The sequence below is a fragment of the Acinetobacter sp. 5862 genome (assembly GCF_024494585.1).
Taxonomy (GTDB): Bacteria; Pseudomonadota; Gammaproteobacteria; order Pseudomonadales; family Moraxellaceae; genus Acinetobacter.
The window spans coordinates 1-57,671 of sequence record NZ_JANHGP010000013.1 but is presented as its reverse complement, the minus strand read 5'-3'; the positions used below and the strand labels follow the sequence as shown (position 1 = coordinate 57,671).

Sequence of the window (57,671 nt, the reverse complement as noted above, 5' to 3'; positions counted from 1 at the left end):
CGCGTCACGCAATTGCGCGTTGGGGAACAGGGCGTTTGCTCAGTGACAATGGTGATGTCTTTAGTGAAGCTGTATTAAAAGTACATCCAAACTTGCCACTTTTACATGGGCCAGTCAGCCAATCCAAAATGATGATGCGTCGCTATAATGAAATTAATCAACTGTTTCATCCAGCGAATTTAAGATTAAAAGAATTGTATTTAACAGAGCGAATGACGTGGTTTATGCAGTTTGATTCAGGTCTACGGATTATTGTTGATCAAGATCAAACCATGAATAAGCTTCAACGCTTAAGCCATTTGGCACAAACGGATCTCAAACCTGTATGGTCGAAAATCTCAGCAATTGATTTGCGTTATCGGAATGGTCTCGCTATTCAATGGAAAAACGCAATCCCGCCAAAGATTGTCAACGGTCAGTTAGTTGTAACGATTGATGACACAAGCCTTGCAGGGGCAATTGAGGCAAAGCCATAATACGTGGCTTGAAAATAACAGGCAGTTTGCCCGTACTAAACAACAAAAGATATGGTAATGAAGTAATGAGTGAAGCTGTTTCCTCAGTTGTTGCGATTGATATTGGGACGCATAAAGTCTCAGTTTTGATTGGTAAGGTCCATGCACCGGATAAGATCCAAGTGATTGGCATGGCAACTGCTCGCAACCGAGGCATGGTTAAAGGCAAAATTGTGAGCTTGGATAAGGTGATTGCTGCGATTAAAAATGCAGTCTCTGAAGCTGAAGATATGGCGGAGTGTCGTATCCATAGCGCATGGGTGTCAATTCCAAGTACTGAATTGCAAAGTTTTTACGCATCAGGCCGTACACCAGTAGCTAATCATGATCATATTATTACGACAAATGAAGTGGTTAGAGCATTAGAGTTAGCCAAAGCGAGCCATGTATCGCCAGATTATTATTTTGCGAGTGCTGTTCCATTAGGCTTCGAGTTAGGCGATTCGGCTGAATGGGTGCAGAACCCAGTCAATATGTCGGCTCATAGCATGACCGGGCATTATCAATTGATGATGATGCCGATTAATACCATGCAAAACCTTGATCGTGCCATGAAAGGTGCGAATATCGGGGTAGAGAAAATGGTGGTATCTAGTTTAGCTACGGCTGAAGCTAGTTTGCTCAAAGATGAAAAAGAATATGGCGTATGCTTAGTTGATATTGGTGCAGGGATTACCAATATCGCAGTATATTTAGATGGTCGTTTAGCATTAGTACGTACCTTGCAACGCGGTGGTGAAAATGTGACCCGCGATATTGCAGCGGTTTTACAAACGACCACTGAAGAAGCTGAACGTATTAAAATTTTACATGGTTGTGTTGATCTCAGTGTAGTGAAACCTGACCATATGATTCAAGTGCAAGCGATTGATGGACAGCAGACCATTAGTCGTATTGAGCTTGCAGAAATTATTATTGCGCGTTATGAAGAAATCTTTACATTAATTCGTGAAGAGTTAGAGCATAGCGGAGCAATATATGGTTTATATCATGGTGTAGTACTCACAGGTGATGCTTGTCAAATTGAAGGTATGGTGAATTTGGCACGTCGTATGCTTGGAGTATCTGCACATTTAGGTAATCCACCTTTACAGGTCTATGCTGAAGACCAACATCTTGCTGCATTACGTCGTTCGATGTATGCGACAGCGTCAGGATTATTGATGTTTAGCCAAAGTGATTTGCAGGATGCAGTAGAAGAACCAGAAGAATCGAATGATCGAAGTTTTATGGATCGAGTGACCAATGGTTGGAATGCATTAAATAGCAAATTAAAAGCTATATTTTAAGTTGTACGTATTTTGGGGAAAATTTGTTAGGAAGTTGTAATAGTGAGCCGTTGTACTTGACAAGCTAGCTATTATTGAACAGCATCTTAACATCGGTTGTTTTAAAAATCAGGGCAGTAACGGGCTGAAGTGACTGCCATTTTATATATTAGGAAATCTAAAGGTCATGACCTCATTTGAATTGGTAGAAGATGAACTAGACGATGGCAACGGTCAAGCCCGTTTCACAGTATTTGGTGTCGGTGGTGGTGGTGGTAATGCCGTCCAACATATGGTGCAATCAGATATCCAAGGAGTAAAATTTATTTGTGCCAATACTGATAAACAGGCACTCGATAGCATGAATGCGCCTTTTAAAATTCAGATTGGTGAACAAAGTACGCGTGGTTTAGGTTGTGGTGGTAAACCAGAGATGGGGCAAATTTCTGGTGAAGAGAGTCGTGAAGTGATTCGCCAGCACCTTGAAGGCACAGATATGGTCTTTGTCACCGCGGGTATGGGTGGTGGTACTGGTACAGGCGCCGCTCCAGTGGTTGCAGAGGTCGCCAAAGAAATGGGCATCTTGACCGTGGGTGTGGTAACGACTCCGTTTAATTTTGAAGGTCGCCGCCGCCAAAAGTTAGCAGAAAAAGGTATTGAAGCTTTAGAAGAGCATGTTGATTCATTGATTATTATTCCAAACCAACGCTTACTTAGCGTTTATGGTGATATTTCAATGAAAGATGCTTATAAAAAGGCAGATGATGTATTACTTAATGCGGTACGGAGTATTTTTGATCTTGTAGTGAACCATGGTCATATGAATCTCGACTTCGCTGATCTGAAAACAGCTATGAGTACTCGTGGTTACGCAATGATGGGATCGGGTACAGGACGTGGTGAAGATCGTGCTCGTCAGGCGGCTGAACAGGCTATCCGTAGCCCGTTGCTTGATAATGTGAATCTCACTAATGCAAAAGGTGCATTGGTGAATATCACAGGTGGCGAAGATATTACTGGACGCGAAATTGACATTATTTCAGAAGTGGTCAACCAGATTGTTGATTTGGATGAAGGTGAAATTTTCTATGGTACGGTATTTGACCCAGATTCGCGTGATGAGCTGCGTGTGACTGTAATTGCAACAGGTTTGACACGTAATGCCAATGATACCGAACCCAAAAAACGTACAGTAACTCATACGCCAACAACAATCGCTAAAACCCAACAACCTGTAGATGAAGATGATGTTCCGGCGATCAGTAAACGTGCAAATGTAGATGCACCTGCTACAGCAGCGCCAAGTTCTACACCACGTTCATCGCCAATGAGTATTCAAGACTATCTGAAAAATCAGCAGCGTAAATAATAAAATCATATGTTTAGAGAAAGGGGGTAAGTAATTGCTCCCTTTTTTATTTTTTTAAAATGGCAAAATATGCTAAGTTATATCGGTTTTTGCAAATGAAGTTGTCATGGTATGGTGAAACAACGTACTCTCAAGCGTGTGGTGAAAGCGAGCGGTATTGGTCTGCATAGTGGTCAAAAGGTGCTGATTAATTTTGTTCCTCACCATATTGATGGAGGTATTATCTTTCGCCGTATTGACCTCAATCCTCCTGTAGAAATTCCTGCGAATGCTTTACTCATTCAAGAAGCATTTATGTGTTCCAATCTTGTGCGAGAAGATATAAAAGTCGGTACGATTGAGCATGTGATGAGTGCTATAGCGGGATTAGGCATTGATAATTTAATCATCGAGGTCTCTGCTTCTGAAGTACCTATTATGGATGGCAGTGCAGGTCCATTTATCTATTTACTCATGCAAGGTGAGTTAGCAGAGCAAGATGCACCAAAGAAATTTATTAGAATTCTAAAACCTGTTGAAGCACTTATTGAAGATAAGCGTGCTATTTTCACCCCGCATTCAGGTTTTCAACTCAATTTTACGATTGATTTTGATCATCCCGCATTTGCTAAAGAATACCAATCCGTGTCGATTGATTTTTCAACGGAAACTTTTGTATACGAAGTCAGTGAAGCGCGAACTTTTGGCTTTATGAAAGATCTTGATTATTTAAAGGCGAATAATCTGGCTTTAGGGGCGAGTTTAGAGAACGCGATTGGTGTTGATGATACAGGTGTGGTCAATGAAGAGGGATTACGCTTTGCTGATGAGTTCGTGCGTCATAAGATTTTAGATGCTGTTGGTGATTTATATTTATTGGGTCATCAGGTAATTGCTAAGTTTGATGGCTATAAATCAGGGCATGCACTCAATAATCAGCTGTTACGCAATGTTCAAAATGATCCGAGCAGTTATGAAATTGTAACATTTAATAACGATAATGATTGTCCAATTTCTTATGTGAGTGTGATATAAGTCATTGTCTTTTATTGGTTATGTTATATTATAACGATAAAAGTTGAGATTTAGTTCACATAAAATAAGTGTATATTTCAATGCCTAAGATAAGTAGTTTACTTTTTATTGCTTGCCAAACGTAGTAAAGCTTGGCTAAGCTTAGGGTCGCTCACATATTCAGCGGCGCTGCGTAACTGCTCTTGGGTTTCTGAAGAAAGTGTTTTAGATGGGGGAGAAGGTTCACGAGCAACATTCATTTTGTTTCTTAGGCGAACTTGGATTTTTCGTAAGTCTTTGAGTCCTTCTAATTGAGCTAACTGCGCAACATAGTTGCTTTGTAAATAGCTGAGTTGACTAATCATCGCTTGATTTTCACCAGTTATGATCAGAACGCCATGTTGATAACAAACAACCTGCCATTGCTCTGGTTGGGGCAGTATAGGTTGAATAATTTTCGTAAGTTGTTTCCATCGAGTCACTTGCGTAGTCAGAAACGTTAAGTTTCCAGTTTTTATGTGTTGTCCTTTCTGTTGAAAAACGTTGCTAGGTTCAGACATGTTAACTTCCTTCGAGGTTATCGGCTCATCTTAAGCGTTCATTTTAACTGTTATCAAGGAAGAGATGATAAAGGAACTATTTAAGGACTGTTTCAAGAGGTTTTTTTATGCATATGCGTCGTATTTTACTTGCATTCTCACTCGCTGCTTCAGCCGCTTCGGTTGCTTTTGCAGATTATCAAAATATTGGTCAAGCAACAGATGGTGACCGCCTAGAGCAATTATCTAAAACCTTAGCACAAGGTTCTTATAGCCATCCTGATGATATTGATTTGCCTGCCGTATCGAATGTATCAGTTAAATTGCGCGAAAAAACCATTGAATTGAATAATGCTACGATCGAAAGAAAATATGGTCGTTCAGCGATTTCATCGACTGCCGAAGATAATGCACCATCTTTTTCAGCAAATACACGTTATTCGTGGTTAGTTAATCACCCACTTCAAGAAGGGCGGGTAAGTTCAACATGGGGTAACCGTACCTTATTAGGAACGACACGTCATCATTCGGGTGTTGATTTAGCGGCACCATCAGGTACAGCTATTTATTCAACAGGTTCTGGTGTTGTAACCAAATCAGGTTGGGGGTCAGGTTATGGTCAATATGTTGAAATCGATCATGGCAACGGTTATATCACTCGTTATGCTCACGCTTCACGCTTAATGGTGAATGCGGGTGATCGCGTTAGTGCAGGCGAACATATTGCCAATGTAGGCTGTACTGGACGTTGTACAGGACCACATTTGCATTTTGAAGTTGTCAAAGATGGTCAACGTAAAAATCCAACAACTTATCTTGCCATGTTGCCTTAAGCTCATTTGTTAACAGTTGTATATTAAATTTAAAAAGAAAGCGCCTTAATTGGCGTTTTTTTATGTTTTTTGTTTCATTTGAGTCAATGACTATTTAGTAAGAAAATAATAAGGAGTTTTATATTCATCTGGTGCAATACCCTTATCAAAGTAAAACATGATAGAAATAGTAACGACAAAATAACTTAAGGGAAAAGGTGAATTGTATGGCGTTTTATGGCGACTCTGACGCGCAGGAAACCCAGGAATGGCAAGAAGCATTTGATTCAGTATTACAACATATGGGCACGGAACGCGCCGCATTCTTATTAGAAAAACTTTATCAACAGGCTATTGCAAAACATGTTCCGATCCAACGCTTAAATACACCTTATCTCAATACGATTTCTGTTGAAGAACAACCAGCGATGCCAGGCGACCAAGATATGGAGCGTCGTATTCGTGCTTTAATTCGTTGGAATGCCTTGGCGATGGTATTACGTGCCAATAAAACAGGCGATGACCTTGGTGGGCATCTTGCCAGCTTCGCATCTTCCGCTACTTTGTACGATGTGGGCTTTAACCATTTCTTTCGTGCTGCCTCGGACAATTTCGGCGGTGACATGATTTATTATCAGGGTCATTGTGCCCCTGGTATTTACGCACGTTCATTTTTGGAAGGGCGTTTAACTGAAGATCAATTGAATAATTTCCGCCGTGAAGTGGGTGGTAATGGTCTTCCGAGTTATCCACATCCGTATTTAATGCCGGACTATTGGCAATTCCCAACTGTATCCATGGGTTTGGGTCCAATTATGTCGATTTACCAAGCACACATTCAAAAGTACTTGATGAATCGTGGTTTGATCAAAGAAGAAAATCGTAAAGTCTGGGCATATCTGGGCGATGGTGAGATGGATGAGCCAGAAAGCACAGGTGCAATTTCACTTGCGGGTCGTGAAAAATTAGACAATCTCATTTGGGTGGTGAACTGTAACTTACAGCGTCTCGATGGTCCAGTACGTGGTAACGGTAAAATTATTCAAGAATTAGAATCTTTATTCCGTGGTGCGGGCTGGCGCGTCATTAAAGTGGTGTGGGGCCGTCATTGGGACCCACTACTGGCTAAAGACAGCACTGGTGCTTTAAAAGCGGTTATGGAAGAAACACTGGATGGCGAATACCAACGCTTACAAGTGAAGGGCGGTGCATATGCACGCGAAAAATTCTTTGGTAAATACCCAGAAGCGGCTGAGTTGATTAAAGACCTAAGCGATGAAGATATTGATAATCTAAATCGTGGTGGTCATGACCCGTACAAAGTTTTTGCAGCCTATGCAGAAGCATGTACAGCCAAAGGTCAACCAACTGTAATCTTAGCGAAAACTGTTAAAGGTTATGGCTTGTCTGATGAAATTGAAGCAGTAAACAAAACGCATCAAATCAAAAAGATGCAAATCGAATCTTTAAAATATGTACGTGACCGTTTCAATTTGCCGATTAATGATGAACAGCTTGAAGAGTTACCTTTCTATCGCCCAGCAGAAAACTCGCCTGAGCTGAAGTATATGAAGGCACGCCGTGAGGCTTTGGGAGGATATTTGCCTGCACGCCGTAAGAACAGCACCTCCCTGCCAATTCCAGAGCTTTCCATTTTTGATGCGGTATTGAAAGGCAGTGGTGAGAAGCAGCAATCTACCACCATGCTGATGGTGCGCCTGATCTCGGCATTATTGAAGGAAAAGGCCATCAAGGATCATGTGGTGCCAATTGTACCTGATGAGGCGCGAACCTTTGGTCTGGAGGGGATGTTCCGTCAGTTGGGCATCTATGCGGCACATGGGCAGAAATACACACCTGAAGACAATGAGCAGCTCATGAACTACCGTGAGGCCAAAGACGGGCACATGCTACAGGAAGGCATCAACGAAGCAGGTGCGATGAGTGCGTGGGCTGCATTGGCAACCAGTTATTCAACCAATAACTTGCCGATGATTCCAATGTACATGTACTACTCAATGTTTGGTTTCCAACGTATTGGGGATATTGCATGGGCTGCGGGTGATGCACAGGCACAAGGTTTCTTACTTGGTGCGACTGCTGGCCGTACCACATTGAATGGTGAAGGTTTACAGCACCAAGATGGTCATTCACATATCTTGGCGAACACCATTCCAAACTGTGTATCTTATGATCCATGTTTTGGTTATGAATTGGCTGTGATCGTACACGATGGTTTACAACGCATGTATGTGAACCAAGAGCGAGTTTTCTATTACTTAACCGTAATGAACGAAAACTACGAGCATCCTGCAATGCCAGAAGGCGCTGAGGAAGGCATTAAACGTGGTATGTACTTGTTCGAAAAAGATGAAAAAGCAACAGTTCAATTACTGGGTTCAGGTGTCATTCTTCGTGAGGTGATCAAAGCTGCGAAAATCTTACGTGATGAATACCAAATCCATTCAAACGTTTGGAGTGTAACCAGCTTCAATGAGTTGTCACGTGATGGAATGGCATGTGAAGAATATAACCGCTTACACCCGCTTGCGCTTGCTGAAGAAGTGAAAGAATCTTGGGTATCTAAACAGTTACGTGGTACGGAAGGTATTGTTGTTTCTGCGACAGACCATATGCGTGCGTACAGTGAACAAATCCGTGCATATTTACCAGATGGTCGTCCATTTGTTGCATTAGGTACAGATGGTTATGGTCGTTCAGATACTCGTGCTAACTTACGTAGTTTCTTTGGTGTTGATGCTGCACATATCGTGGTTGCGACTTTGAAAAAACTAGCGGACGAAGGTGAGGTAGATGCACGTTTAGTGAAAGATGCAATTTCTAATTTTGAATTAGATACGGATCGTCCAGTGGCATGGGCGCCACAAGCGCATCCAGAAGTCCAGGCAGTTGCTGAATACAATGAAACACAAACAGGTGAGGGGAAATAATTATGCAAATCCAAGCACCTGATATTGGCGTAGATAAAGCACTTGTTGCAGAAATTTTGGTCAAAGTCGGCGATCATGTTGCAGTTGACGATAGCCTTCTGGTTTTAGAGTCAGATAAAGCAACGGTAGAAGTACCAAGCACTGCGGCAGGGATCATTAAAAGTATTCTGGTTCAACAGGGCGATGAAGTGACTGAAGGCATCGCATTGATTGAGTTAGAGTCTGAGTCTGCCGCTGAAGCACCTGCAAACGATGCACCGAAGTCAGAAGCGCCAAAAGCAGAAGTAAAGCCTGTCGAAGCTGAAACAAAAGCACAACCAGTTGCTGCTCCAGCAGCGATAGCAAGCCAGATTGTGGATGTAAAAGTTCCCGATATCGGTGTGGAAAAAGCGCTAGTTGCAGAAGTATTGATCAAAGTGGGTGATCAGATTGAACCTGAACAAAGTATTGTGGTGGTTGAATCGGACAAAGCGACTGTAGAAGTCCCAAGCTCGGTTGCGGGGATTGTGGAAGCGATCCAGATTAAAGAAGGTGATAGCATTAAGGAAGGCGTGGTCTTGATTCAGGTCAAGACTGCAAGTTTGGCTGCTGCACCAGAACCACAAGCAACTCCAACTCAAACAGAAGCGCCAGTCGCAACGACTGAGGCACCAGTTGCAACGAATACCTCAACGAGTCATGTTGAAATTGAAATACCTGATCTAGGTGTAGAAAAAGCTCTTGTTTCAGAAATTTTGGTCAATGTTGGTGATCGTGTTGAAGCTCAACAAAGCCTATGCGTGGTTGAATCAGATAAGGCATCGGTTGAAGTACCAAGCTCGGTTGCAGGGATTGTGAAAGCAGTCCATGTGTCTGCGAATCAAGAAGTTCGTCAAGGCATGGCATTAGCAACGATTGAAGTGAGTGGCTCGACCACTACACCAACAGCAGCGCCAAAAGCTCAATCAGCCGCTATGCCTGCGACTCAAGCAGTACCAGCAAAACCACAGGCGGCAGCGACAGCAGCCCCAAGTGCGCCTGCACAAGCTGAGAAACTGACCAAAGCGCAAGAAGCTGACAATGCGAAAGTCTATGCGGGTCCAGCCGTGCGTAAACTGGCACGTGAGTTAGGTGTGGTTCTTGGACAGGTGAAAGCATCAGGTGAGCACGGTCGTGTGATGAAGGACGATGTCTTTGCTTATGTGAAAACACGTCTGACCACACCACAACCGACTGCTGCAACGCAAGCCGCTCCAGTGGCTTCAGGCTTGCCGAAGTTGCCAGACTTTAGTTCATTTGGTGGCGGTGAAGTGAAAGCGATGACGCGTTTACAGCAAGTGTCTGTGCCACAGCTGTCATTGAATAACTTTATTCCGCAAGTGACGCAGTTTGACTTGGCGGATATTACCGAGCTTGAAGCATGGCGTGGCGAACTGAAAGATGGCTTTAAAAAACAAGGCTTGAGCTTAACCATCTTGGCCTTTATTGCCAAAGCGGTTGCACACTTGTTAAAAGAAGAGCCGTATTTTGCGGGGCATTTGGCTGATGATCAGAAGTCAGTATTATTGCGTAACGAAATTCATATGGGTATTGCGGTTGCAACCCCAGATGGTTTAACAGTGCCTGTATTACGCAATCCTGATCAAAAATCAATTAAGCAAATTGCAGCAGAATTGGCTGAACTCAGCCAAAAAGCCCGTGATCGTAAATTGTCACCGAAAGATCTACAAGGTGCTAACTTTACCATCACTAGCTTAGGCAGTATTGGTGGTACTGCATTTACGCCGTTGGTCAATTGGCCGCAAGTCGCGATTTTAGGTATATCTCCTGCAACCATGCAACCTGTATGGAATGGTAAAGACTTTGATCCGCGCTTAATGTTGCCGTTGTCATTGTCTTATGACCACCGTGTGATTAATGGTGCTGACGCAGCACGTTTTACCAATAAGTTGACCAAGCTTTTAAAAGATATTCGTAGCCTATTGCTCTAGTACTTTTCAACGATGGAAACCTCGCATATGCGAGGTTTTCTATTTTATAGCATTAAAAAATCGACTTTATTTGTGCAAGCTTTTGTCTAAAATTAATATAGTTGAAAGAAGTATTTATTCGGAATAAGGAGCAAGGATGTTAATCATTTATCGAGTTGTATTACCGATATTACTGATTATTTTTGTATTAATGGGCTTGTGGGTCAATTTTCTACATTTTGCATCAGATTGGGTGATGTACATCGTCATGGGTTTGGAAGTGTTAGCTGCAACAATTGTGGTTAGCATGGAATATCAAGCTCAAAATGTTGGTGGTGCAAGTGGTTGGGGGATTTTTGGTTTTTTTGGCTTGAGTGTGAATTTAGCTTTGTTATTGGGGATTGCCCGTTTGCTAATTTGGGGTTACCAAAAATTTTGGGCATAGTGATTTAAAAAATTTAAAGAGTTTGATAAACTAATATCACTTCATTGGGGAGTAGCCGCTCTTTACGCAAAGTAAAGAGGTGATGGTCAACATAATTGTTCCACAGAACATGGTCATCATAGCAAAGAACCAAGAACAGCTGTTTAGCTGTGCTTTTGTTGGCAAGACCTTTGATTTACCACTCTGCATCAATCTACTTGATTTTGGCTAGCAGGAGGGGTAGGTCATCGGTGTATTTTGCTAGCCAGAGTATTCAACTATGTATGAATTCCTCATCTCCACATCAATTGTTGCCCTTGCTGAAATGGGCGATAAAACGCAATTGCTGGCATTATTACTCGCGGCACGTTTCCGTAAACCCGTTCCGATTTTAATTGCAATTTTACTGGCTACCACGATTAATCATGGTATCTCTGCGGTATTAGGTCAATGGATTACGACTGTCCTAAGTCCTGAAATTCTATTATGGATTTTGGCACTTGGTTTTATTGGTATGGCGATTTGGATGCTCATTCCTGATGAATTAGGGGATGAAACTGAAAGTATTAATAAATGGCAAAAATTCGGCGTATTTGGTGCAACTTTTATTCTATTTTTCTTGGCTGAAATTGGTGATAAAACCCAAATTGCTACAGTTGCTTTAGCTGCACGTTTTGACAGTATTTTTTGGGTCATGTGTGGTACAACGCTTGGCATGATGTTAGCGAATGCGCCAGCAGTATTTATCGGCGATAAGTTAGCTGATAAGTTACCAATTTCACTTATTCATAAAATTGGTGCTGCGATTTTCTTAGTCGTTGGTATTTCAACCTTGGTACAGCATTATTTCTTCTAATTAAATTTAAATCGCAAAAAAGATCCATCATTTATGCATGGATCTTTTTTTATAAATTATGATAAAACTACAATATTTGATTGAAACAATAATAAAATCCCATTATTTTATTAAGGAATTAAAATATTTCATATTTAAAAAATTTTTATGGGGTTGATATGAGTTTTGAGCGGACTACATCGCAAATACTATTTGATAATGGTACGCATAAATGCATTAGTTTTACCAGTTTGGTCAAGGGCGAAGGCATTCAAGCCAATCAATTTTTAATTATTGATCACGATCGTGCAGCGGTTCTAGATCCAGGTGGTGATCTGACCTATGTTCCTTTAACCATGGAGTTAAACCGCTATACCAAATTGAAAAATTTGGATTATGTGATGGCATCCCATCAAGACCCCGATATTATTACTTCGATGCCACGTTGGTTAGTTTATACCGATGCGAAAGTAGTGGCATCTAAATTATGGGCACGCTTTTTACCGCATTTAAACTCAGCATTTATGAGTGATCGAATGAAAGGGAATTGGGAAGATCGCTTAATTGAGCTTGCCGATACTGGACAAGTGATTCCTTTAGGTGAATCAGCAATCGTAGCGATTCCTGCTCACTTTTTGCATTCGGTGGGCAACTTCCAGTTTTATGATCCAGTCGCCAAAATTCTTTTTTCAGGGGATATGGGTGCCTCAATTGTTGATGATGCCAGCCAGCCGATTGCCGATTTTGAAGCTCACATCAAGAAGATGAAAGGCTTCCACCAGCGTTATATGTGTTCCAACAAGGTCATCCGTTTATGGGTGAATATGGTTCGCCAGATGGACCTCGACATGATTGTGCCGCAGCATGGCACCGCATTTGTTGGAAAAGAGATGATCAACCAGTTTCTGGACTGGATTGAGGGTCTGGAATGTGGCGTAGATTTAATGAATGAGTATGTGTTTAGTTGTCCTACCTAAATGAATTCATAATATTTTTTCTATAAATCTATTGTGTTCATCAACAACTTTTCTTAGGATTCAAGTTACAAAAAATTAATTTGATAACGAGAATTTTAAGAAAAATGTTGTCTCAAGTTGCAAGCTCAGATGCATGCGTGAGTTGTGGTGCATGCTGTGCAAATTATCGTGTTTCTTTTTATTGGGCTGAGGCAGAACGGATGCCTGCAAACATGGTCGAACCGCTCACAGCCGTTTATTCTTGTATGAAAGGTACCAACCAAGCTCAAGTCAAATGTATCGCATTACAAGGAGAAGTAGGACAGCAAGTCAGTTGTTCGATCTACGCCATTCGAAGCTCAACGTGTAAAGAGGTTCAGATTGCGGATGATCATTGTAATAAAGCACGACTTGCGCACAATCTCATCCCATTGATTAATATTGAACAACAAGATTCAGAAAATAATGAGAATTATGATCAAGTTTGTTAACTGTATCGATGTTGCTTAAATGACATAAGGCGTCGTAGTGAAGCGTTTCTACGCGCTTATCAAATTATTTTCATCATAGAAAATGAAAATCACATCGAAATTTGTTTATAATAGCTCACGGAAATTACCAGTGAGATTGTTATGCTGACCATCGTTCAAGAAGCGTTAACCTTCGATGATGTCTTATTACTTCCTGCCTACTCAACTGTTCTCCCAAAAGATGTCTCCTTAAAGACACGTTTAACTCGCGGAATTCAACTGAATATCCCTCTCGTTTCTGCTGCAATGGATACGGTGACTGAGTCTCGTATGGCGATTGCAATGGCGCAAAATGGTGGTATTGGTATTTTGCATAAAAACATGGATATCGCTGCACAAGCTGCGGAAGTACGCCGTGTAAAAAAATTCGAAGCTGGAATGGTGAAAGACCCAATCACAGTAACGCCTGAAACGACAGTACGTGAACTTATTGCAATTACCCAAGCGAATAATATTAGTGGTGTACCTGTTGTAAAAGATGGCAAAGTTGTGGGTATTGTCACAGGTCGTGATACTCGTTTTGAAACCAATCTTGAACAACCAGTAAGCAATATCATGACAGGTCAAGACCGTTTAGTGACTGTTCGTGAAGGTGAGTCGAAAGAAAATATTCAAGCATTGCTACAAAAGCATCGTATTGAAAAAGTTCTAGTTGTTGGTGAACACAATGAACTCAAAGGTTTAATTACAGTCACTGACTTCCGTAAAGCGGAAAGCTATCCAAGCAGCTGTAAAGATGACCTTGGTCGTTTACGTGTGGGTGCTGCGGTCGGTACAGGTGTAGAAACACCAAGCCGTGTGGAAGCATTAGTCGATGCGGGTGTAGATGTGATTGTCGTAGATACGGCACATGGTCACTCAGCGGGCGTAATTGAACGTGTACGTTGGGTAAAAACAAATTATCCACAAGTTCAAGTGATTGGTGGAAACATTGCAACAGGTGATGCAGCTTTAGCATTGTTAGATGCAGGTGCAGATGCTGTTAAAGTGGGTATTGGTCCTGGTTCGATCTGTACGACACGTATTGTGGCAGGTATTGGTATGCCTCAGATTTCGGCAATTGATAGTGTTGCCAATGCACTAAAAGATCAAATTCCATTGATCGCAGATGGCGGTATTCGTTTCTCTGGCGATATGGCGAAAGCGATTGGCGCAGGTGCGAGCACGATCATGGTCGGTTCACTCCTTGCTGGTACTGAAGAAGCGCCAGGTGAAGTTGAATTTTTCCAAGGTCGTTACTATAAAGCGTATCGTGGTATGGGTTCATTGGGTGCAATGGCGGGAGCAACAGGTTCTGCTGACCGTTATTTCCAAGACTCTAAAGCAGGTGCTGAAAAGTTGGTACCAGAAGGCATTGAAGGTCGTGTTCCATATAAAGGTCCAATGGGCAATATCATCCATCAAATGATGGGTGGTTTACGTTCTTCTATGGGCTATACAGGTTCATCTGTGATTGAAGATCTTCGTCAAAATGCAAAATTTGTGAAAATTACTTCGGCAGGCATGTCTGAATCACATGTTCATGATGTGACGATTACTAAAGAAGCACCAAACTATCGTGTAGGTTGATCTTTAGTAATTTTGGCAATAAAAAAACCGTCAGTCCACTGACGGTTTTTTTGTTTTGGTGTAAAGTAAAACAGATGAAAAATGATATGACGATACGTCATATAAAGATAAGAAAGTGAGTAAAGAATGAGCTATTTTGGAACTGATGGAATTCGTGGCAAATTTGGACAAATGCCGATTACCCCTGAATTTGCATTAAAATTAGGATTTGCAGCAGGAAAAGTATTAAAAAGAAATAGTCCTAAAAACAAACCAATTGTGGTTATGGGTAAGGATACGCGTTTATCAGGTTATATTCTAGAAGCAGCTCTCCAAGCAGGTTTAAACGCAGCAGGTGTATATGTGCATTTGTTGGGACCATTACCAACGCCTGCTATAGCGCATTTAACACGTGCTTTGCATGCACATGCAGGTATTGTGATTTCAGCATCACATAACCCTTACTTTGATAATGGGATTAAATTTTTCTCAGGTGAAGGTAAAAAACTCCCAGATGCCTTACAAAATGAGATCAATCAAGAATTAGAAAAAGATTTAGTGATTGATGATACGGCGAATCTAGGTAAAAGTGTTCGTGTAAAAGATGCAAATGGCCGATACATCGAATTCTGTAAATCAACATTTCCATACCACTTCGATCTTAGTAATCTCAAAATTGTAGTGGATTGTGCTAATGGCGCAGCATATAGCGTTGGTCCTTCAGTTTTTAGAGAGCTAGGTGCAAAAGTAATCCCGCTTTTTAATGAACCAGATGGCTTAAATATCAATGAAAATTGTGGATCAACCCATCCTGAATTTCTACAAAAGGCTGTAGTTGATCACCAAGCCGATTTAGGTATTGCGTTTGATGGTGATGCAGATCGTGTCGTGATGGTGGATAAAAATGGTCAGCTGGTAGATGGTGATCATATTCTGTATATCCTTGCTACTCAGGCCAAAAATAAACCAGCAGGTATTGTTGGAACAGTCATGAGTAATATGGCACTTGAGTTAGCATTACAAAAAGCGGATGTCGGTTTTGTACGCGCAAAAGTCGGTGACCGCTATGTATTACAGGCATTAGAAGAAAATGGTTGGGTCACAGGTGGTGAACCTTCAGGTCATATCTTAACGTTGGATAAGAGCACCACAGGCGATGCGATTATTGCTGCCTTACAAGTGCTCACGGTGATGGTTGAGCAAGAGAAAGCATTACATGAATTAGTTGCAGACTTTGAATTATTTCCACAGGTGTTAATCAATCTTCGTTTACAGCATATGATTGATCCATATGCTGTTCCTGCTCTTGTTGCTGAATTTGAAAAAGCTGAACAACAATTGACTGGGCGTGGACGTATTTTGATTCGTAAATCAGGTACTGAACCTGTGATTCGAGTTATGGTAGAAGGAGATCAACAGCAGGAAGTGGATGCCATCGCAAATCATTTAGCCGATGCAGTCAGAGCTCATGCTCAAGCTGCTTAAAGGAGAGTAATAATGAATGATATCATTAAAGACCTGAGTGAACTTCGTTTAAGTTATGAACAAGGTGAGTTACACGAATCCCAGATCAGTGTAAATCCCCATGAGCAATTCTTGAGTTGGTTCAATCATGCACTCACTGCTCAATTACATGAACCCTATGCGATGTCTTTGGCGACAGCAAATACTCAAGGTCGCCCACACGTCCGAACCGTTTTGTTACGTGGTGCAACAGAAGCTGGTTATGATTTTTACACTAATTATGATAGTCAGAAAGGATTAGACCTTGCGGAAAATCCTTATGCTGAACTTTTATTTTACTGGCCGAGTTTAGAACGTCAGGTACGTATTGGTGGTCAGGTTTCCAAGATTTCAGAACAGGAATCGACCGATTATTACCATAAGCGTCCACGTGATAGTCAGATTGCAGCACATATTAGTACGCCACAAAGTGGTGTCATTGAAAGCCGTGAGTTATTACAACAGCGTTTTCAAAACTTACAAAACCAAGTACATGAAGCGGAGTTGGATAAACCCGAATTTTGGGGTGGTTATCGCTTAGATGCAGATTATTATGAATTTTGGCAAGGACGACCAAACCGTTTACATGACCGTTTGAGTTATATCAAACGAAACGATCATTGGGTTGTGCAAAGATTGATGCCTTGATGAACAATGGATATGATTCATTAGATGGGTAATATATGATAGAAAACCAAATAAAGACATTAAGCGTAACCGAACTGTTAGGAATGAATTTTTACATTCCAGAATATCAGCGAGGTTACAGGTGGACAAAAACAAATGTTCTACAATTACTGAATGATATTTGGGAATATCGTCAAGAACCAAATAACAGAAATACTTTTTATTGCTTGCAACCTGTAGTCGTTAGACATGCAAAGTGGCAAGACATAAATGGAACAATCATACAAGGTTATGAGCTAATTGATGGACAACAACGACTTACAACACTCCATCGTATTCTTACCTATCTGATTTTAGAATATCTGCAAAATAATTTGAAATCAGAAGGTTATTCTGAAAATCTTTATTCCATCTATTACAAGACAAGGTTAGAATCTAAAACTTTTTTGGAAGCCAATAATACCGATAACACAAAGCCCGACTTACATTATATGAGTGAGGCTTATAAAACGATTAAAGAATGGTTTGAAGACGGAAAAAGAGGAATACCACGACAAGTAAAAGATGAGATGATGAAAATCATTTTACCAAGTATTCTTAATAAAGGAGAAAAACAATTTCCTGAATGGAGTGTTCAAGTAATTTGGTATGAAACTAAAGACACAACACAAAAAAGTGAAGAACTTTTTACACGCCTAAACAGAGGAAAAATTCCGCTTACAAGTGCTGAACTAATAAAGGCAAAATTTGTAAACTCTGATAGTTTTAAAGAAATGTCGGAAGATGATAAAATCAAACGAAGAACTCAGTTAATTCAAATTTGGGATGAAATAGAAAACCAACTAAACAATCCAAAGTTTTGGGCATTTATTTCAAATGAAAGTTTGAGAAAATATAGCAATAAAATAGAATATCTATTTGACATCGAAACCAATAAAAAATCAACTGAAAAAGACCCTCTGTATAGTTTTATACATTTCTTTGACAACAAAGAAACAGCAGAATCTCTTTGGAAAAAGTGGATGAAAATTGAAGAAATATACCGTTCATTGGTTTTTTGGTATTCTAATAAAAATTTTTATCATAAAATAGGTTTTTTGATTACAACGGGTGTAGATATTAAAGAATTAATAAATATAAAGAACAAGGACACAAAGCAAAATTTTGAAAATAAAATAAATATTTTAATTTCCAAAGAAATTGATGATAATTGGGAGGATTTAAGTTATGACAAGCCAAATGAACACAAAAAAATGATAAACATATTGCTATTAACCAATATAGAAATCTCACGAACTAACCATAATAGCAATGAGTTTTTCCCTTTTGAAATGTATAAAAGTATTACTAAAAGTTTAGAACATATCCATGCTCAGAATATTGAGGGAATAAACAAAAACAAAAAAGATGAATGGTTTATCTGGTTAGATTCTCACATAAGCATATTGCCGAATGTAAGCAATGAAAAAGAGAAAGTACAAAAATTAATTGATGAATTTCATGCTATTGATAAGAAAACATATACATACGACGATTTTAAAAGACTAAGTGAAAAAATATTAGCTCTAATTCCAAATGATAATATAGAAGAGAATGATTATTTACATAAAATACAAAATATAGCATTGCTTGGATTGCAAGAAAATATTTTGTTAAGCAATTCTGTATTTGAGGTCAAGCGTAGAAAAATTATTGAAATGGATAGAGCAGGTGCTTTCATTCCGTTGGCAACCAAACGAATTTTTTTAAAATATTATTGTTCTGAAAGCAATCAACATTATTCTATTTGGACAAAAGAAGAAAGAAGTGCCTATTTGCAAGAAATATACAATTGTGTGAAACTATATAAGCCTGAATCTTGAGTAATTAATAAAAATGCGTATTAATTATATTGAAGTTTTAAAAAATAATGTTGAAATTCCGATTATTCAACGTGATTATGCTCAAGGACGAACTGATGATAAGACAAGTAAAATCCGAAAAGACTTTCTGGATATATTGTTTAACTTTATTTCTAACAAATTAGAAGGTAAAAGTGCTGAAATTGAGCTTGATTTTATTTATGGTTTTAGTGATGTAAAAACTGACAACAAAACTACTTTTATTCCTATTGATGGACAACAAAGGTTGACAACACTTTGGCTTTTGTATTGGTTTATTTCTGTAAAAGAAAATGTTTCAGATACAGAAACGAAATTTCTTTCTCATCTGTTATACGAAACACGACATAGTACAACTGAGTTTTGCAGAAACCTAATACAATTCGAGGCTGAATTTTCACACGAAAAAATTAGCCAAGAAATAAAAAACCAATCTTGGTATTTTGAAACTTGGGACTATGACCCAAGTATTCAAGCAATGCTCGTTGTTCTCGATGACATAGAATTGAGATATGAAGACTTTAATATAAAAAATATTTGGAATGCTATTGGGAACTCCTCTTGTCCTTTTTATTTTTACAAATTGGATATGGATAAAGTGGGTCTGACAGACGATTTGTATATCAAAATGAACTCACGAGGTAAGCCACTTACCGAATTTGAATATTTTAAAGCTGGTTTTGCTGAAATTATTTCAAATGCTGAACAAAGAAAAAGGTTTGAGGAATCTGTTGACGGAAAATGGATTGAGACCATTTGGCATATTATTCTTGATTCGGGTTTGTTAACGGGTGAAGCTGACATAGCTTTAACGGTTGATAATTCATTTCTTAATCTATTTAATTTTATCACATCAGTGATTTCGTTCAAAAAAGAACTGAAAGACCAAAATAATCATCATTACAGGAATACCATTGTTTCTGCTGAACTATTAAAAACTATATATCATGATAAAGAAAATCAAGATTTTCTATTTGATACATTAGACGCTATTTGCAAGCAAGAACAAGAAAATTCAACATTTTGGAAAGACTTGTTTTATTACAGTAAAGATGAATTTAAGACGAAAAAAACAAGATTATTTTTCACTCATAAAGATACCAATCTTTTAAAACGTTGCTTATTCTATTTTGCAGATTTTAGAGGTTTTACTTTTCCAGAGCAAATATTGCTTTTAGCTTGCTTAACGTATTTAAAAGCACCAAGTGAGACGTTTAATGATCAGATTAGAGTCATAAGAAATTTAGTTGTAAATTCTGAAAATGAATTACGTGATAGTGTTTTAGGAAAAAGTTTTGCAGAAGTTGAACAATTTATATTAAATAATGATTTACACATTTTTAAAACATTTAAAACTGATCAAATAGAAGAGGAAAAATCTAAAAATGAGTACATCAAACAAGTAGTTGCTGATAAGCATTCAATTCAAAAACTCGAAGATAGCGACATATTTCGAGGTAGCATTAGCTTATTGCCTTTAGACAACAAGATGAAAAACCGTGCAGAGAAGTTTTTAGAAATTTTTGATGAAAAAGATTTTATGGGAAATTTTCTGACAAGAATTAATTTGTTGTTGAGTTTTGGTGATTATACACAAGATGATGGCTCACTTACTAACTTGATGACATCTAGTAATATAAGAGATTTTCTTACAACACCAAGTTTTAATAAGTCTCAATTCAAAACTAAAACACAGCAGATCGTATTGGCCTGTTTAGATTATTTTATCACCAACAATGATGTTGAAATTTCTCAACCAGTTGACAATGTTCTGCTAGCATATAGAACTGACCCAAAAGATTGGAAGTATTATTTCTTAAAATACCCTTCTTTTAGAGAAGATTGCAATCAAGGCAATTTTCATTGGTATAGTAACAGTGATTATTGTATTTGGAAAATGAGACAAAGGCAGTTTAATGGTCAGCATTGGGATCCATTTTTATATGAACTTTCTAAATCAAGTAAGAAATTAGAGTTTGAACATAAGTACGGCTCTAAACTTGTTTTTTCTCACAATGAGGGAAAAGTTTTAATTTCTTCCATTCCCAATGGATTTTTGTTTGAAAATGGAATGATGGACCGAGCATTAAATACATTGCTAGACAATTTACAAAGTAATAGAATCATTGACAATGATGGAAAATTTATCGTTGCTCAAAATGCAAGTGACTTAGATATGGAAGATAGAATTGAAAAACTTAAACAGACATTGAATGGCATAACTAATATAAATAATTAGAATGCCAAACCCCAAACTGTCAAAATTTATCCCAATCTATTTCTGGAAGCTTTGAAATCTCAATGGCTTTTTCTAAAGGGTAACACCACCATATAACCCCCTCTATTTTCATACTGCCATCGACATTTTCCAGATGTTCATAAAGTAACTGATATTGTGAGTCAGTTTCATCAAAAGCAACATCCAGATAAATTTCACCCAAGTAAGGAAAAGAAATCCAGCCATTTTTGCTCGAAAAGCTAAAACATTCTTCAAATTGGATATGATTTTGTTGCAACCATGCAATTAAATCAATGCGTTTTTGACATTGTTCATAATCAAAATCTTCTCCATTTCTAATGTTTTGAATCATATCTTCATCTTTTCCATGAAAAGTAATATACAAAACATCTCTTTGCTTTTCTAAGGCAATATAATCAATATTTTTGAGTATTCTTGGCATTTTACTCCCCTTAATTTATGCGTGATAAATTCGATAACCATATTCAGGGGTAAATTTTTCTTCACAAAAACCCTGCTGAATAAGTGTGTCAACCAGTTGTTCTGCATGGCTATAACTGAGCATAAATTTTCGTTGTACCGAAGATATAGATACATAACCAATATCTTGAGAAAATATTTTAATCTGTTCTAATAATGGTTCATCTAGCATATTATTCTCCTTGTTGAAGTAAACGAATTAAAATCATACTGACATTATCGTAAGCATGATGTTGATATAATGCATTTTTCATTTCCATCAGCCATGTTTTTAATGAAGTTTCAGCAAGTAAAGGTTGCCAAGTATCACATTCCAAGATATCGTGAACACCATCACTGCAAATTAATAACGCATCTTCCTCGGTTAAATATTCTTCTTGAGGGGAAAACTCAGGAATTTCATGTTGTGAATCAGCACAAAAACAATAATTGAGCATATAGTAAAAACTGGCATATTCTTGCCCCACAATAATTTGTATTTCACCATTTTCAGCCATTTCATTGAGGAAATTATGGTCTTTGGTCAAGGCATACCATTTATGCTGATGTCCACTAAATAAATAGACCCGACTATCGCCCACATGCTGAATTTGAATAAAACCCTGTGGACTGGTATGACTCACCAAAGCCAAAGTTGCACTGGTACTATATGTTTTTGGATTGGCTGCGAGCGTATTGCTTAAATCATCTTGAATTTGTTGTAAAGAAACGCGCTGTTTGGCTTGAGCTTGTGCCAATACACTGTTCAGTACCTGTTTTGAGGCTTGTTCAGCTTTGGGGCTGCTACTGACACCATCAGAAACCGCAGCGCACCAATATTCATCGGCAGGGTAAACATAACGTTTACTGATCAAACCATCATGTTGAATGACTTTATTGCCAATCAGAATCGCATCTTGCTGAATTGGTGGCTTAGCTCGCCATGTTAAAGCCTGCATTTCAAAATAGTATGGATTCATCAAAATGCCTCATGATTGAGTGAAATGTTATTTATAGCTATATTTACAGATAAATTCAAACCAATTTTTAATGCAAGTAATTGATTTTATTTATATTTTTGTCGCGGTTAAAACGACATTTACGCTTTTAACCGCTCGTTCACGTCTTTTATTCTGGCAAAATATGTCACAAACTATTTTTATATTATGCTTTATATAATTTAATCAATATCTTAACTATTATAAATATACGTCTTGATATTTTAGGTTGGTACAAATTTTAAGCACAATAGTAACAAAATATTTATGAAAAAAATTGTATCTTTTTTATCTGTTAAATTGCTTTGATCGGTAAATACAAAGGGCAAAAGTTTTAAAAAGCATGCTATTTTGATCCATTCATTTTAAACCAGTGCATTACCATTGAATTATCCAATTATTCAGCAACGTCCCTTATTAACAAGCCCTGAACAATTTCAGGGCGTGCCTACGTTTATTGCTGAAATATTGGCACGACGTGGCGTTCAGTCTGAACAGGAACTTGAGCTTAAACTCAAGCATCTGCTTCCACCCAGTCTCAAGGGACTGGATACGGCGGTTGAACTGATCGATCATGCGATTGATCAGCAGCAGAAGATTGTCATTATTGGTGATTATGATGCCGATGGTGCGACCAGTACCGCCCTGATGGTGTTAGTGCTGCAAGAGATGGGTGCGGTGGTTGAATATCTGGTGCCTGACCGTTTTAAGTATGGTTATGGACTTACGCCAAAAATTGCTGAACTGGCGCAGCAGACCTATCAGCCAGATTTACTGATTACGGTGGATAATGGAATCTCCAGTCATGCAGGTGTTGAAACCGCACAGGCGTTGGGTATGCAGGTGATTATTACCGACCACCACCTGACCACCAAACCAACTCCATCCGCAGAGGCGGTGGTGAATCCTAATCAACTGGGCTGTGACTTTCCAAGCAAAGCACTGGCAGGTGTTGGTGTTGCCTTTTATGTACTAGCAAAATTAGCCAGTTACCGCGCTCAGCAGGGAAAAAGTACCAGTAAAGTCACTCAGTATTTAGATTTGGTTGCGTTGGGAACTTATGCTGATGTTGCATCGCTTGATTATAATAACCGTATTTTAGTGGATGCTGGCTTAAAAAGAATTCAGCAATATCAATGTCGTGCAGGAATTTTAGCATTATTGGATATTGCAAAACGAGACGCTGCAAGTTTACGCGCTCAAGATTTAGGTTTCGTGATCGGCCCTCGAATTAATGCGGCTGGTCGTATGGAGAGCATGCGAATAGGTATTGAGTGTTTATTGGCTCCAGATCTAGCAACAGCCTATCCAATTGCACAGCAGCTCAATCAACTGAATGTAGAACGTCGTCAAGTTGAAGCTGAGATGAAACAGCAAGCGATCAGTGCATTACAGCATGTGCAGCTACAGGCAGATTCTTTACCTGCTGCACTGGTGATGTTTGATGAACAGTGGCATCAAGGGGTAATAGGGATTGTAGCTGGGCGTCTAAAGGAACAGTTTCACCGACCAAGTTTAGTATTTGCTCCTGATGAAGATGGGATACATATTAAAGGCTCTGCACGTTCGATTGAAGGTATTCATATTCGCGACAGCATTGAACAGGTGGCGGAACAATACCCCCATTTGGTCAGTCATTTTGGTGGGCACGCAGCAGCAGCAGGTTTGACCTTAAAAAAAGATAATTTTGATGAATTTAAAACAGTTTTTATTCAATCAATTGCTGAAATGGATGAAAATTTATTCCAAGCGACTCTATGGACAGATGGTGAGTTAACTGATGCTAGTTTACATCTTGAAACGCTAGACTGGATTGATCGGCTAGGTCCTTGGGGACAAAAATTTCCAATTCCTCAATTTGAGGGAAGATTTAAAGTGATAGATTATCGCTGGCTTAAAGATCAGCATTTAAAACTGAAAGTATCTTTAGGACAGCAAATTATCGATGCAATCGTTTTTAATGCGGCAGACCGTTTTGAGTTCAATCCGATGCTAGGTTATGTTGATCTCGTTTATACATTGGAACGCAATGTCTTTAATGGCATCACCAGCCTGCAACTTCAGGTTGTATATTTAAGCCAATAAAAAAACCCACCCATAAAGGGTGGATTCCTTAGGGTCTGTTAAAGATCAACAGACCCTATATTCTCTCTGGAGAGAATTAGAAGCGGTATGCAGCACGTACGCCATATATATTGGCTTCATCAGCAAAACCGATAGAACCTTCTAGGCTCACTTGTTGATTGAAGAACTTTTTCGCACGAATATCAAAAACGTCGTCATCAACGCCATCAGCATCACTACCTGTGTAACCAACACCAACGCTGAATGTTTTGTCTAGGTACAAGTCACCGCCAAGACCATAGAAATTGTCATCACCAAAACGAGCGTTCGCTTCAAGGTTGATGTCATATTGGCCTACTTGAGTAACGTATTTTGCACGTAGGGTCGGATCAACTTCGTTATCACCGCCATCCACGTCTTCACCTGCTAAACCAGCAGCAATTAAAAAGCCAGTCACAGGCAAGTAACCAACTTCTGCGGCATAAGTGGTTGCATCGCCAGCATCAGCATCAACTAAGCCAACACGACCATTTAAATAAAAATCTGAGTTTGGAACAAAGTACTCAACACCGACATTAAAAGTCGTAACATCAACATCATCAAAATCTGTATTACTTAGGTCTGCATTGATATTGCTAGCACGATCTAAAAATGCAGCTTCATTTAATGGTGAATTGCGAACTTGTACTGGTTTGAAATAATAGGCACCATCAACAGCGAAAGTGTTTGCTGAATCACCATTATCAATATCAGTATATGCATAGGTGCCGCCTACTTCAGCTTGGTATGCGTGCGCAGTGCCTGTGATTGCCAATGCAGATAACAGTGCAGATGTAATTGCTAATTTTTTCATGGTTAACCCCTTTTTGAGATAATGTACCAATTTATAAGTGATTACATTTTTTGTTACATTTTAAGTTTAGTAGAAAAAAACCGCGAGTCAATCTTGAGAACGTAACCAAACTGTAGTAATGTGGTTTTTTTGTAAGTTATTGGTCGTATCTATTTGATATTTATTGTTTAATGTAAATGTGAGCTTTTGTTAAAACGGCTAGATAAATTGTTTATCTAGATGGCTTTGGTGTGTTTTTTGCAAATTTTTATTAGCAAATGTGTCTAACAGAAATCAAGTTGAAGGGCATTTTTGCCTTATATTCTCATAAAAAAGACACGGCTGTGTCCTGAAAATAGTTATGTTAAAATATGAGATTGAGTGAAAAATATTGTGAGAAAATACGCGTGGAAATTAATCCGTACTTAGTCCAATTGAAAGATTTATCTGATCGTAGCCAGACACTACGGGGGTATCTTTGACTACGATCTAAAGGCTGAGCGTTTAGAAGAAGTATTGAGAGAACTAGAAGACCCAACGATTTGGAATGATCAGAGTCGTGCGCAAGCCATTGCGAAAGAAAAGGGCAGTTTAGAAAATACTTTAGGTGTATTTGATCGTCTTGCAGAGCAGCTAGATGATGCCAAAGCGATGCTTGATCTGGCTGTAGAAGCCGATGATGAAACTTTACTAGAAGATGTTCAGGCTGAACTTGATAGTGCTGAACAGGCTTTAGGTAACTTAGAATTCCGCCGCATGTTTAGTAATCCAATGGATCCAAATCCATGTTTCCTTGAAATCCAATCAGGTTCTGGTGGTACGGAAGCACAAGACTGGGCATCGATGTTACTGCGGATGTATCTGCGTTGGATCGAACGTCATGGCTTTAAAGCTGAATTGATGGAAGTGTCTGATGGTGACGTGGCAGGCATTAAATCCGCAACCATCCGTGTCGATGGCGAGTTTGCTTATGGCTGGTTACGTACCGAAAGTGGCGTACACCGTTTAGTACGTAAGTCACCATTTGATAGTAATAACAACCGTCATACCTCATTCTCTGCGGTATTTATCTCACCTGAGATTGATGACAATATCGAAATTGATATTAATCCATCGGATGTCCGTACCGATACTTATCGTGCTTCGGGTGCGGGTGGTCAGCACATTAACAAAACCGATTCGGCAGTTCGTCTCACTCACGCACCAACAGGTATCGTGGTGGCATGTCAGAACCAACGTTCACAGCATGCGAACCGTGACCATGCATGGAAGCAATTACGTGCCAAACTCTATGAGTTAGAGATGAGCAAACGTAATGAAGCAGCTCAAGCATTGGAAGACTCGAAGTCAGATATTGGTTGGGGCAGTCAGATTCGTTCTTATGTCCTAGATGATTCACGTATTAAAGATTTGCGTACTGGTATTGAAAATTCAAATACTAAAGCAGTCTTAGATGGTGATTTGGATAAGTTCATTGAAGCAAGTTTAAAGCAAGGTCTATAAATCTCTTGCCCTCTCCCTGGTCTTCTCCTGTCAGGAGAGGGAATACTCGAATTTAAAGTGTGAGAAAAAGTCTCCTATTCCTGAGCGGATGGAGACTTTATTCAATGAAAACAAGTATATTAAAGTGGCTTGGTTCAGCATTGTTTAGTTAATCGAAAAAATAGGATATTAATATCGAAAAAAACAGATATTAATATTTAAAAAATACGATATACTGGGTTTAGGTGCTGAACAGAGTTTTGCCGCTTGATCAACATGGTGAGTCTATGGATATTGACATTATTAGCAAAGCCTTAGCCAATCCATTACGCCGACAGATTTTGCAGTGGCTAAAAGAGCCTGAGCAATTTTTACCGGTGCAGGAATGTGGTGGCAGTTTTGAACGAGGCGTATGTGCTGGTCATATTGAACGTCTAGGCAAAGTTGCACAATCAACCATGTCAAATCATTTGTCTGTGTTACAGCAGGCAGGTTTGATTCAAGTTGAGAAATATGGGCAGTGGTCCTATTTCACCAGAAATGAAGCTTTGATTCAGCAATATATCGAACATTTAAAACAAACACTTTAACTGAATAAGTGTAAATTGAGGCGATCATGGCTGAACTAAATTCTGCGTTACAAGTGGGTGATTTTACGATTAAAAACCGTTTGGTTTTATCACCTTTGACGAGAGCTCGTAGTGGTGTTGAGCGTATTCCAAACGATTTAATGGTGGAATACTATCAACAACGTGCCAATGCGGGCTTAATTATTACTGAAGCGACGGTGATTAGTCCGAAAGCTGCTGGCTACGCCAATACGCCAGGCTTATGGTCACAAGCTCAAGCTCAAGCGTGGAACAAAATTGTTGAAGCAGTGCATGCGCAAGGTTCAAAGATTGTGGTTCAGCTATGGCATGTCGGTCGTATTTCACATCCTGACTTATTGGATGGTGATATTCCAGTTGCACCAAGTGCGATTCAACCTGCGGGTGAAGTGAGTTTACTGCGTCCAAAACGTCCTTTCGTTACACCTCGTGCTTTATCGCATGAAGAAATCCAAGAAATCGTCGCACAATATAAACATGCGGCTGAGTTAGCGAAAGCAGCAGGTTTTGATGGTGTTGAGTTGCATGCAGCCAATGGTTACCTGATCGATCAGTTCCTGCAAAGTAGCACCAATATTCGTGATGATGAGTATGGTGGTTCAATTGAAAACCGCGCGCGCTTGTTGTTGCAAATTGTGGATGCCTTTATTGAGGTATGGGGTGCAGGTCGGGTGGGTGTGCATTTGGCACCGCGTGGTGATTCACATGACATGGGTGATGATAATCCACTCGCGACTTTTGGTTATGTGGTTGAACAACTGGATCAGCGCAATGTGGCCTTTATCTTTACCCGTGAATATGAAGCAGAAGACAGCTTATTGCCAAAACTCCGCCCTAAATTCAAAGGGGTGTGGATTGCTAACGAGAAATTAACACCAGCTTCAGCAAAACAGATTTTAGAAACTGAGCAAGCAGATGCCGTGGCATTTGGATTAGCTTATATTGCCAATCCAGATCTATTAGAACGTTTGGAACATGATTTGCCTTTAAATCAGGTTCAATTCGATACTTTATATGGTGCAGGTGCAGAAGGTTATACCGATTATCCTACCTTTGAAGAGTTGGAAGCCTAAGCAACCTGTGCTGGATAAAAATAATCTGGACTGAACTCAGATGAAAGATCAAGCGGATCATTAGCCGCTTGATTTTTTTTATTTTTAAGACTTACTTTGCTGTACTGCCTGTTCACTTCGATTCTTATAAAAATCCAGAATCACATTGGAAAAATCATGCACCATCAGTTGCGCAACGCGATTGGCATAGAAATTGACTTCGGTGCTAATTCGATAATCAATTTTTAGTGTGAGCTTAGTTTGCTGATCATTGATTGGTGTCAATTCAAACGAGGTATATCGAAGATCAAAATATTTCCCTCCAATGCTGACATGATCATCTAGCGCGCCTTGAGGAATGGAGGTTGGGGAGAAACGATAGGTCCAACTGAGATATTGATTGGGTTTGGATTGTTGAATAATTTCCTCAAAATGAATATTTTTTTGCCAAGTTGAATATCGGATCAATCCTTCATTCGTGGGTTTAGTTAACCCCGAAACAGGATAAGGCACACCAATGCTGTATAACACGCTCGGTTTAAATTCATGTGGTTGAATATTGTCGGCATGATTGAGTTGTTGCCAAATGACCTTGGCAGGAGCATTGATCAGAACACTGCGATCAACATGATCATAATGCAGTTGGGTTTTCTCAGGGATAGGCAGCAGAATAAATGGTAATAATACGAGGCTATAAATGCCCTTATTCGGTTTCCATATTTTGTAACACAGCCCTTTCATGAATAAAGCGCCAATCAGCATACCGCCCAATAAAATCGGGGTCATAATTACAACGCAAATAGCACCTTCATGTAGTACAACAATCGAGAACAATAAGAGCAAAACGAGGAAAATAATAATCACTTTAAAACTTTGTATAAATGAAACAGCCTTTCGGTAATTCTGGATATATACAATCAGTGCGCCAATAATAAAGGGAACCACAAGTAAAAAACTGGCTTTCATTAATGCGCCTAAGTGACTGGCTAGAAGCGCCCACAAGCAGCACAGTAACGCTAGGATTAAAAAAGGGAGAATAATTTTAAATGGATGACGGGGTAGATATTCTTGTGTTGTTTCATCAGAAGGTTGCCTTATTTGTTTGAACCAATCAGGTTGCATTGTTTTTCTCAAAATGGATTATTCTTTGTTCTAAGATATCATTTTTCTTTATAAAGAAATATTTAATCAAAGTGCAACATACAATAATCAATTGTCAATGCATATGAAACTTCCGCATAATGAGCTGAAATCAAATTCTAAATTATGGTCTAGGATGGCGCAGCAAAACGCAGTACAGCAAACACCATTTTGGTATAACTTTTTACTGATATGTCTCAAGCCTTTATACCGTTGGAAAATTAAACAACGGGCTGAAAGTGATGCACTATTTCAGCAAGAGTGTCTAGAGCGTTTTGGACCATTTCAACCCCCTAAAAATTTAAATACGATTTGGTTTCATGTGGTATCGGTTGGAGAAACGAATGCTGCTCAACCTTTGATTGAGCACTATCTAAAATTTGGACATTCCGTTTTAGTGACCAATACCACCAAGACAGGACAAGCCAGAGCCAAGAGTTTATTTTCCGAAAAATATCCGACACTTTTTCAGGCGGTCTATTTGCCTGTTGATCAAAAACCATTACTGAAACAATTTTTTGAGTTGTATCAACCGAAACTTCTTGCTCTAGTGGAAACTGAAATTTGGCCAAACTTAATTGCCCAAGCGAAACAGCAACAAATCCCATGTATCTTATTGAATGCTCGTCTTTCAGCAAAATCAGCAAAAGGTTATGGCAAAGTTCGTCGTTTAACACAGCCGATGTTGCAGCAACTCACATGGTTGTTAGCTCAGGACATCGCGACACAACAGCGTTATATGGATTTGGGGCTAGATCAAGCCAAGAGTCAGGTGGTGGGTAATATCAAGTTTGATATTACAGCACCGCAATCTTATGTAGAAAAAGCTGAACAGTTAAAACAAGATTGGCAATTGCTAGATCGTCAGGTGATTACCTTAGCTAGCACACATTCACCTGAAGAAGAAAATTTATTAAGACAATTACAACCACATTTAAATTCAAATCCAAATTTGCTCTGTATTGTGGTACCACGTCATCCTGAGCGTTTTGATGAGGTGTATAAAATTTGTCAAAGTTTAAATTTAAATACGCAACGCCGTAGTCTTAAACAGCCAATTCAAACTGATACACAGGTTTTCCTTGCCGATAGTATGGGTGAAATGTGGTTATGGTATGAACTCAGCCAAGCTTGTTTTGTGGGTGGTTCATTGAATGAGCCAGGTGGCGGACATAATATTCTAGAACCGATGGTTTTAGATGTACCGACTGTGATTGGCCCACGCTATTTTAATTTCCAAAGTATCGTGGATGAGTTTGTAGCGGAACACGGAATTTTGATTGGAACAGATGCTGCACAAGTGGTACAGCAACTTTTGAGTTGTTTAGATGACCCAATACAGACTCAGCAATTGATTGAACAGGCCGAATTGGTTCTGCAACGAAATAAAGGCTCACTCCAAAAGCATATTCAATTGATTGATCATTATTTAGAATTTAAAGCTTTGTCATGAATATTGTTTTACTTGAACCTAATCAAATCACGACAACAGATAATATCTGGCAGATTGAAAATCAACGTCAACTACAACATTTACAACAGCATATTCAGTTGAATTGTGGTGATACTTTAAAAGTCGGCGTGCGTAATGGTCAACGCTATCTTACGGAAGTAATATCTGTTTCTGAGCAACAGATTCGCATAAGACCAATTCAGGTTGAAGCAATCCCAGCAAAGTTACCTGTGCATTTGATTCTTGCTTTGCCACGTCCTAAAGTGTTACGCCGTATCATCATGGATGCGGTGACTTTAGGTGTGGAACGGATCAGTTTGATTCATAGTTATCGAGTGGATAAAAGCTATTGGCAAAGCCCATTTTTACAGCAACTCGATGATTATGTGACTTTAGGTTTAGAGCAAGCAGGCGACACGATTGCACCTGAAATTCAATTGTATAAACGCTTTAAACCTTTTGTTGAAGATGTTTTGCCTACATTTATTTCGGATCAGAAACCTGCTTATGTCGCACACCCTTATGCAGAACAGCAGATGCCTTATGCGATTCAACATTCATGTCACTTAATTGTTGGCCCAGAAGGTGGATTTATTCCGTATGAGGTCGATCTGCTCATAAAAAACGGCTGCCAAGCGATGAGCTTAGGCAACCGAATTTTACGAACTGAAACGGCAGTATCACATATTTTAGGGCGATTATTTATCTAAGTTCTCTGTATTATCAGATTGATCACCACGATACACTTTGACTTCTTGTACTGGGTAAGGAATCGAAATTCCTTTTTCATCGAAGGCTGTTACAACCAGTTCTTGAATTTCACTAATTGATGCAGATGTGGTGGTTTCTGTGGTATTTACCCACCAACGGACGGTTAAATTAATCGAGAAATCTGCAAGTGCGGTGACATTGACCGAGAAACCGGGTTGGCTCAGTACATTAAGATTACGGTCTAAAATATCCATAATGATTTTTTTTGCTTTCTGCATATCATCTTCATACCCAATACCCACTATAAACTCACAACGGCGGCGCTGGTAGGCATTGTTCACTGTCACGGCACTGGTATACACCGTGGCATTTGGAATCACGATACGGCGACCATCAGGTGAGCGTAAAAAGGTTGCGCGAATTTGGATATCTTCAACATTGCCTTCAAAACCATTCACAACAATATCATCGCCGATGCGGAAAGGTTCACTGAGTAAAATTAAGATACCTGATAGCAAGTTTTGGAAAATATCTTTGAAAGCGAAACCGATTGCAACAGAACCGATTCCCAATGCTCCGATTAACTGGCTTGGGGTGAAACCTGGAATAGCGATGACCAATCCAATTAAAAAACCAAAGAATAGAATAAAAGTGCTTCCGACACGGTTGAGCACTAATACCAAGTTTTGTCGGGTGTAGCTACGGTTTTCCAAAGTTTTGTGAATAAAGAATTTAAATAACTTAGTCAGTAGCCAAAAAATGACAAATACTGTGATCGCAATACAGATATAGGGTACACGCTCCCAAAAGCTATCCATAATTTTATCGATTGTTGTATAGGCATCATGATATTTTTCAGTATGTGCCAATACCGTTTGCGTGGTTTTTGCACCTGCTTGATGAATCAATTCACCAGTATCTTTAGCGACCTCAGTTAATGTCGTTTGCTCATTTGCCACGGGAAAATCTCTATTTCGCAACGTAAGGAATTTATTAGGGGAGCCATCATAATGAATTTATGCTGATCATGCATGATAAATTCCGTAACGGTTTTATTGATTGAGTGGCTCAAATTTGGCTGTTCGATAAAGTATTAAAAATACTCAGTTGTATTTTGTAAGATCTGGGTTGGTGTACCCCAAAAGTCAGGGCTAGCAAAATAATAGCTAAAGATAAACATGCCAAATATCATCATTAAACTGAATATAATCATGATCCATGCAAATAGTTTTTCCCATGTGGTGGATGGGCGGACATCACCATAATCATTGCGATGAGGTGTGCCTGCTGCAAATAAGACATAAAGTGTAAAAAAGAATTGAAGGATTGGCACCAGTAATAATAGACATAGCCACCCTGTTTTATTCAGATCATGTAAACGTCGGATTAAAAAAATGATCTGAAAATAAAAACCAGCAAACCATAGTGCAATCAGTGCAATTCCTCCGATTCCTGAAAATGCAGATAAGATTGGTTCATGAATCTGTACATTATTTACACTTAGACTCGCCGAAACTGTGGCAATAAGAATGAAAAGAACCGTCCAACTGACACTCAGCAAACCATACCAACCTAGATAGCTTAAGCGATTAAAACGTCCTTTAGCAGATAAAGGATGATCGTATTGAGGCTGAATTGGGGCAGATAGTGTTTGATCGAACATGATGAATTCCTATTTTTTGATTATTAAATCTTTTAAGGTCTTAGCAATGATCAAAATAATCACTTATTTTAAAAGTAAAAAGCATAGACAAGCAGTTCAAATTTAAATTATTTTGAGTAAATTTTTGAAAAAAATTTGGTTGCTAAAGCATAACATTCTTACGACCAAAGCCGCATTGTTTGCTCTTGTAAATGATGACCATACTGTAAGAGAAAACAAAATATACCCGAAAAATAGATGTGTATATCTAAGGTATGAAATAAAAAACAAAGGAAGTGAGCTATGAAAGAAATCTACCCAGTGCCTGATAAATTCAAAGAAATGGCAAGAATCTCGGAAGCAGACTATTTCAAACGTTATCAGGATTCAATTGAGCAACCCGAAGTATTTTGGGCACAAGAAGCAAAAAAAATTGATTGGATCAAACCATTCACACAGGTTAAAAATACAAGTTTTAACGCAGATAATTTCAAAATTGAGTGGTTCGCCGATGGTGAACTGAATGTTTCAGCCAACTGTTTAGATCGTCATCTTAAAGATAATCCTTTAAAGCCTGCGATTATCTGGGAAGGTGATCATCCTTCACGTCATAAAATCATTTCATTTTCTGAACTACACGATGAAGTCTGTCGTTTTGCCAATGTGCTAAAAAAACAAGGCATTCGCAAGGGTGATCGTGTGGTGCTATATATGCCAATGGTGCCTGAGGCAGCGATTGCCATGTTGGCCTGTGCACGAATTGGTGCTGTGCATTGTGTGGTGTTTGGTGGGTTCTCACCAGACTCATTGGCTAGCCGTATCGAAGATAGTCAAGCAAAATTAGTGATTACTGCGGATGCGGGCATGCGCGGCGGTAAGCTTATTCCACTGAAAGAAAATGTAGATGCAGCCTTAGAAATTGATGGCACCAGTAGTGTCGAAAATGTGATTGTGGTGCATCGTACAGGGAATCCGATTCAGTTCAATGCTGAGCGTGACGTTTGGTATCACCTTGCGATTATGGAAGTAAATGAACACTGTCCACCAGAACCGATGAAAGCAGAAGATCCGCTCTTCATTCTGTACACCTCGGGTTCAACAGGAAAACCGAAAGGCGTGTTACATACCACAGGTGGTTATCTGGTTTATGTCAACACTACTTTTAGAGAAGTCTTTGATCTCAAAGAAGATGATGTGTATTGGTGTACTGCAGATGTGGGCTGGATTACGGGACATAGTTATTTACTTTATGGTCCGTTGAGTAATGCCACTACTACGGTCATGTTCGAGGGAATTCCACAATATCCAACTTGGGCACGTATTGGTCATGTGATTGATAAACATAACATCACGATTTTATATACTGCACCAACTGCAATTCGCGCCATGATGCGTGAAGGCGATGCCTACGTGCGTGAAAGTGATCGGAGTAGTTTACGTTTGCTGGGTTCAGTCGGTGAACCAATTAACCCTGAAGCATGGAATTGGTATCACGAGGTCGTAGGTGAAGGCCGTTGTCCAATTGTCGACACATGGTGGCAAACAGAAACAGGTGGCATTTTAATTTCACCATTGCCGGGTGCAACTGCACTCAAACCGGGTTCAGCAACACGTCCATTCTTTGGAGTACAACCTGCGTTAGTCGATGGCGAAGGAAATGAATTGGACGGAGCAACAGAAGGTAATTTGGTCATTAAAGACTCATGGCCGGGCCAAATGAGAACGATTTGGGGCGATCCAGAGCGCTTTATTGAAGCTTATTTCTCAACTTTTAAAGGCTATTATTTTACTGGTGATGGTGCACGCCGTGATGCCGATGGCTATTACTGGATCACTGGGCGTGTTGATGATGTACTGAACATTTCAGGCCATCGTTTAGGGACAGCCGAGATTGAAAGTGCATTGGTTGCACATGAAGCAGTGGCTGAAGCGGCAGTTGTTGGTATGCCACATGACATTAAAGGTCAAGGGATTTGTACTTTTGTCACCTTGCAAGCCGATGTGGCGGAATCTGAGGAGCTACGTAAGGAGTTGGTGAGCTGGGTGCGTAAAGTGCTTGGGCCAGTGGCTACCCCTGATGCACTGCATTGGGCGCCTGCTTTGCCGAAAACTCGTTCAGGTAAAATCATGCGTCGTATCCTAAGAAAGATTGCGGCAAATGAATTGGATAGCTTAGGCGATACCTCAACATTGGCTGAGCCGGCTGTGGTTGAACATCTGATTGCCACGGTTTATCCAAACCGATAAACCTATTCAAATTTAAAAAGAGCGTTCGATGGAACGCCCTTTTTTTCTGCATGATTTAATTCTGTGCTAAAAAATCAGCCGTGTTTTGTACTGTGGCAAAGAAACCGAGTGCAGATAAAAATGCCGTTTGTACATCGGCTGCTTTGACGATCTTAGCATCATGTTCAAGATCACGGGTTGCAGTGGCATCTGCGATGACAATTGGTTGGTATCCAAGTTCTTTGGCTGCACGTGTCCCTGAATCAATACAGACATGGGTCATCATACCTGTGATCACTAACTGTTCAACTTGATGTTGTTCAAGGATGGTTTGAAGATTGGTTTCCAAAAAGCTATTGGGAAAATGCTTTTCGACAATCACTGATTGATCTGTGACTTTAAGTTGAGGATGTAATTCAACACCCACGGTATTTTCCTGAAAGAAACTGGCAGAGGCAGGGTTAATATGCTGAATATAAATAATCGGTAAATTGTTTTGAATAAAATGGTCTTCCAATAGATTGGTTTGCGCAAGAGCAAGCTCTGGATTGACCAATTCCATTTTGCCATTTTTAAAATAATCGTTTTGGACATCAATAATCAGTAAGGCTTGTTTCATCATTTTTTTCTTCCAACGTTAAGATAAAACAAGAGTAGGGGAAGTGTGAAAAATCCGCTATATTCAGATGAAAGCATTGTTGCTGGTTTTCTTTCGTAATGAAAAATGAATATTGAACTTGATCCGATTGATCTGAAAATTATTGAATTGCTAAAACAAGATTCGCGTTTAAGCCATAAAGAAATAGGACAGCGAGTGCACCGTACTGGGCAGGCCGTTGGCGCTCGTATTGCACAGTTAATGGATGCAGGCTTTATCAAAAATTACACCATCGCGATAAAATATGAACATAAACAATTCATCCAACTGTTTATGAATGATCAGCAAGCTTTTATTGAGGTTGAGCGTTTGGTCAAACAATATGAGCAGGTGGATGAATGTTTTAAAATTCTCGGCAACGCCTGCTATATGATTGTTAGCCATTTTAATCCATCACAATTAAATGAGTTTATTGAGCAACTGTCGCAGTGGTGCCGATATTCGGTTGAAACGGTCATGCGGGAAATTGAGACCCGTTAAAATAAAAAAAGCCCCAAGCCGAGCCTTGGGGGGAAGATTTGCCATTTCTTTTGTTTTTCTTCTTATTCAGCACTGAAAACTAAGCTGATTTTGCTGCGAGACGCCGTTCCTGTTGTTGCTCAAGTTGACGGACTAACGGTAGAACTTTTGCTCCAAAATATTCAACCTCTTCAATGAAATGCAGAAAGCCTGAAAGCACCAGATCAACCCCCACATTTTTTAGGGCCACAATACGTTCCGCAATTTGCTGCGGCGTCCCGATTAGATTGGTTTTAAAGCCATCGTTATATTGCACCAGATCATCAAAGGTTGATTTTGCCCAATTGCCCTCACGCTCAGGCGCTGCTGCACCTGCTTCACGAGTCGCATCACCGAAGGAATTCACTGCTTCGACATTGGCTTGTGCAATGATGTCATTCAGTACTGCTTTGGCTTCTTCCTCAGTATCACGGGCAATGATAAAGGCATTAACCCCAATCTTGACTTGTCTGTTGGCTAACTTTGCTTTGCTGCGGACATCATCAACTTGCTTCTTGATTTCTTCAACGCTATTGCCGTTGGTAAAATACCAGTCTGATACACGCGCGGCCATATCACGTGCTGCACGGGAACTGCCACCTTGAAACACTTCGATATAAGGTTTTTGCAAAGGTTTCGGTTTAAGCGTGTAATTTTGGAATTGGTAATATTTGCCATCAAAGCTGTAATTGTCAGCTGTCCAGATACCTTTGAGGGTACGAATAAATTCCTCCGAACGAACATAACGTTCATCATGCTCAGGCCAAGGTTCGCCAATCGCATCAAATTCGCCACGGAACCAGCCGCTGACCACATTAATCGCAATACGCCCTTGGGTGAGGTAGTCAATGGTCGCTAGTTGTTTAGCGGCGAGTACAGGTTTCCAAGGGCCTGGTAGGATCGCTGCAATTACTTTGAGTTTTTCGGTTTTTGCCAATAAAGCATGGCTGAAACTCACGGATTCATGTTGGTTTTCTGCGCCATAGCCAGCGGTAAAACGGATTTGTGTAAGTGCATATTCAAAGCCGCTTCGTTCCGCTGCTTGTGCGAGGCGCACATTGTAGTCGTAGCTCCAGTTTGTACGTTGTTCAATATTGCTTACAACGAGACCGCCACTCACATTGGGAACCCAGTAGGCAAATTTAATTGCTGATGTTGTTATTGTCATCGTTGTATCCTCCATAACAGATATGGTTTATGCGACGTGGGTTAACTTCTTGGCTGACTTCGGGTGTAAGCGAGATTCAGCTGCATCCAGATTCGGTACTGCCGCAGATGGTAAGACTTCTGCTTGTTCGATTTGTTTATTGATGCCGAGATTCTGATTGGCTTGCTCAGTTTTGGCTTTGATGGCAGCAGCACGTTGGCCTTTGGCAGGTGCCCATTCCAAAATCGGTAAAGCACGTGCCACAGCGAGGGTGACGCGATCAGACAATTGCTCGCTTTTAACCGTATATTCAGGCGTGAAATCACGATCGGTAGCATAGACGCCAATAGGCAAGGTCTGTGCTTGGAAGAAGCTAAATAGTGGGCGTAATTGATGTTCTAACACCAGTGCATGGCGGTCACTGCCACCTGAAGCGGCGAGTAAGACAGGTACATCAACCAAAGCTGTTTGCTCAACAAAGTCGAAGAAATGCTTAAATAAGCCCGTAAACGAAGCACGATAAACAGGTGTTCCAACAATCAATGCATCTGCGGCTTCAACGGCAGCCAAATCATCTTGTACGCGTTGTGGCAGTTGATTACGATAAATTGCCCCACCCAGTAAAGGCCCAATTTCACTCAGTTTGACGAAATGCACCTTGATATTAATTGCCTCTGAAAGTTCATCAAGAATCGCCTGAACTAAACTTTCCGTTTTTGATGGACTGTTTAAACCACCAGATACGGCAACAATATTAAGGGGAGTAGAGAGAGTATTGTGATTGGACATAATAGCGGCCTAAAAGATCATTTCGAATTGCTATTTATTTATCTACACCGCATGCCAAGTTGTAAAATAAGGAAATGCTGCAAGCTTATCTGTTTTGTATATATACCTATAAAGGATTCAGTAGAAAAAATTAAATGAATTTAATACTCTGTTTCTATTGGTTATTTCTGTATAGTAGGTATTGATTGGTCTATGTTGTGTGAGTTATATCAATATTTGTATTGTTTTACATTTATGATGAAATAAACAACTTTTGATGTCTAACCAACAGTTCATTTAAAAAATAGGCTAAGATAGATTAAATTTGAATAAACACCGTACAGTGACGTACTCGCAGACAGCTCAGCGCTTATGAATATTTTAATTGTAGACGACCACCCTTTATTTAGACATGCTTTAATTCAAGCGGTTCGATATAGTCTTCCTCAAGCACAGATTCAGGAAACTGCAGATGTCGATGAATTCTATGAGCGCTTAGAGCATGGTGCAGAACCTGATCTCGTATTACTTGATCTGAATTTACCCGGCGCATCTGGTTTTTCTGCCCTGGTATACGTACGAGCACAATACCCAGCGATTCCAATCATTGTTGTATCAGCACATGAAGAAGTCTCGATTATCCAACGTGCAATTGCACATGGTGCAATGGGGTATATCCCGAAATCATCACACCCAAGTCATATTGGCGAAGCAATTAAACATGTACTAGAGGGTGAAATTTGGCTACCGCCGAATTTAGCCGTGCATCATGGTTTCGATCCAAGAGCTGCGGATGAAACCGCGTTGGCAGAACGTCTGCAATCGCTTACACCACAGCAGTTCCGTGTATTGATGATGGTGGCAGAAGGTCTGCTCAATAAACAAATTGCTTATGAGTTAGACGTATCAGAAGCCACGATCAAAGCGCATGTCACGGCTATTTTCCGCAAATTAGGCGTACAAAACCGTACGCAAGCTGTTTTAGCAATTAGTGCATTAAATATCGAAGATAAAAAGATGTAATTAGTAAGTTGAATAACTCATTCGTTTATTCAAATGTTTAAAGACAATAAAAAAACCCAGTTCATGAACTGGGTTTTTTATGCATAGATGCTGAATTAGAACATCTATGACTGCATTAGAAGCGTACTTTAGCGTTTAAGCCAATAGTTTGCATATATTCATCAGTACCTACAGCATTAGCATTTAAATAGCTTGCACCTACAGCAACTGCTGGGGTAATAAAGTAGTTTACATTAACGCCCCAAGCTGAATCAGGTGTATCTGCAAAACTTGATTTAGCGTATGAAACACCTGCGCTAAGTTTGGAGTTTAGGTACAAATCAGTTTTTAACTCGTATGCAGTGTCTTCACCGTAAACGATACCTGTTTCGAAACCGATTGACATAGGCGTGCCATCGATAGCACCAACGTATTTAGTACGAGCAGTGATTGCATCTTGCTTGTCAGCGATAGTCGCTGTTTCACCAACTGCTTTACCAAAACCTTTATTTAAGATTTTGAAAGTATCCAAAGATGTTTGTTCTACAACATTTGTATAACCTACAGCAATAAGGAAGTTAGGAGCGATTACCGAACCAAATTCAACAGCCCAACGCTGACCACGGTCATCATTCTCGCCATATTTGCCGTCATTATCAGTAGCACTATAGCTTAAGCTTGCATATGCAGGAGCGTAAGGTGTTGGTACATAGGCTTCGGCTTTAACACCTAAATTTTGAGATTTAGTATCATCAAGATTAGCAAAGTTATATCCAAGAGCTATAGTCAACCCGCTTAATTACCCATACACTCGTTAAAGAAATGACTAAAAAGCTTATCTATTGAGTTAACCAACCAATTTTTCCTTTTTGCTTTCACCCATGCCCACATTTTTTCAATAGGATTAAGGTCAGGACTATAAGGTGGTAACCAAAGTATTTGATGCCCATGTTGGGCTAATAGATCTTGTATATCTTGTCGTTTATGGAAGGCTGCATTGTCCATGACAATTACACTATTCGAGGGTAATTCTGGTAATAAAAACTTATCTACCCAAAAATGAAATACATCCGAATTTACTTTGCTATCAAATAAACCAACTGCAAATAATTTACCCTCATGGATTGCTCCTATTGCTTTGGTTTGATTTTTTAATTGCCAATTATATTTTCCATAACAAGGAGTTCCCTGTTTTGAATAACCATGAGGTCTATGTTCATGAGATTTAAATCCACTTTCATCAAGATAGATAATCGGGTGTTGATACCTTAATCGGTTTAAATCTTTTAAATACTGTTCTCTGAGTTCTGTTTTTGCTTTCGGGTGCCGTAAGGTCTTTTTTTAACTGTAATATTTAGACGCTTGAGCGCGTCACCAATTGTAGAAGTACCACAACCGAAACGAGCAGCGCGTTCATATTGATAATCATCAGGATATTGCTCAACATCTACACGTAAGGCATCATCATCAACTTTAGATGGTTTTCTTGGTCGAGTTCTTTTTATTTCGATTCGTTTTTTCCATTCGACAATTGTATTTTTATTAATTTCGAAGTGCTGAGCAACCGCTCGGATAGATTGACCTTCTTCAAGCTTGGCTAATAGTTTCTTTCTAAAATGTATTGGATAACTCATATCGGTATTGTATTGGTTTTTTTGCGTGCGGACTATATATAGGTTGTTTTCATCTACTATTTAAGAGAGTAACCTTGTTTCGAAACGATATTTATTAATTGTTTAATTCAGGTGAGTTTATCGTTTTTTTCGTTTTAATATGTCGTAAAACTGTAATAAATCACCAATAAAAATGTGATTTTAATCTCATTAAAATTGTGTTATATGATTAATTTAATTTATAAATGAAGCATGACAATTAAAAAATTTGGGAGTTCAATTTTAAGAGCTAATTTAATTTGGAAAAACGATTGTAAATTTAAACCTGATCTATTTAATCGACTTTACTTTTTGAGATATAATTCACATAATGGTTGTGGAGAGGTATTTAATTTGCATTTTATTCTCTCGTAACATTTTCTCAATATATTGTGTTTTACTAGCTCGACTTTCCCCAAGGTTGAGCTTTTTTTTGCCCGTTCTTTATCCATTTTTTAAGATATGACCTTTCAGTTGGCGTAAATTCAAGCTAGAGAAACGAAATCAACCTAAATTTACGCCAGTACTTGAGAACCAATTAAATTTATTTCAACATTGGCTTCAAGAAACGCCCTGTGTGAGAAATCTCAACTTCAGCGACTTGCTCAGGTGTACCTTCGGCAATGATTTGACCACCACCAGAACCACCTTCAGGACCAAGGTCAATTACCCAGTCTGCGGTTTTGATCACATCCAAATTATGCTCAATCACCACAATCGTATTACCCTTATTGCGTAGCTCATACAAAATGTCGAGTAACTTAGCAATATCATGGAAATGTAGACCTGTTGTCGGCTCATCCAAGATATATAAGGTTTTACCTGTATCTCGTTTTGCTAACTCACGCGCTAATTTAACCCGTTGCGCTTCGCCACCTGAAAGCGTGGTTGCTGCTTGACCTAAACGAATATAGCCTAGACCTACTTGAATTAGGGTATCTAAACGGCGGTGAATCACAGGAATGGCACTAAAGAATTCAGCAGCATCTTCTACGGTCATTTCTAACACGTCTGAAATGTTCTTGCCTTTATAACCAACCTCTAAAGTTTCACGGTTATAACGCTTGCCATGGCAGGCATCACAAGGCACATACATATCAGGTAGGAAGTGCATTGCGACCTTGATCATGCCGTCGCCTTCACAGGCTTCACAACGTCCGCCTTTCACGTTAAACGAGAAACGACCTGCGCTGTAACCACGTGCTTTGGCTTCAGGCGTTTGTGCAAATAACTCACGAATTGGGGTAAATAAGCCTGTATATGTGGCAGGATTCGAACGTGGAGTACGACCAATCGGACTTTGGTCAATATCAACCACTTTATCTAAGTGCTGTAAACCATCAATCGAATCAAACTTTTCTGCGGTCAGTGTGGTTGCACCATTGAGCTGGGTCGCAGCCAAAGGTAATAAGGTACGGTTAATCAGCGTTGATTTTCCTGAACCTGACACGCCTGTGACACAGGTCATAATGCCGAGAGGAATGGTCAGATCGACATTTTGCAGGTTATGTCCACTCGCACCAGACAGCTTGATCACTTCATTTGGACGAGGTGATTGGGTACGCTGTTTCGGTACTTCAATCTTCAATTTGCCTGAGAGATATTGACCTGTAAGGGAGTCAGCATGGCTTGCCAACTCATCATAATTGCCTTCGGCAATAATTGCACCACCATGAATACCTGCACCAGGACCAATATCAATAATATGATCCGCAGCACGAATCGCATCTTCATCATGCTCAACCACAAGCACCGTATTACCCAAATCACGTAAGCGAATTAAGGTTTGTAATAGGCGATCATTATCACGTTGATGCAGACCAATAGATGGCTCATCCAGTACATACATCACACCCATTAGGCCTGCACCAATTTGCGATGCGAGACGAATACGTTGTGCTTCACCCCCTGATAATGTTTCGGCTGAACGTGCAAGACTGAGATAATTTAAACCGACACTGACGAGGAAATGTAAACGTTCACGAATCTCTTTAAAGATTTTATCGGCGATTTCACCTTTGGCACCTTCAAGATTGAGGTCTTGATAGTAGTTTTCTGCATCACCAATCGACATCTTGGTGATTTGTGCGATGGTCTTATCTTTAACACGAACATGGCGTGAAATTTCATTGAGACGTGAACCATCACAGGCATCACAAGCTGCATTGGATAAATATTGTGCGAGATCATCACGCACATAATTCGATTCAGTTTCACGATAACGGCGTTCTAAATGTGGCAGAATTCCTTCAAAGGCTTGCACACGACTATGTTTACGACCACGCTCATCGATATAACTGAGGTCGATTTTCTCTTTGCCTGTGCCTTGTAAAAATTTCTTTTGGGTGTCTTTATCTAAACTATTCCAAGGCTGATCGAGATCAATACTGAAATGATCCGCAACTTTTTGCAGCATGGTGTAGTAATACGGACGTTGTCTGTCCCAACCACGAATCGCCCCTTGGCTGATCGAAACTTCTGGATTTGGAATCAGTTTTTCTGCGCTGAAATGGCTGCGTGTTCCTAGACCGTCACAGACAGAGCAAGCACCAAATGGATTATTAAATGAGAATAATCGTGGTTCAAGTTCAGCTACAGCACGGTCACATTCAGGACATGAATGTTTTGCAGAGAACACACGTTCAGGATGTTCGCCATTTATCCACGACAACACCGCAATATCACTACCTAGACGTAATGCAGTTTCAAACGATTCTGCAATACGATTGCCGAGATCGTCACGGACTTTAAAGCGATCGACCACGACTTCGATAGTATGTTTTTTCTTTTTGTCTAATTCAGGCGGGGTATCAATATTAATGATTTCACCATCGACACGCGCACGGACAAAACCTTGACCTTGTAATTGTTCAAATAATTGGGTGTATTCACCCTTACGCTCGCGCACTACTGGTGCAAGTAGCATCAGGGCAGTGCCTTCTTCTAATCCTTTTACCGCATCAACCATTTCAGAAATGGTTTGTGCCACCATTGGGAGATCATGTTCAGGACAATAAGGTGTTCCTACACGTGCATAGAGCAAACGTAAATAGTCATAGATTTCGGTAATTGTCCCGACAGTTGAACGAGGGTTATGGCTAGTTGACTTCTGCTCAATTGCAATTGCAGGTGATAAACCTTCGATTGAGTCAACTTCAGGTTTTTCCATTTGCGAAAGGAATTGGCGTGCATAAGCTGAAAGTGATTCGACATAGCGACGCTGACCTTCAGCATATAAAGTGTCAAATGCAAGGGATGATTTTCCTGAACCTGAAAGCCCTGTGATCACCACAAATTTGTCACGTGGAATATCGAGTGACACATTCTTTAAATTATGGGTACGTGCGCCTCGAATACGGATATGACTTTGGCTCATGAAAACATCTCAGTAATATGCAAATAGAAGATCAAAATACATTGAACAGCAATCTCATAGATCATTCATTATTTAAGTTGAATGTATTGAAAGAAAGCTCAGTACTAATCAATTTAAAATAATTTCTGAGCAGCATTTTGCTGTTGAATGGGTCTTATATGATAGCGCCTTAAAATTGTTCAAGTGGTATAAAAATATTTAAAACGACAAATTGTGACGGTTAAATCACATTCATAACGAGTATCACATCCTGACCGAGTTGTATTTTTATCATTCCTTTTTTGATTTTACTACCGTAAAGCTGTTGCAGAATAAAAATACATAAATTTACTACATGACTGGTCTAATATTAATTTATGGTGTGGCTATGAAACAATCAATCAAGAGTGAAGCAACTCGACAACATATCTTGGATACTAGTTTTGAATTGTTATTGCGTAAAAGTTTTGTGGGAGTTGGTTTACAAGAAATTTTAAAAGCCTGTGACGTGCCAAAAGGTTCGTTCTACCACTATTTTGCGTCTAAAGAGGCATTTGGTTGTGCCTTATTAGAACATACATGGCTGACTATAAAGTACAAGTCGAACAGCTTTGGCAGCATACTGAACAAAGTGCGTGTGCACGTTTAAAGGCTTTTGGTAATAGCTTGGAAAAAGCCCAACTCACTAAAGTTTTAGCGCAGAACCAAGGTCTTTATAACGGGTTTCTTGCAGCGGGTTTGTTTTGGGCACTCATTGCACCTGAAACCTATGCGGTGGCTTTGGCAAATTTCTTTTTAGTGTGTGTGTTGATTGCAGGTATTTATGGTGCTTTGACGGCAAGCAAAAAAATTATTTATATCCAATCTGTACCCGCATTGCTTGCCTTAATTGCGGTTAACTTTTTTTAAGCAATTAAAGGTATTCACTCGATCTGATTTATGTTTTAATGCAGCCAGTTTGAGATGAGCCTCATACAGTATATCGGACAATACGATATACGACTAAGCCCCTATGAGGGGCTTTTTTATGTCTGTGAAAAATGTAAATGAAGGTCTGATAGACGATTAAGCTTGATCTAAACCTAACCATTGGCGTTGCTGATACGCGCTGTCCCAAAACAACCATTCCAGTTTTGCACCCATAGTGTATGCAGCATGCATTTTCGCCAAAGTGTCTTGATCACAACGTGCTGCCACTTTATCTACAGTTGCAATCACATTGCGCACTGCCGTATTAAATTCTTCACCTGCATAGGTATCAATCCATGCTTGATACGGATTATTAGGAACTGATTGGTTTACGATGTCTTTACCAACCTCAGCATAAATCCAAAAACAGGGAAGCAATGCTGCCAAAATCACAGGATAACTTTCTGACCAAGCTGTTGCGGTTAGGAAAGAGGTGTAATGGTGGCAGGCAAGTGTTAATGGTGTGCTTTCAAACTCAGCCTTACTGATGTCAAATTCCTGCATAAAATCACTATGCAGGCTACGTTCCACAATAATGGCAATTTTTGCTGCTTCCGAAAATTGAATCACATCATCTGCTTCGTAGGCTTTTGCAGCAGCTACAGCAAGCGCACGACCATAAGCGAGTAAATAGTGAGCATCTTGAATCACATAATGACAAAAAGCTTTACGATCCAAAGTCCCTTTAGCTAGTTCTTGATTGAATGGTAAAGTTAATATTTTTTGATATAAATCGTGATTACGTTGCCATACATCTTGAGAAAACGTCATGAAATGAACCTATTAAAGTACATATAAAAGAAATCTTTCAGCACTATAACAGAGTCTAGTTTAGATGGTTTCTTTTGCCAAACAAGTCCAACAATCTTTTCTCTTTTTGGGTCGAAACTCGCCTACAATAGCTACATTTCTATAACTCAACGATTTCGCATAAGGCTGTTCATGAAGCATTTTCGTTTTTCTATATTCTTTACGGTAGTGTGCTTAGCACTATCTGCCTATTGGGGCTACACGCATGGTCCTGAAGCAGGCGTAGCTACGATGCTTAAAGCATTAACGATTACTGCGATCTTGGCAGTAATGGAAGTTTCACTATCCTTTGATAATGCTGTGGTAAATGCTTCGGTATTACGTAATTGGGATCATTTCTGGAAAATGATTTTTTTAACGGTGGGTATTCTAATCGCCGTGTTTGGTATGCGTTTGATTTTCCCTGTCGTTATTGTTGCTGTGACGGCAGATATGGGCATGATTGAAGTCGCTAAAATGGCATTGAATGATCCAAAAACCTATTCAGAGCGTTTAATGGCACATCATGCTGAAATTTCAGCGTTTGGTGGTACTTTCCTGTTAATGGTGTTTTTAAATTTCTTCTTTGATGATGGTAAAGAAACGCATTGGTTTAAGTGGTTAGAAGCAAAATTAGCAAATTTAGCCAGTGTACCCGCCATGTCTGTTTTTCTCGCATTGATTGCCATGATTATTATGGCAGCCAATGTTGAAGAGTCTATACGTTTGGCTGTGACCATGGCAGGGATTTGGGGTATTGTCGTATATATTGGCGTACAGGTGCTTAGTCATCTCCTTGGTGGTGAGCCAGAGATTGATGAAAATGGTAATGCGGTTACGCATGATGCAAATGGCGCTGCTTCAGGTGTCGTGAAAGCTGGTTTTGGTGGTTTTTTATATCTTGAAGTCCTAGATGCATCGTTCAGTTTTGATGGTGTGATCGGTGCATTCGCGATTACCAGTGATGTTGTCATTATTATGTTAGGTCTTGCGATTGGCGCAATGTTTGTCCGTTCAATGACCATCTATCTTGTTGAAAAGGGCACGTTAGATGCTTATATTTTCTTGGAACATGGTGCGCATTATGCGATTGGCGCTTTGGCATTTATCATGATCGCAAGTGGTACAGGCTTACATGTACCTGAAGTTGTAACTGGCTTGATCGGGGTTGCCTTTATCGTTTGGGCAGTGATCGCATCTATTCAATATAGCAAGCGAGAACAGCAAGCTTCTTAAGCTTATTTTCAGCTAAGTGGTATATTTTAAATAAAGGAGCACGATTTGCTCCTTTATTTTTTTCTCCTAAAGATTGTGTTTTTCATAATCTACTTACAACCTTGTTAAGCGAATCGCTTATAATTCGCTAAGCCAGTTATAGTGTCTTATCAATAATGAATGCTTTAGAACGCCGTTCAACTTTTGCCTTAAGCAGCATTTTTGCCTTACGCATGTTGGGTTTGTTCATGATTATTCCTGTCTTTTCAGTGGCAGGACAATCTTATCAATATGCCACGCCTGCCCTCATTGGTTTAGCTGTAGGGGTCTATGGTTTAACACAAGCAATTTTGCAGATTCCGTTTAGCTTGTTGGCTGATCGTTTTAGTCGTAAACCATTGGTTATACTGGGTTTACTCTTATTTGCGATTGGTGGTGCGATAGCAGGTTTATCTGACACAATTTATGGTGTGATTATTGGTCGTGCGATTGCAGGTGCAGGTGCAGTTTCAGCCGTAGTCATGGCTTTACTGGCTGATGTGACTCGTGAAGAACAGCGGACCAAAGCCATGGCAGCGATGGGGATGAGTATTGGCTTGTCTTTCGTAGTGGCATTTAGTTTAGGGCCTTGGCTCACTAGCTTAGTCGGTATTTCTGGGCTATTTTTCGTGACAACGATTATGGGATTGGCTGCGATTTTGATGTTATTGCTCGTGCCTAAAGTCACACGACATCATCGTAATTTCCAACAAGGTTATTTATCGCAGTTGAAACAAGTCATTCAAATGGGCGATCTGAATCGCTTACATGTCTCTGTTTTTTCTCTGCACTTATTGCTCACGGCAATGTTTATTTATATTCCTTCTCAGTTGATTGAATATGCACAGATTCCACTGGCAAAACATGGTTTGATTTATTTACCATTATTGGTGCTGAGTCTGTTCTTTGCTTTCCCAAGTATTATTATTGCTGAAAAATATCGCAAAATGCGTGGTATTTTCTTGTCAGCAATTGCTGGAATTATTGTGGGTTTACTGATTCTTATTTTTGGTTATGAATCGAAATATGTATTGCTCGCAGGGCTTGGTATTTTCTTTATCGCCTTCAATGTCATGGAAGCGTTATTACCATCTTGGTTATCGAAAGTTGCACCTATTCAATCTAAAGCAACTGCGATGGGAATAAATGCCAGTAGCCAATTCTTAGGTGCTTTTTTTGGTGGTACTTTGGGTGGACAGCTTCTGATGTTACAGAATACTGCACTTGGCTGGAGTGTCCTCTCTGGGATTGCTATACTTTGGTTGTTGGTCAGTTTTGGGCTGGCTCAACCTCGATATTTGTCTTCAATTGTGTTGCCTCTACCTCAAATGACACAAACGGATGAATGGACTTCAAAATTGTTGGCAATTCGTGGTATTGAAGAAGTCGTGGTGATGCCTGAACAACAAGTTGCTTATATTAAAGTCGATAAACAGTGTATAGATGATGCTGGACGACAAGATTTAACGCACTTGATTGGCAAAGAGGTAGCCATTTAAACATAACTCTTATAAAGTAAAACATAGAAATATATAGGATGAAGACAGCTAATGCGTGGTGTGAATAAAGTTATTTTAGTAGGTACTTTGGGTAAAGATCCTGAAACCAAAACTTTTCCAAATGGTGGATCCCTGACTCAATTTTCGATTGCAACAAGTGAGTCTTGGACAGATAAGAATACAGGCGAGCGTAAAGAACAAACAGAATGGCATCGTATTGTGTTGCACAACCGTTTAGGCGAAATTGCACAGCAATATTTGCGTAAAGGTTCAAAAGTTTATATCGAAGGTTCATTACGTACTCGTCAATGGACAGATCAAAACGGTCAAGAGCGTTACAGTACTGAAATTCGTGGCGATCAAATGCAAATGTTAGATACGCGTCAACAAAGCGAACAAGGCGGCGGTGACTTTAATCAACCACGTTTTAATAACAACAATAACCAAGGTGGTGGTTACCAAAATACGGGTTATAACAATAACCAAAATGGTTATGGTCAGGGCGGAGGTTTTGCTGGCGGTAATCAAGGTAATTATGCTGGTAGTCCACAAGCAGGAAATGGTTTTAATACACCAAAATCAGCACCTCAGCCTGCGACTGCCCCTGCTGATTTAGATGATGATTTACCATTTTAGATCATATATAAATATAATCTGTTAAGTTATTAATGATTATTTTAATTGAAAATAATTTCAATTCAAATACTTAAACATAAAAATAGTTTCTTTTGTTTTGTAAATAAGAGAAGCTATTTTTTTAACTATAGAAAATGTTAAATTGAAAGTGCATATATAATTTATTTTGTTAAGTTAGTGTGGTAAAAGAATGTATCAAGTTGGGAATTTTGTTATATGGACGTAGAGGTAATCTTGCATAGTTCTGGAGAGTTGTTGCCTATACTCTTAGATGATGATGGTATGCCAATAACCTTACCAAATGAGTTTATTCTCTCCAAAAGGCATGCAAGCTCCAATACGCTCATTAGGAACTCAAGAGAGATAAAACTATTATACGAATGGTTTCAAATTCATAAGATTGACTTATATGAAAGGCTGATCAAGAAGAAACCTTTTACTGAAGCTGAAATTATAGGAAGTCTTGTAGAGTTTCTAAGAAAAGATCATGACAAAAGACATAAAACAATAAAGATTGCAGTCAAGCCAGATACGTTTAATCAAAGACTCATCACGATTAGACAATTTCTAAATTGGTATATTGAGATGTACATCGGGACGTTACCTTTTACATCAGATCACTATCAATACTACGTCACTTATAAGACTAGGCTTATTTCCTTACTTGATCGCTGTTTTATAAACTATCCACCAACCAATAAAAGCCTTAGTAAAGGGTTAAGTAGTAGTGAGCAATCTAATCTTATTAAGCTGATTAAACCAAAAGTGGGAAGTCAGAATCCGATTGAATATAGAAATTATATTATCGTGATGTTGATGCTTTCTTTTGGGTTACGCCCTGGAGAGCTATTAAGTTTAAGAGTGGAAGATGTACAACTTGGAGGTATATCTTCCATAAGAGTGCATCGTCGTCCACCTGATGTTAAAGATAAAAGAAAGCAAAGACCTCAAATTAAGAGAAACGGAAGGACATTATCAATCAATGATAAAGCTCTTGCGAAAGAGTTAGATATATATATTACAAAATGGAGAGAGATGTTAGATCAGAAAAATCAAACTTCTATTGAATGGGATTACTTGATTCTGAATCAAGATGGCAAACCTCTTTCACTTCCCTCAATTACCCAATATTTTCAAATTTTGAAAGAAAAGCACTCTAAATTTTTACCTAAAAATTTCAGTCCAAAAACTTTAAGGCATACTTTTTCATCTTCAATGGAGCGCTTGCTAAGAGAGGCTGGGGTTGAGGAAGACAATAGAAAAAAAGCATTAGCTTATTTGAGGGGAGATAGTTCGTTATCGTCACAAGATGTTTATACATTCAAAGAAACAGAATTAGAAGCTAATAAGTATTTAGGACAATATCAACGTGAAATCTTTGGAATCTAAAAATATGCAACATGATTTATTTGTTAATGAAAATGGTTGGAGGGATATTCCAGATTTCATTATTAGCCGCGAAGGAAAACGGGTGAATACAGCAGGCGACGTATGGAACCTACCCTATGCAGTTGATACCTATAGTTCTAAATTAGATTTTTCGAAGATTCCCAATGAAAATTTTAAATGGGTATTAAAATCTTTCATCATAGAAAAGATTGAAAAAGTATCTACTCATGCAGGTTTACAGCATTTTCAGGATATTTGGACAAAGTTTTTCCGAAACAATATAGAAGCTATAAATTCTGCTCAAGATATTGAAGAAACTCTAATCTCCGTAGTTGAAAGTGCGATTAATTTAGGTCGAGCAGAGCATAAACTCTGGACGTTATATAGACCAGTACAATGGTATTTGTATGGAGCTGAGCATTATCCTGAATTAGGATTTTCAACAGCTTATGCCAGTATCTTAGAAACGATGTCCATTCCTGGGAATCCTAAAGGCGAAGCTGTACGGATGGAAGATCCAGATTCAGGGCCTTTGAATCATAGTCTAGAGCTTCCTTTACTCATTCAGGCTTTGAAAAAAGATAAGAGTCAGAAGTTTGTGCATTTGCAAGAAAAGGCTACTGTCGCACTTTCAATTGCTTATGGTCGAAATCCAGCGAATCTAACTTATTTAAGACATTCTGATCTTGTTAATTTAACCCCCGAATCAGATGATCCAGTTTACGTCCTAAGAATTCCACGCATTAAAAAGAGGCTAGTTAATCCACGGGATGACTACATTGAGGAATTTCTTGATCCAACTTTCGCAGAATATATTCATGACTTAATCAAGGCCAATAAAGAAACGAATACCGTTCTCTATCATGAGGGTAAAAAGCTCCCAAATCCTCAGCCAATTTTTTTAAATATAAATGGAAACGAGGCAGCGATATTATCTGGCGATTATGAGAATGCTTATAACTTTTCCTCTTCAATGATCACCTCTTTAATTAAAGGGTTTGTAAGAAGGCACAATATTATTTCTCCTCTGACAAAAGAGTTAATGTATGTTACAGCTCGAAGACTTCGATATACCCTTGCAACAGGTTTAGCTGCTGAGGGAATCAGTAAGGCTGCTCTAGCTAGAATTCTGGACCATACTGATACTCAGCATGTTCACGTATATTTTGAGCTAGCAGGCAAAATCGTTATTCAACTAGATAAAGCAATTGCAAAAGGATTTTCTCAATATCTGAGCTATTTCTCTGGACATATTATTGACTCCTCAGAAAATGCTATGAATGGTGATAAGCCTGAAAAGCATTTGGTTTTTAAGGGGGATAAGATTGAGGATGAGATAAAAGATATTGGAGTATGTGGTGAATCTTCTATATGTCATCTAGATCCTCCCTTTTCATGCTACTTATGTCCAAAATTCCAGCCTTATAGACACGCTGACCATGAATACGTGCTTGAGAGTCTACTTAACAGTAGAAATGAGCGTTTAGAAAAATATGAAAATGCTCGTTTAGGAATCCAGTTAGATGAAGTTATTTTTGCTGTAGCACAGGTAGCAGAAGCTTGTAAGAAGGAAGATGTATGAGCACTGAAAAAGTTTTAAGAAAATCAAAAGTTATTCCTTTCTTAACAAGCTTACAAATCGACAGACAAGTGAACTTTAATAATCTTGTTGCCAAGGCAAAATTATTAAAACTAGAAGGATTTGAACTTATTCAGTGGGATGAAGAAGTTTGGGAAATAACTGGAGGACGTTTACTACAACAGGATGGAAGAAATAGTCTCTCAATTACAATAAACTTTATTTACCCACCAAAATTAGGTGGTGAAAAAATAAAAGGGAATTGGGCAAATCTAGTTAAAGCATTATTACTTCTCAGATTTCATTCTAAACAGCAAAATTTAACAAACCAACGATGGTTCGTATTAGTTGCTAGCTACATAAATTATGCTGTGCAAAGCCGAAATGCATCAATTTATGATATTACAAGACAAGATTTAGACTTCGCTTGTGAAAAGATTACTCAAGACTATTCTGAATCATCAGCATATGGGTTTCATAAATTAGTTGCAGAGTTTGCTGGCCACCTAGATGCTAATGGCTTATGTAAGAACTTCTTAAATTACAAATATGCTAAGCAAAAAAGGCCAATGTCTGCAAATTCTGTTGGTACTAAACGATTAGATGATCCAGATACTTTGGTAACAAACGAAAGAGTATTAGCACCAGTCGTCTTCAAAATTCTTGGACAGCTATATCAAAATGTGCCAAAAGATCATAAATATCGTTTTTATATATTGTTATTAACTTTCTTTGCTTGTACAGGTCGAAGATTTTCAGAGCTCTCACTATTAATAGATCAAGAAATTCAAGTTAGTCAGGATGGTGTAGCTTATCTAGAATACTTTCCTAGAAAAACATCTAAAGGCAATACCTTTACTCCTAAAAGAAAATTATGGCTTCCTTCGCAAACTTTAAGTTTGTTAAGAGAGGTTATTGAGGAGATTAGATATCTCACTAGAGACTGCAGGGATACAGCTTTAGAAATGCTCAAATCACAAGATATCGATGCAAGATTCTTAGAAAATCAGCCTGAGCAATTATTCTCTAGTGATTTGATAATTTTAGGAGTTAGTCCAACTATATTGAGTAAAAGTAGTCGGTTATTTAAAGAAGGATTTGTCTTTAAAGACGAGAATTCATGCCAAATGTATACAACTATTCAAGGCTTGAAACAGTATTGTAGACACAATTTCAATCCTCAAAGTTTAAGAGCGATACATATAGATCAATTTGGAAAAAGTTATTTTTTAAGTGATTTAATGTTTTTACGTTATTACACAATGTCTAGTGGTAAGAGCATAGCTCATTGGCTGACCGTAGAATGTACTCATTCAATGCTAACAACATTTTTAAGATATCTAGATGATTTAGTAAAAGAGTATGTTGGTTTAGAAGATATTCCTGAATTCACTACACATGATTTTAGACATACCTTGAATACCATGTTGGACGAAGGTGGTTTATCTGATCTTTTACAAACAGAATGGTTTGGACGTTCAGATCCTAAAGATACAAAAGCTTATCAACATACCAGTCCTGAAAAGAAAGCGCTTATGATTAGAGAACAGTTAAAAAATGGTGAAGCCAAAGGAATACTGGCTGAGCAGATTTTTAATCTTCCTATCAATATACAAGATGCTGTGCTGGAAGCACGAGTTCAAGCCGTGCATGATGTTGGAACTGGATTATGCATTCATAATTTCTCACAATTGCCTTGTGAACGCCATTTACAATGTTCTGCTGACTGTAAGGATTATGTGTGGGTTAAAGACGATAAGAAGCGTTTAGATGAGCAGAAGCGCATTCTGGCTATGACAGTACATGCACAAGAGGTAGTACAGCAGCAAATGCAATCTACACGTATTAAGAAAAGTGTGGATTGGGATTTACACAATAAGAAAAAAATTAATGTTTTAACAGAACAACTGCAAGATAACGGTGTAGTTGAGTTTGATCCAAAAGCTTATTTAGAGGAAATATCGAATGTCTAATAAATTCCAGCGTATGACAGAGCTAGATGAGGCAAGAATTATTCGGGAACTCAATAAATGGGCAATGGGTCACTTCGGTTCTAAATTAACTTGGAGTATTTTAGAAGATCGATTCAAATTTTCTCGCCAAGCAATGCAAGCAAAACCAGCAATCAAAGCAGCTTACGATGTAGCTAAACAATCTTTATCAAAAGGCAAAGTTACTTCAAAAGAAGATTTGGGTAAAACTGTTGAGGAGTTAAAGACAGAAATAGAGTCGTTAAAGATGCAACTCAGCTCTTTCCAAGAAAAAGAGATGAAATGGAAAAAGAGATGGCAGCAAATTGCCTATCATATTCGTCAAAAAGGTATTCAAGTGAGTGATGTTGATAAGCCTGTTCATCCTGAAACAGTCTTACCAAGTCACACAACCATCGAAAAAACTCTGAAAGAATTTGATAAAGAAATCCCTTTTTCTGGGCGGATTTAATATTGATCTAAGATGCGATAACGCTCTGAAGAGCAGAGCGATATGCTTTTAATTCAAGAAGTTGGGATAAGCATAGCTTTTTCGCATCACATATTTTGTTTGAGATATTCGGAAAATTTAGTTCTAGTTTTCTATATTTTTCAACTTGTTTTTCTAAAAACATAATTTCAGAACTAACTTTTGCTTCCTCTAACTTGATTTTAGAAACATCAGATTCTTGTTTGTTTAAGAATCTGATCTCATTGATTTTAGGTGTTTCTTTAAAAATAGAAAGTCTAGGATAGTTTAGGTTTAACTCTTTCTCTAAAAAACCAAATTCAACAAGTTTTCGTAATATTCGGTACATACGTTGGCGATTAAAGCGGTGACGTTCTTTTTTAGTCAGTTTCATTTGCTTCCAAAAGTCATTAGCAGTCCAGTTTTGAATTGAATTTGATTGAATGACGGGAAGAAATAATTCGAACAAAGGCATGTTAAGAAGTTGCATGGTGAAATACGCTTCAAATTCACAATAAATGAGGATTATAAGCCGTGGATATATAGTCCTCAAATAGTGATAGTTCTGTTTTTTGAGCAGTTGATTCAAAATATGTCAGAACTTACAGTTTCTTTTGGTTTGAAGGTTCGGGAACAGAGAAAACTAAAAAATCTGTCTCAAGAAAGGCTTGCGTTGCTATGTAACATAGATCGTAGTTATATGGGGCGTATTGAAAGGGGGGAAGTAAATATTACTTTAGAGAAAATTTATGAGTTGGCAAAAGCTTTAGATGTTACACCTGAAAATTTACTTCCTTAATAGCTTGAAAAAAAATAAAAAAACCATATTAAATATAACTCATAAGCTTGATAATAAAGGGAAAAGAAATATGGAAGCATTTTTGACAGCTACGATTCTGTCAGGAGTTGTATATGACATTGTTAAAACATCTGCAAAACTAACGTTAGACAATTTTAAGACGAAAGTAAAAGGTTGGTTGATTGATGATACTACTGCACAAAAGGTAGTAGATGAAATTAACCAAATCGATAATATTGATGAGCTTAATGAGACAGGAATAGCAAGAAGAATTGAGCAAAATCAGGACTTGATGTCTTTGTTAAAGGCAATAAAAATTGATCAGTCTTTAACGCAGGTTACCCAGATTCATTCAGGATCAGGCGACAATGTTGCAGGTGATAAACATGTAACTTATAAATCAGACAAATAGTTAGAATCTAGGGGCTACTATGACAGAATCTATCACACAAACACATAATGGATCGGGTGATAATATATTGGGTGATAAGATTATCAATCAGTCCATGCAGGCGGTTGATTTTGTCAAAGTTGCTTATAACTTATATTATTTAATTAATATAGGATCATTTGATAAGGCGGAAAGCAAGCTAGAATCAAATATTCATATACCTTCAAAATCAGCAGGGGTTGTCGAACTTTTGGAAGTATTGACTATCTACCTAAATTTCAAAAGAAGTCTAAGAGTTGAAGGTGATTTAAATACTATAAAAAGGGCAATACGTTTAGGTTCGCCAGAATTCTTAGATCTTTATAAATCAATTTTGGTAGAAATGACCTATTTAACTTCTGAAAGTGAAGCATTAGAGGTATATAATAATTTTTCAGAAGATCGATCTTTTTATCTAGAGAACATCAAGCTTCGTTATTTCGCTGATGAAGATGAGTTAAAAGAAATATTCTCTAAAGAAATAATGGTTTTAGATGAACTAGGTTTGTTATTTTTGGCTAGAGGATTAGCTAGAGTAGAAAAGAGAAAAGAGGCTCTAATCGTATTAGAAAAAATAAAAGATGATGATAAAAATTTAAAAATTCTTAAGGTGTCAATTTCATATGATGATTTATCGAATAAGCTTGACAGGCCATTAGATTATTTAGAAGAAAAAATTGTAGAAGATTTTTTTTCAATAGCTTTTTCTTTTCTTGAATTAATTAAAGATGAGAGTGAGATTAGTCAGAATGCATTGAGACTATTGATTAATCTTGTTATTAAGTCAGATTTTTCAATCTGCAATATTTTAGATGTGGCTGTAAAATTTATTAATGATATTAGGCTAATTAGTAGTGAGGTCGCTGATGCTTTAGAAAAATATTCAGAAAGAAATGTAGAAATCGATCAAGCTATATTAAGTAAAATAAATGATTTAAAACCCTTAAAGTTGGAAGAAGCTATTCTTTGTCTAAATGCAATATCTTTAAATAAAATTAATTTTAAGGTCTTAATAAGATGGATTTCCCAATGTGGAAAAGTTGAAGATGAGAATAAATTTAATAAAGATTTATTAACTTTAGTTTTAAAATCCTTTGTTTTTAAAGATAAAAAAAATGTTAATGAGTTTGAAGAAGAGTTTTCTAAGTTTTTAGATTCAAAAAAAAGTAAATTTAGAAGCATACATCCATTCTATATAATTAC

General features: G+C 38.8%; 50 protein-coding genes, 4 pseudogenes and 1 riboswitch (1 of these 55 running past the window's edge). Of the genes and pseudogenes, 37 read left to right on the top strand and 17 right to left on the bottom strand.

Going from position 1 to position 57,671, the window contains the following annotated elements; translation table 11 throughout:
* From NO346_RS01920 to lpxC, 4 genes are all read left to right on the top strand, one after another.
* A protein-coding gene (locus NO346_RS01920; protein WP_256414032.1) for a cell division protein FtsQ/DivIB crosses the window boundary here: on the top strand, window positions 1–476 show its 3' portion. 382 nt of this gene lie to the left of the window's left edge; 476 of the gene's 858 nt are visible here — the last part of the coding sequence; its start codon lies off the left edge, out of view; its stop codon occupies window positions 474–476.
* A 65-nt stretch (window positions 477–541) separates the two neighbouring features.
* Window positions 542–1,804, top strand: coding sequence for a cell division protein FtsA (ftsA, locus tag NO346_RS01915; protein ID WP_087543588.1), 1,263 nt, complete (start codon window positions 542–544; stop codon window positions 1,802–1,804).
* Between the two features lie 166 nt (window positions 1,805–1,970).
* Window positions 1,971–3,152: a cell division protein FtsZ gene (gene ftsZ, locus NO346_RS01910; RefSeq protein ID WP_005156855.1), complete on the top strand. Its 1,182-nt coding sequence runs from the start codon at window positions 1,971–1,973 to the stop codon at window positions 3,150–3,152.
* 111 nt (window positions 3,153–3,263) lie between these two features.
* Window positions 3,264–4,166, top strand: coding sequence for a UDP-3-O-acyl-N-acetylglucosamine deacetylase (lpxC, locus tag NO346_RS01905; protein WP_005156853.1), 903 nt, complete (start codon window positions 3,264–3,266; stop codon window positions 4,164–4,166).
* A gap of 98 nt (window positions 4,167–4,264) precedes the next feature.
* On the opposite strand, the gene NO346_RS01900 is transcribed toward lpxC, so the two are convergent.
* Window positions 4,265–4,705, bottom strand: coding sequence for a DUF721 domain-containing protein (locus NO346_RS01900; protein WP_256414031.1), 441 nt, complete (start codon window positions 4,703–4,705; stop codon window positions 4,265–4,267).
* 107 nt (window positions 4,706–4,812) lie between these two features.
* Between NO346_RS01900 and NO346_RS01895 the strand changes: the two genes are divergently transcribed.
* The 12 genes from NO346_RS01895 to NO346_RS01840 all read left to right on the top strand — a co-directional run bounded on the left by NO346_RS01895 (window position 4,813) and on the right by NO346_RS01840 (window position 20,938).
* Window positions 4,813–5,517, top strand: a complete 705-nt coding sequence (locus tag NO346_RS01895; protein ID WP_087537051.1) for a M23 family metallopeptidase — start codon at window positions 4,813–4,815, stop codon at window positions 5,515–5,517.
* Between the two features lie 206 nt (window positions 5,518–5,723).
* Window positions 5,724–8,447, top strand: a complete 2,724-nt coding sequence (gene aceE, locus NO346_RS01890) for a pyruvate dehydrogenase (acetyl-transferring), homodimeric type (RefSeq protein ID WP_256414030.1) — start codon at window positions 5,724–5,726, stop codon at window positions 8,445–8,447.
* Between the two features lie 2 nt (window positions 8,448–8,449).
* The gene (locus NO346_RS01885) at window positions 8,450–10,417 is read left to right on the top strand and encodes a 2-oxo acid dehydrogenase subunit E2 (RefSeq protein WP_256414029.1); all 1,968 of its coding nucleotides are present in this window, start codon (window positions 8,450–8,452) and stop codon (window positions 10,415–10,417) included.
* Between the two features lie 136 nt (window positions 10,418–10,553).
* On the top strand, window positions 10,554–10,841 hold the full coding sequence (locus tag NO346_RS01880) for a hypothetical protein (RefSeq protein WP_046739814.1): 288 nt from the start codon (window positions 10,554–10,556) through the stop codon (window positions 10,839–10,841).
* A gap of 34 nt (window positions 10,842–10,875) precedes the next feature.
* A riboswitch (yybP-ykoY riboswitch) is annotated at window positions 10,876–11,016 on the top strand.
* Window positions 11,017–11,100: 84 nt separating this feature from the next.
* Window positions 11,101–11,676: a TMEM165/GDT1 family protein gene (locus NO346_RS01875; protein ID WP_087537048.1), complete on the top strand. Its 576-nt coding sequence runs from the start codon at window positions 11,101–11,103 to the stop codon at window positions 11,674–11,676.
* Window positions 11,677–11,834: 158 nt separating this feature from the next.
* Window positions 11,835–12,632, top strand: coding sequence for an MBL fold metallo-hydrolase (locus tag NO346_RS01870; protein ID WP_249570394.1), 798 nt, complete (start codon window positions 11,835–11,837; stop codon window positions 12,630–12,632).
* Window positions 12,633–12,736: 104 nt separating this feature from the next.
* A complete protein-coding gene (locus tag NO346_RS01865) occupies window positions 12,737–13,102 on the top strand; it encodes a YkgJ family cysteine cluster protein (RefSeq protein WP_004659898.1) in 366 nt (121 codons plus the stop codon).
* Between the two features lie 141 nt (window positions 13,103–13,243).
* Window positions 13,244–14,710: an IMP dehydrogenase gene (gene guaB, locus NO346_RS01860; RefSeq protein WP_004659900.1), complete on the top strand. Its 1,467-nt coding sequence runs from the start codon at window positions 13,244–13,246 to the stop codon at window positions 14,708–14,710.
* A gap of 126 nt (window positions 14,711–14,836) precedes the next feature.
* A complete protein-coding gene (gene glmM, locus NO346_RS01855; RefSeq protein WP_256414028.1) occupies window positions 14,837–16,174 on the top strand; it encodes a phosphoglucosamine mutase in 1,338 nt (445 codons plus the stop codon).
* A 12-nt stretch (window positions 16,175–16,186) separates the two neighbouring features.
* Entirely contained in the window at window positions 16,187–16,840 is a 654-nt protein-coding gene (gene pdxH, locus NO346_RS01850) for a pyridoxamine 5'-phosphate oxidase (RefSeq protein ID WP_256414027.1), read from the top strand.
* A 35-nt stretch (window positions 16,841–16,875) separates the two neighbouring features.
* The gene (locus NO346_RS01845) at window positions 16,876–18,681 is read left to right on the top strand and encodes a DUF262 domain-containing protein (RefSeq protein WP_256414026.1); all 1,806 of its coding nucleotides are present in this window, start codon (window positions 16,876–16,878) and stop codon (window positions 18,679–18,681) included.
* 13 nt (window positions 18,682–18,694) lie between these two features.
* Window positions 18,695–20,938, top strand: a complete 2,244-nt coding sequence (locus tag NO346_RS01840) for a DUF262 domain-containing protein (protein ID WP_256414025.1) — start codon at window positions 18,695–18,697, stop codon at window positions 20,936–20,938.
* A gap of 19 nt (window positions 20,939–20,957) precedes the next feature.
* On the opposite strand, the gene NO346_RS01835 is transcribed toward NO346_RS01840, so the two are convergent.
* Genes NO346_RS01835 through NO346_RS01825 form a run of 3 tightly spaced genes read right to left on the bottom strand, consistent with a single transcriptional unit; the run spans window position 20,958 to window position 22,377 of the window.
* Window positions 20,958–21,380: a hypothetical protein gene (locus NO346_RS01835; RefSeq protein ID WP_256414024.1), complete on the bottom strand. Its 423-nt coding sequence runs from the start codon at window positions 21,378–21,380 to the stop codon at window positions 20,958–20,960.
* A gap of 15 nt (window positions 21,381–21,395) precedes the next feature.
* Window positions 21,396–21,590 (bottom strand): DNA translocase FtsK, encoded by a 195-nt coding sequence (locus tag NO346_RS01830; protein ID WP_256414023.1) that lies wholly within the window; start codon window positions 21,588–21,590, stop codon window positions 21,396–21,398.
* A gap of 1 nt (window position 21,591) precedes the next feature.
* The gene (locus NO346_RS01825; protein ID WP_256414022.1) at window positions 21,592–22,377 is read right to left on the bottom strand and encodes a PP2C family serine/threonine-protein phosphatase; all 786 of its coding nucleotides are present in this window, start codon (window positions 22,375–22,377) and stop codon (window positions 21,592–21,594) included.
* Window positions 22,378–22,779: 402 nt separating this feature from the next.
* Between NO346_RS01825 and recJ the strand changes: the two genes are divergently transcribed.
* Complete coding sequence (gene recJ, locus NO346_RS01820; RefSeq protein ID WP_256414021.1) at window positions 22,780–24,480, top strand: single-stranded-DNA-specific exonuclease RecJ; 1,701 nt, start codon at window positions 22,780–22,782, stop codon at window positions 24,478–24,480.
* 76 nt (window positions 24,481–24,556) lie between these two features.
* Here the strand turns inward: recJ and NO346_RS01815 are convergent, their stop codons facing one another.
* Complete coding sequence (locus tag NO346_RS01815; RefSeq protein WP_249570390.1) at window positions 24,557–25,312, bottom strand: putative porin; 756 nt, start codon at window positions 25,310–25,312, stop codon at window positions 24,557–24,559.
* Between the two features lie 386 nt (window positions 25,313–25,698).
* Here NO346_RS01815 and prfB point away from each other — a divergent pair.
* The 3 genes from prfB to NO346_RS01800 all read left to right on the top strand — a co-directional run bounded on the left by prfB (window position 25,699) and on the right by NO346_RS01800 (window position 28,454).
* A protein-coding gene (gene prfB, locus NO346_RS01810; protein WP_111313900.1) for a peptide chain release factor 2 occupies window positions 25,699–26,794 on the top strand; the annotation gives its coding sequence in 2 pieces (ribosomal slippage) (window positions 25,699–25,770 and window positions 25,772–26,794; 1,095 coding nt in all).
* 266 nt (window positions 26,795–27,060) lie between these two features.
* Window positions 27,061–27,363, top strand: coding sequence for a helix-turn-helix transcriptional regulator (locus NO346_RS01805; protein WP_087543600.1), 303 nt, complete (start codon window positions 27,061–27,063; stop codon window positions 27,361–27,363).
* Between the two features lie 26 nt (window positions 27,364–27,389).
* Window positions 27,390–28,454, top strand: a complete 1,065-nt coding sequence (locus tag NO346_RS01800; protein ID WP_256414020.1) for an alkene reductase — start codon at window positions 27,390–27,392, stop codon at window positions 28,452–28,454.
* Window positions 28,455–28,538: 84 nt separating this feature from the next.
* Here NO346_RS01800 and NO346_RS01795 read toward each other — a convergent pair whose 3' ends face one another.
* Window positions 28,539–29,555 carry a hypothetical protein gene (locus NO346_RS01795; RefSeq protein WP_256414019.1) on the bottom strand — a complete coding sequence of 339 codons (1,017 nt, stop codon included), beginning with the start codon at window positions 29,553–29,555 and terminating at the stop codon, window positions 28,539–28,541.
* Between the two features lie 154 nt (window positions 29,556–29,709).
* On the opposite strand from NO346_RS01795, the gene NO346_RS01790 reads away from it, so the two are divergent.
* Both NO346_RS01790 and NO346_RS01785 read left to right on the top strand, forming a co-directional pair.
* Window positions 29,710–31,026 (top strand): 3-deoxy-D-manno-octulosonic acid transferase, encoded by a 1,317-nt coding sequence (locus tag NO346_RS01790; RefSeq protein WP_256414018.1) that lies wholly within the window; start codon window positions 29,710–29,712, stop codon window positions 31,024–31,026.
* Window positions 31,023–31,736 (top strand): 16S rRNA (uracil(1498)-N(3))-methyltransferase, encoded by a 714-nt coding sequence (locus NO346_RS01785; protein ID WP_087537037.1) that lies wholly within the window; start codon window positions 31,023–31,025, stop codon window positions 31,734–31,736. The genes NO346_RS01790 and NO346_RS01785 overlap by 4 nt, the downstream gene beginning before the upstream one ends.
* Here the strand turns inward: NO346_RS01785 and NO346_RS01780 are convergent.
* Both NO346_RS01780 and NO346_RS01775 read right to left on the bottom strand, forming a co-directional pair.
* Window positions 31,725–32,696, bottom strand: coding sequence for a mechanosensitive ion channel family protein (locus NO346_RS01780; protein WP_087547630.1), 972 nt, complete (start codon window positions 32,694–32,696; stop codon window positions 31,725–31,727). The two genes, NO346_RS01785 and NO346_RS01780, sit on opposite strands and share 12 nt — an antisense overlap.
* A 134-nt stretch (window positions 32,697–32,830) precedes the next feature.
* Window positions 32,831–33,400 carry a DUF805 domain-containing protein gene (locus tag NO346_RS01775; RefSeq protein ID WP_256414017.1) on the bottom strand — a complete coding sequence of 190 codons (570 nt, stop codon included), beginning with the start codon at window positions 33,398–33,400 and terminating at the stop codon, window positions 32,831–32,833.
* A gap of 282 nt (window positions 33,401–33,682) precedes the next feature.
* Here NO346_RS01775 and acs point away from each other — a divergent pair, with 282 nt between their 5' ends.
* The gene (gene acs / locus NO346_RS01770) at window positions 33,683–35,626 is read left to right on the top strand and encodes an acetate--CoA ligase (protein WP_256414016.1); all 1,944 of its coding nucleotides are present in this window, start codon (window positions 33,683–33,685) and stop codon (window positions 35,624–35,626) included.
* 55 nt (window positions 35,627–35,681) lie between these two features.
* Here acs and NO346_RS01765 read toward each other — a convergent pair whose 3' ends face one another.
* Window positions 35,682–36,224 (bottom strand): cysteine hydrolase family protein, encoded by a 543-nt coding sequence (locus NO346_RS01765; protein ID WP_241334819.1) that lies wholly within the window; start codon window positions 36,222–36,224, stop codon window positions 35,682–35,684.
* Window positions 36,225–36,329: 105 nt separating this feature from the next.
* Here NO346_RS01765 and NO346_RS01760 point away from each other — a divergent pair, with 105 nt between their 5' ends.
* Window positions 36,330–36,743, top strand: coding sequence for an Lrp/AsnC family transcriptional regulator (locus tag NO346_RS01760; protein ID WP_087537033.1), 414 nt, complete (start codon window positions 36,330–36,332; stop codon window positions 36,741–36,743).
* A gap of 79 nt (window positions 36,744–36,822) precedes the next feature.
* On the opposite strand, the gene sfnG is transcribed toward NO346_RS01760, so the two are convergent.
* Entirely contained in the window at window positions 36,823–37,929 is a 1,107-nt protein-coding gene (gene sfnG, locus NO346_RS01755) for a dimethylsulfone monooxygenase SfnG (protein ID WP_256414015.1), read from the bottom strand.
* A gap of 27 nt (window positions 37,930–37,956) precedes the next feature.
* Window positions 37,957–38,697, bottom strand: coding sequence for an FMN reductase (gene msuE, locus NO346_RS01750; RefSeq protein WP_087543610.1), 741 nt, complete (start codon window positions 38,695–38,697; stop codon window positions 37,957–37,959).
* A gap of 351 nt (window positions 38,698–39,048) precedes the next feature.
* On the opposite strand from msuE, the gene NO346_RS01745 reads away from it, so the two are divergent.
* Window positions 39,049–39,699 carry a response regulator transcription factor gene (locus NO346_RS01745; protein ID WP_256414014.1) on the top strand — a complete coding sequence of 217 codons (651 nt, stop codon included), beginning with the start codon at window positions 39,049–39,051 and terminating at the stop codon, window positions 39,697–39,699.
* 115 nt (window positions 39,700–39,814) lie between these two features.
* On the opposite strand, the pseudogene NO346_RS01740 reads toward NO346_RS01745, so the two are convergent.
* The 4 genes and pseudogenes from NO346_RS01740 to uvrA form a co-directional block, all read right to left on the bottom strand.
* Window positions 39,815–40,462, bottom strand: a pseudogene (locus tag NO346_RS01740) (carbapenem susceptibility porin CarO); the annotation flags it as partial.
* Window positions 40,463–40,473: 11 nt separating this feature from the next.
* A pseudogene (locus NO346_RS01735) lies at window positions 40,474–40,947 on the bottom strand (IS630 family transposase); the annotation flags it as partial.
* Between the two features lie 17 nt (window positions 40,948–40,964).
* A complete protein-coding gene (locus NO346_RS01730) occupies window positions 40,965–41,312 on the bottom strand; it encodes an IS630 transposase-related protein (RefSeq protein ID WP_087537030.1) in 348 nt (115 codons plus the stop codon).
* Between the two features lie 562 nt (window positions 41,313–41,874).
* Window positions 41,875–44,706 (bottom strand): excinuclease ABC subunit UvrA, encoded by a 2,832-nt coding sequence (gene uvrA, locus NO346_RS01725; protein WP_256414013.1) that lies wholly within the window; start codon window positions 44,704–44,706, stop codon window positions 41,875–41,877.
* A 367-nt stretch (window positions 44,707–45,073) separates the two neighbouring features.
* Here uvrA and NO346_RS01720 point away from each other — a divergent pair.
* Together NO346_RS01720 and NO346_RS01715 are read left to right on the top strand one after the other, a co-directional pair.
* Window positions 45,074–45,339: pseudogene (locus tag NO346_RS01720) on the top strand (TetR/AcrR family transcriptional regulator); the annotation flags it as partial.
* A pseudogene (locus NO346_RS01715) lies at window positions 45,331–45,594 on the top strand (DUF1304 domain-containing protein); the annotation flags it as partial. The pseudogenes NO346_RS01720 and NO346_RS01715, both read left to right, overlap by 9 nt.
* Before the next feature lie 156 nt (window positions 45,595–45,750).
* On the opposite strand, the gene tenA reads toward NO346_RS01715, so the two are convergent.
* The gene (tenA, locus tag NO346_RS01710; protein WP_256414012.1) at window positions 45,751–46,425 is read right to left on the bottom strand and encodes a thiaminase II; all 675 of its coding nucleotides are present in this window, start codon (window positions 46,423–46,425) and stop codon (window positions 45,751–45,753) included.
* 171 nt (window positions 46,426–46,596) lie between these two features.
* Between tenA and NO346_RS01705 the strand changes: the two genes are divergently transcribed.
* The 7 genes from NO346_RS01705 (at window position 46,597) to NO346_RS01675 (ending at window position 55,242) form a co-directional block, all read left to right on the top strand.
* Window positions 46,597–47,679, top strand: a complete 1,083-nt coding sequence (locus NO346_RS01705; protein ID WP_256414011.1) for a DUF475 domain-containing protein — start codon at window positions 46,597–46,599, stop codon at window positions 47,677–47,679.
* 152 nt (window positions 47,680–47,831) lie between these two features.
* Entirely contained in the window at window positions 47,832–49,196 is a 1,365-nt protein-coding gene (locus NO346_RS01700; RefSeq protein ID WP_256414061.1) for an MFS transporter, read from the top strand.
* Between the two features lie 51 nt (window positions 49,197–49,247).
* Window positions 49,248–49,832, top strand: a complete 585-nt coding sequence (gene ssb / locus NO346_RS01695) for a single-stranded DNA-binding protein (protein WP_005156773.1) — start codon at window positions 49,248–49,250, stop codon at window positions 49,830–49,832.
* Between the two features lie 216 nt (window positions 49,833–50,048).
* The gene (locus tag NO346_RS01690; protein WP_161984913.1) at window positions 50,049–51,221 is read left to right on the top strand and encodes a site-specific integrase; all 1,173 of its coding nucleotides are present in this window, start codon (window positions 50,049–50,051) and stop codon (window positions 51,219–51,221) included.
* Entirely contained in the window at window positions 51,202–52,803 is a 1,602-nt protein-coding gene (locus NO346_RS01685; RefSeq protein ID WP_256414010.1) for a site-specific integrase, read from the top strand. Before NO346_RS01690 ends, NO346_RS01685 begins: the two co-directional genes overlap by 20 nt.
* Window positions 52,800–54,773: an integrase gene (locus NO346_RS01680; RefSeq protein WP_256414009.1), complete on the top strand. Its 1,974-nt coding sequence runs from the start codon at window positions 52,800–52,802 to the stop codon at window positions 54,771–54,773. The genes NO346_RS01685 and NO346_RS01680 overlap by 4 nt, the downstream gene beginning before the upstream one ends.
* On the top strand, window positions 54,766–55,242 hold the full coding sequence (locus NO346_RS01675; RefSeq protein ID WP_161984911.1) for a protein kinase: 477 nt from the start codon (window positions 54,766–54,768) through the stop codon (window positions 55,240–55,242). Before NO346_RS01680 ends, NO346_RS01675 begins: the two co-directional genes overlap by 8 nt.
* Before the next feature lie 7 nt (window positions 55,243–55,249).
* Here NO346_RS01675 and NO346_RS01670 read toward each other — a convergent pair whose 3' ends face one another.
* Complete coding sequence (locus tag NO346_RS01670; RefSeq protein WP_161984910.1) at window positions 55,250–55,729, bottom strand: hypothetical protein; 480 nt, start codon at window positions 55,727–55,729, stop codon at window positions 55,250–55,252.
* A 102-nt stretch (window positions 55,730–55,831) separates the two neighbouring features.
* Between NO346_RS01670 and NO346_RS01665 the strand changes: the two genes are divergently transcribed.
* The 3 genes from NO346_RS01665 to NO346_RS01655 all read left to right on the top strand — a co-directional run.
* On the top strand, window positions 55,832–56,038 hold the full coding sequence (locus tag NO346_RS01665; protein WP_161984909.1) for a helix-turn-helix domain-containing protein: 207 nt from the start codon (window positions 55,832–55,834) through the stop codon (window positions 56,036–56,038).
* A 70-nt stretch (window positions 56,039–56,108) separates the two neighbouring features.
* A complete protein-coding gene (locus NO346_RS01660; RefSeq protein ID WP_087554592.1) occupies window positions 56,109–56,450 on the top strand; it encodes a hypothetical protein in 342 nt (113 codons plus the stop codon).
* A gap of 19 nt (window positions 56,451–56,469) precedes the next feature.
* Window positions 56,470–57,671: hypothetical protein (locus NO346_RS01655; protein WP_256414008.1), on the top strand; the 1,202-nt coding region annotated here is incomplete at its 3' end.

What these genes read in the sequence shown, in the direction of transcription:
- ftsA (WP_087543588.1), top strand. Translation starts at nt 542, where the DNA reads ATGAGTGAAGCTGTTTCCTCAGTTGTTGCGATTGATATTGGGACGCAT.
- ftsZ (WP_005156855.1), top strand. Translation starts at nt 1,971, where the DNA reads ATGACCTCATTTGAATTGGTAGAAGATGAACTAGACGATGGCAACGGT.
- lpxC (WP_005156853.1), top strand. Translation starts at nt 3,264, where the DNA reads ATGGTGAAACAACGTACTCTCAAGCGTGTGGTGAAAGCGAGCGGTATT.
- NO346_RS01900 (WP_256414031.1), bottom strand. Translation starts at nt 4,705, where the DNA reads ATGTCTGAACCTAGCAACGTTTTTCAACAGAAAGGACAACACATAAAA.
- NO346_RS01895 (WP_087537051.1), top strand. Translation starts at nt 4,813, where the DNA reads ATGCATATGCGTCGTATTTTACTTGCATTCTCACTCGCTGCTTCAGCC.
- aceE (WP_256414030.1), top strand. Translation starts at nt 5,724, where the DNA reads ATGGCGTTTTATGGCGACTCTGACGCGCAGGAAACCCAGGAATGGCAA.
- NO346_RS01885 (WP_256414029.1), top strand. Translation starts at nt 8,450, where the DNA reads ATGCAAATCCAAGCACCTGATATTGGCGTAGATAAAGCACTTGTTGCA.
- NO346_RS01880 (WP_046739814.1), top strand. Translation starts at nt 10,554, where the DNA reads ATGTTAATCATTTATCGAGTTGTATTACCGATATTACTGATTATTTTT.
- NO346_RS01875 (WP_087537048.1), top strand. Translation starts at nt 11,101, where the DNA reads ATGTATGAATTCCTCATCTCCACATCAATTGTTGCCCTTGCTGAAATG.
- NO346_RS01870 (WP_249570394.1), top strand. Translation starts at nt 11,835, where the DNA reads ATGAGTTTTGAGCGGACTACATCGCAAATACTATTTGATAATGGTACG.
- NO346_RS01865 (WP_004659898.1), top strand. Translation starts at nt 12,737, where the DNA reads ATGTTGTCTCAAGTTGCAAGCTCAGATGCATGCGTGAGTTGTGGTGCA.
- guaB (WP_004659900.1), top strand. Translation starts at nt 13,244, where the DNA reads ATGCTGACCATCGTTCAAGAAGCGTTAACCTTCGATGATGTCTTATTA.
- glmM (WP_256414028.1), top strand. Translation starts at nt 14,837, where the DNA reads ATGAGCTATTTTGGAACTGATGGAATTCGTGGCAAATTTGGACAAATG.
- pdxH (WP_256414027.1), top strand. Translation starts at nt 16,187, where the DNA reads ATGAATGATATCATTAAAGACCTGAGTGAACTTCGTTTAAGTTATGAA.
- NO346_RS01845 (WP_256414026.1), top strand. Translation starts at nt 16,876, where the DNA reads ATGATAGAAAACCAAATAAAGACATTAAGCGTAACCGAACTGTTAGGA.
- NO346_RS01840 (WP_256414025.1), top strand. Translation starts at nt 18,695, where the DNA reads ATGCGTATTAATTATATTGAAGTTTTAAAAAATAATGTTGAAATTCCG.
- NO346_RS01835 (WP_256414024.1), bottom strand. Translation starts at nt 21,380, where the DNA reads ATGCCAAGAATACTCAAAAATATTGATTATATTGCCTTAGAAAAGCAA.
- NO346_RS01830 (WP_256414023.1), bottom strand. Translation starts at nt 21,590, where the DNA reads ATGCTAGATGAACCATTATTAGAACAGATTAAAATATTTTCTCAAGAT.
- NO346_RS01825 (WP_256414022.1), bottom strand. Translation starts at nt 22,377, where the DNA reads ATGAATCCATACTATTTTGAAATGCAGGCTTTAACATGGCGAGCTAAG.
- NO346_RS01815 (WP_249570390.1), bottom strand. Translation starts at nt 25,312, where the DNA reads ATGAAAAAATTAGCAATTACATCTGCACTGTTATCTGCATTGGCAATC.
- NO346_RS01805 (WP_087543600.1), top strand. Translation starts at nt 27,061, where the DNA reads ATGGATATTGACATTATTAGCAAAGCCTTAGCCAATCCATTACGCCGA.
- NO346_RS01800 (WP_256414020.1), top strand. Translation starts at nt 27,390, where the DNA reads ATGGCTGAACTAAATTCTGCGTTACAAGTGGGTGATTTTACGATTAAA.
- NO346_RS01795 (WP_256414019.1), bottom strand. Translation starts at nt 29,555, where the DNA reads ATGCAACCTGATTGGTTCAAACAAATAAGGCAACCTTCTGATGAAACA.
- NO346_RS01790 (WP_256414018.1), top strand. Translation starts at nt 29,710, where the DNA reads ATGGCGCAGCAAAACGCAGTACAGCAAACACCATTTTGGTATAACTTT.
- NO346_RS01785 (WP_087537037.1), top strand. Translation starts at nt 31,023, where the DNA reads ATGAATATTGTTTTACTTGAACCTAATCAAATCACGACAACAGATAAT.
- NO346_RS01775 (WP_256414017.1), bottom strand. Translation starts at nt 33,400, where the DNA reads ATGTTCGATCAAACACTATCTGCCCCAATTCAGCCTCAATACGATCAT.
- acs (WP_256414016.1), top strand. Translation starts at nt 33,683, where the DNA reads ATGAAAGAAATCTACCCAGTGCCTGATAAATTCAAAGAAATGGCAAGA.
- NO346_RS01765 (WP_241334819.1), bottom strand. Translation starts at nt 36,224, where the DNA reads ATGAAACAAGCCTTACTGATTATTGATGTCCAAAACGATTATTTTAAA.
- NO346_RS01760 (WP_087537033.1), top strand. Translation starts at nt 36,330, where the DNA reads ATGAATATTGAACTTGATCCGATTGATCTGAAAATTATTGAATTGCTA.
- sfnG (WP_256414015.1), bottom strand. Translation starts at nt 37,929, where the DNA reads ATGACAATAACAACATCAGCAATTAAATTTGCCTACTGGGTTCCCAAT.
- msuE (WP_087543610.1), bottom strand. Translation starts at nt 38,697, where the DNA reads ATGTCCAATCACAATACTCTCTCTACTCCCCTTAATATTGTTGCCGTA.
- NO346_RS01745 (WP_256414014.1), top strand. Translation starts at nt 39,049, where the DNA reads ATGAATATTTTAATTGTAGACGACCACCCTTTATTTAGACATGCTTTA.
- NO346_RS01730 (WP_087537030.1), bottom strand. Translation starts at nt 41,312, where the DNA reads ATGAGTTATCCAATACATTTTAGAAAGAAACTATTAGCCAAGCTTGAA.
- uvrA (WP_256414013.1), bottom strand. Translation starts at nt 44,706, where the DNA reads ATGAGCCAAAGTCATATCCGTATTCGAGGCGCACGTACCCATAATTTA.
- tenA (WP_256414012.1), bottom strand. Translation starts at nt 46,425, where the DNA reads ATGACGTTTTCTCAAGATGTATGGCAACGTAATCACGATTTATATCAA.
- NO346_RS01705 (WP_256414011.1), top strand. Translation starts at nt 46,597, where the DNA reads ATGAAGCATTTTCGTTTTTCTATATTCTTTACGGTAGTGTGCTTAGCA.
- ssb (WP_005156773.1), top strand. Translation starts at nt 49,248, where the DNA reads ATGCGTGGTGTGAATAAAGTTATTTTAGTAGGTACTTTGGGTAAAGAT.
- NO346_RS01690 (WP_161984913.1), top strand. Translation starts at nt 50,049, where the DNA reads ATGGACGTAGAGGTAATCTTGCATAGTTCTGGAGAGTTGTTGCCTATA.
- NO346_RS01680 (WP_256414009.1), top strand. Translation starts at nt 52,800, where the DNA reads ATGAGCACTGAAAAAGTTTTAAGAAAATCAAAAGTTATTCCTTTCTTA.
- NO346_RS01675 (WP_161984911.1), top strand. Translation starts at nt 54,766, where the DNA reads ATGTCTAATAAATTCCAGCGTATGACAGAGCTAGATGAGGCAAGAATT.
- NO346_RS01670 (WP_161984910.1), bottom strand. Translation starts at nt 55,729, where the DNA reads ATGCAACTTCTTAACATGCCTTTGTTCGAATTATTTCTTCCCGTCATT.
- NO346_RS01665 (WP_161984909.1), top strand. Translation starts at nt 55,832, where the DNA reads ATGTCAGAACTTACAGTTTCTTTTGGTTTGAAGGTTCGGGAACAGAGA.
- NO346_RS01660 (WP_087554592.1), top strand. Translation starts at nt 56,109, where the DNA reads ATGGAAGCATTTTTGACAGCTACGATTCTGTCAGGAGTTGTATATGAC.